Annotated in this window: 47 protein-coding genes and 1 tRNA gene (1 of these 48 running past the window's edge); 42 read left to right on the top strand and 6 right to left on the bottom strand. The window is 63.8% G+C overall.

Annotated elements, in window-relative coordinates; translation table 11 throughout:
* From Q8S60_RS07020 to Q8S60_RS06975, 10 genes are all read left to right on the top strand, one after another.
* Positions 1-437, top strand: the final stretch of a protein-coding gene (locus tag Q8S60_RS07020; protein ID WP_305277419.1) for a sulfatase-like hydrolase/transferase. 1,225 nt of this gene lie to the left of the window's left edge; the window shows 437 of its 1,662 coding nt (coding positions 1,226-1,662); the start codon falls outside the window, past its left edge; it ends in the stop codon at positions 435-437.
* 7 nt (positions 438-444) lie between these two features.
* A complete protein-coding gene (locus Q8S60_RS07015) occupies positions 445-1,410 on the top strand; it encodes a formylglycine-generating enzyme family protein (protein ID WP_305277420.1) in 966 nt (321 codons plus the stop codon).
* A gap of 48 nt (positions 1,411-1,458) precedes the next feature.
* A complete protein-coding gene (locus Q8S60_RS07010; RefSeq protein ID WP_305277421.1) occupies positions 1,459-2,673 on the top strand; it encodes a sensor histidine kinase in 1,215 nt (404 codons plus the stop codon).
* Positions 2,670-3,311, top strand: coding sequence for a response regulator transcription factor (locus Q8S60_RS07005; RefSeq protein ID WP_305277422.1), 642 nt, complete (start codon positions 2,670-2,672; stop codon positions 3,309-3,311). Before Q8S60_RS07010 ends, Q8S60_RS07005 begins: the two co-directional genes overlap by 4 nt.
* A gap of 124 nt (positions 3,312-3,435) precedes the next feature.
* Entirely contained in the window at positions 3,436-4,785 is a 1,350-nt protein-coding gene (locus Q8S60_RS07000; RefSeq protein ID WP_305277423.1) for an NAD(P)/FAD-dependent oxidoreductase, read from the top strand.
* A 30-nt stretch (positions 4,786-4,815) separates the two neighbouring features.
* Positions 4,816-6,309: an amidohydrolase family protein gene (locus Q8S60_RS06995; RefSeq protein WP_305277424.1), complete on the top strand. Its 1,494-nt coding sequence runs from the start codon at positions 4,816-4,818 to the stop codon at positions 6,307-6,309.
* A complete protein-coding gene (locus Q8S60_RS06990) occupies positions 6,309-7,070 on the top strand; it encodes an SDR family NAD(P)-dependent oxidoreductase (RefSeq protein WP_305277425.1) in 762 nt (253 codons plus the stop codon). Before Q8S60_RS06995 ends, Q8S60_RS06990 begins: the two co-directional genes overlap by 1 nt.
* 23 nt (positions 7,071-7,093) lie before the next feature.
* Positions 7,094-7,501 carry a nuclear transport factor 2 family protein gene (locus Q8S60_RS06985; RefSeq protein ID WP_305277426.1) on the top strand — a complete coding sequence of 136 codons (408 nt, stop codon included), beginning with the start codon at positions 7,094-7,096 and terminating at the stop codon, positions 7,499-7,501.
* An 86-nt stretch (positions 7,502-7,587) separates the two neighbouring features.
* Positions 7,588-9,756, top strand: a complete 2,169-nt coding sequence (locus tag Q8S60_RS06980; protein ID WP_305277427.1) for a VTT domain-containing protein — start codon at positions 7,588-7,590, stop codon at positions 9,754-9,756.
* Positions 9,753-10,451 carry an endonuclease/exonuclease/phosphatase family protein gene (locus tag Q8S60_RS06975; protein ID WP_305277428.1) on the top strand — a complete coding sequence of 233 codons (699 nt, stop codon included), beginning with the start codon at positions 9,753-9,755 and terminating at the stop codon, positions 10,449-10,451. Before Q8S60_RS06980 ends, Q8S60_RS06975 begins: the two co-directional genes overlap by 4 nt.
* Here the strand turns inward: Q8S60_RS06975 and aguB are convergent.
* Positions 10,448-11,320 (bottom strand): N-carbamoylputrescine amidase, encoded by an 873-nt coding sequence (gene aguB / locus Q8S60_RS06970; RefSeq protein ID WP_305277430.1) that lies wholly within the window; start codon positions 11,318-11,320, stop codon positions 10,448-10,450. The two genes, Q8S60_RS06975 and aguB, sit on opposite strands and share 4 nt — an antisense overlap.
* Positions 11,321-11,538: 218 nt before the next feature.
* Between aguB and ptcA the strand changes: the two genes are divergently transcribed.
* From ptcA to Q8S60_RS06910, 12 genes are all read left to right on the top strand, one after another.
* A complete protein-coding gene (gene ptcA, locus Q8S60_RS06965; protein WP_305277431.1) occupies positions 11,539-12,549 on the top strand; it encodes a putrescine carbamoyltransferase in 1,011 nt (336 codons plus the stop codon).
* Between the two features lie 64 nt (positions 12,550-12,613).
* On the top strand, positions 12,614-14,008 hold the full coding sequence (locus Q8S60_RS06960) for an APC family permease (protein WP_305277432.1): 1,395 nt from the start codon (positions 12,614-12,616) through the stop codon (positions 14,006-14,008).
* A 22-nt stretch (positions 14,009-14,030) separates the two neighbouring features.
* Positions 14,031-15,140 (top strand): agmatine deiminase, encoded by a 1,110-nt coding sequence (gene aguA, locus Q8S60_RS06955; protein WP_305668452.1) that lies wholly within the window; start codon positions 14,031-14,033, stop codon positions 15,138-15,140.
* Positions 15,141-15,144: 4 nt separating this feature from the next.
* Positions 15,145-16,047, top strand: a complete 903-nt coding sequence (arcC, locus tag Q8S60_RS06950) for a carbamate kinase (protein WP_305277434.1) — start codon at positions 15,145-15,147, stop codon at positions 16,045-16,047.
* Positions 16,048-16,204: 157 nt separating this feature from the next.
* Positions 16,205-17,047, top strand: a complete 843-nt coding sequence (locus Q8S60_RS06945) for an energy transducer TonB (protein WP_305277435.1) — start codon at positions 16,205-16,207, stop codon at positions 17,045-17,047.
* 192 nt (positions 17,048-17,239) lie between these two features.
* Positions 17,240-18,259 (top strand): NADP-dependent oxidoreductase, encoded by a 1,020-nt coding sequence (locus Q8S60_RS06940; protein WP_305668451.1) that lies wholly within the window; start codon positions 17,240-17,242, stop codon positions 18,257-18,259.
* 92 nt (positions 18,260-18,351) lie between these two features.
* Positions 18,352-21,105: a LuxR C-terminal-related transcriptional regulator gene (locus tag Q8S60_RS06935; RefSeq protein WP_305277437.1), complete on the top strand. Its 2,754-nt coding sequence runs from the start codon at positions 18,352-18,354 to the stop codon at positions 21,103-21,105.
* 117 nt (positions 21,106-21,222) lie between these two features.
* Complete coding sequence (locus Q8S60_RS06930; protein ID WP_305277438.1) at positions 21,223-23,106, top strand: hydantoinase/oxoprolinase family protein; 1,884 nt, start codon at positions 21,223-21,225, stop codon at positions 23,104-23,106.
* Between the two features lie 11 nt (positions 23,107-23,117).
* Positions 23,118-23,519: an acetone carboxylase subunit gamma gene (locus Q8S60_RS06925; RefSeq protein WP_305277439.1), complete on the top strand. Its 402-nt coding sequence runs from the start codon at positions 23,118-23,120 to the stop codon at positions 23,517-23,519.
* A 20-nt stretch (positions 23,520-23,539) separates the two neighbouring features.
* A complete protein-coding gene (locus Q8S60_RS06920) occupies positions 23,540-25,672 on the top strand; it encodes a hydantoinase/oxoprolinase family protein (RefSeq protein ID WP_305277440.1) in 2,133 nt (710 codons plus the stop codon).
* A 344-nt stretch (positions 25,673-26,016) separates the two neighbouring features.
* Positions 26,017-28,260, top strand: coding sequence for a hydantoinase B/oxoprolinase family protein (locus Q8S60_RS06915; protein ID WP_305277441.1), 2,244 nt, complete (start codon positions 26,017-26,019; stop codon positions 28,258-28,260).
* Between the two features lie 4 nt (positions 28,261-28,264).
* Entirely contained in the window at positions 28,265-29,029 is a 765-nt protein-coding gene (locus Q8S60_RS06910; protein ID WP_305277442.1) for a hypothetical protein, read from the top strand.
* A gap of 617 nt (positions 29,030-29,646) precedes the next feature.
* On the opposite strand, the gene Q8S60_RS06905 is transcribed toward Q8S60_RS06910, so the two are convergent.
* The gene (locus Q8S60_RS06905; protein ID WP_305277443.1) at positions 29,647-31,647 is read right to left on the bottom strand and encodes an acetoacetate--CoA ligase; all 2,001 of its coding nucleotides are present in this window, start codon (positions 31,645-31,647) and stop codon (positions 29,647-29,649) included.
* A gap of 491 nt (positions 31,648-32,138) precedes the next feature.
* Between Q8S60_RS06905 and Q8S60_RS06900 the strand changes: the two genes are divergently transcribed.
* The 5 genes from Q8S60_RS06900 (at position 32,139) to Q8S60_RS06880 (ending at position 40,407) form a co-directional block, all read left to right on the top strand.
* Entirely contained in the window at positions 32,139-34,631 is a 2,493-nt protein-coding gene (locus tag Q8S60_RS06900) for an RND family transporter (RefSeq protein ID WP_305277444.1), read from the top strand.
* Positions 34,632-34,668: 37 nt separating this feature from the next.
* The gene (locus tag Q8S60_RS06895) at positions 34,669-36,048 is read left to right on the top strand and encodes a DUF1329 domain-containing protein (RefSeq protein ID WP_305277445.1); all 1,380 of its coding nucleotides are present in this window, start codon (positions 34,669-34,671) and stop codon (positions 36,046-36,048) included.
* Positions 36,049-36,111: 63 nt separating this feature from the next.
* Positions 36,112-37,056, top strand: coding sequence for a hypothetical protein (locus Q8S60_RS06890; RefSeq protein ID WP_305277446.1), 945 nt, complete (start codon positions 36,112-36,114; stop codon positions 37,054-37,056).
* A gap of 61 nt (positions 37,057-37,117) precedes the next feature.
* Positions 37,118-38,869: a DUF1302 family protein gene (locus Q8S60_RS06885; RefSeq protein WP_305277447.1), complete on the top strand. Its 1,752-nt coding sequence runs from the start codon at positions 37,118-37,120 to the stop codon at positions 38,867-38,869.
* A gap of 158 nt (positions 38,870-39,027) precedes the next feature.
* Entirely contained in the window at positions 39,028-40,407 is a 1,380-nt protein-coding gene (locus Q8S60_RS06880; RefSeq protein WP_305277448.1) for a DUF1329 domain-containing protein, read from the top strand.
* Between the two features lie 3 nt (positions 40,408-40,410).
* Here the strand turns inward: Q8S60_RS06880 and Q8S60_RS06875 are convergent, their stop codons facing one another.
* Positions 40,411-41,541: a PQQ-dependent sugar dehydrogenase gene (locus Q8S60_RS06875; RefSeq protein ID WP_305277449.1), complete on the bottom strand. Its 1,131-nt coding sequence runs from the start codon at positions 41,539-41,541 to the stop codon at positions 40,411-40,413.
* A gap of 83 nt (positions 41,542-41,624) precedes the next feature.
* Between Q8S60_RS06875 and Q8S60_RS06870 the strand changes: the two genes are divergently transcribed.
* From Q8S60_RS06870 to Q8S60_RS06855, 4 genes are all read left to right on the top strand, one after another.
* Positions 41,625-42,053, top strand: a complete 429-nt coding sequence (locus Q8S60_RS06870) for a hypothetical protein (RefSeq protein WP_305277450.1) — start codon at positions 41,625-41,627, stop codon at positions 42,051-42,053.
* Positions 42,054-42,296: 243 nt separating this feature from the next.
* Positions 42,297-42,809, top strand: a complete 513-nt coding sequence (locus Q8S60_RS06865) for a TRAP transporter small permease subunit (protein WP_305277451.1) — start codon at positions 42,297-42,299, stop codon at positions 42,807-42,809.
* Positions 42,806-44,131, top strand: a complete 1,326-nt coding sequence (locus Q8S60_RS06860; RefSeq protein ID WP_305277452.1) for a TRAP transporter large permease subunit — start codon at positions 42,806-42,808, stop codon at positions 44,129-44,131. The genes Q8S60_RS06865 and Q8S60_RS06860 overlap by 4 nt, the downstream gene beginning before the upstream one ends.
* A gap of 117 nt (positions 44,132-44,248) precedes the next feature.
* Positions 44,249-45,310 carry a TRAP transporter substrate-binding protein gene (locus Q8S60_RS06855; RefSeq protein ID WP_305277453.1) on the top strand — a complete coding sequence of 354 codons (1,062 nt, stop codon included), beginning with the start codon at positions 44,249-44,251 and terminating at the stop codon, positions 45,308-45,310.
* A 145-nt stretch (positions 45,311-45,455) separates the two neighbouring features.
* Here the strand turns inward: Q8S60_RS06855 and Q8S60_RS06850 are convergent.
* A tRNA-Gln gene (locus Q8S60_RS06850) sits at positions 45,456-45,529 on the bottom strand.
* Between the two features lie 365 nt (positions 45,530-45,894).
* Here Q8S60_RS06850 and Q8S60_RS06845 point away from each other — a divergent pair.
* From Q8S60_RS06845 to guaA, 6 genes are all read left to right on the top strand, one after another.
* Positions 45,895-47,133: a Ppx/GppA phosphatase family protein gene (locus Q8S60_RS06845; protein ID WP_305277454.1), complete on the top strand. Its 1,239-nt coding sequence runs from the start codon at positions 45,895-45,897 to the stop codon at positions 47,131-47,133.
* A gap of 14 nt (positions 47,134-47,147) precedes the next feature.
* On the top strand, positions 47,148-47,912 hold the full coding sequence (locus Q8S60_RS06840) for an RlmE family RNA methyltransferase (RefSeq protein ID WP_305277455.1): 765 nt from the start codon (positions 47,148-47,150) through the stop codon (positions 47,910-47,912).
* Between the two features lie 112 nt (positions 47,913-48,024).
* The gene (gene guaB, locus Q8S60_RS06835) at positions 48,025-49,485 is read left to right on the top strand and encodes an IMP dehydrogenase (RefSeq protein ID WP_305277456.1); all 1,461 of its coding nucleotides are present in this window, start codon (positions 48,025-48,027) and stop codon (positions 49,483-49,485) included.
* Between the two features lie 28 nt (positions 49,486-49,513).
* The gene (locus Q8S60_RS06830) at positions 49,514-50,815 is read left to right on the top strand and encodes an RsmB/NOP family class I SAM-dependent RNA methyltransferase (protein WP_305277457.1); all 1,302 of its coding nucleotides are present in this window, start codon (positions 49,514-49,516) and stop codon (positions 50,813-50,815) included.
* Positions 50,812-51,408 carry a lipopolysaccharide assembly protein LapB gene (locus Q8S60_RS06825; RefSeq protein ID WP_305277458.1) on the top strand — a complete coding sequence of 199 codons (597 nt, stop codon included), beginning with the start codon at positions 50,812-50,814 and terminating at the stop codon, positions 51,406-51,408. The genes Q8S60_RS06830 and Q8S60_RS06825 overlap by 4 nt, the downstream gene beginning before the upstream one ends.
* 7 nt (positions 51,409-51,415) lie before the next feature.
* Entirely contained in the window at positions 51,416-52,966 is a 1,551-nt protein-coding gene (guaA, locus tag Q8S60_RS06820) for a glutamine-hydrolyzing GMP synthase (RefSeq protein ID WP_305277459.1), read from the top strand.
* 73 nt (positions 52,967-53,039) lie between these two features.
* On the opposite strand, the gene Q8S60_RS06815 is transcribed toward guaA, so the two are convergent.
* Both Q8S60_RS06815 and Q8S60_RS06810 read right to left on the bottom strand, forming a co-directional pair.
* Positions 53,040-53,672, bottom strand: coding sequence for a PQQ-binding-like beta-propeller repeat protein (locus Q8S60_RS06815; RefSeq protein ID WP_305277460.1), 633 nt, complete (start codon positions 53,670-53,672; stop codon positions 53,040-53,042).
* A 9-nt stretch (positions 53,673-53,681) separates the two neighbouring features.
* Complete coding sequence (locus tag Q8S60_RS06810; RefSeq protein ID WP_305277461.1) at positions 53,682-54,902, bottom strand: helix-turn-helix domain-containing protein; 1,221 nt, start codon at positions 54,900-54,902, stop codon at positions 53,682-53,684.
* A 133-nt stretch (positions 54,903-55,035) separates the two neighbouring features.
* Between Q8S60_RS06810 and Q8S60_RS06805 the strand changes: the two genes are divergently transcribed.
* The 5 genes from Q8S60_RS06805 to Q8S60_RS06785 all read left to right on the top strand — a co-directional run.
* The gene (locus tag Q8S60_RS06805) at positions 55,036-55,830 is read left to right on the top strand and encodes a DUF899 domain-containing protein (RefSeq protein WP_305277462.1); all 795 of its coding nucleotides are present in this window, start codon (positions 55,036-55,038) and stop codon (positions 55,828-55,830) included.
* The gene (locus Q8S60_RS06800; RefSeq protein WP_305277463.1) at positions 55,827-56,111 is read left to right on the top strand and encodes a hypothetical protein; all 285 of its coding nucleotides are present in this window, start codon (positions 55,827-55,829) and stop codon (positions 56,109-56,111) included. The genes Q8S60_RS06805 and Q8S60_RS06800 overlap by 4 nt, the downstream gene beginning before the upstream one ends.
* A gap of 76 nt (positions 56,112-56,187) precedes the next feature.
* The gene (locus tag Q8S60_RS06795; RefSeq protein WP_305277464.1) at positions 56,188-56,553 is read left to right on the top strand and encodes a helix-turn-helix transcriptional regulator; all 366 of its coding nucleotides are present in this window, start codon (positions 56,188-56,190) and stop codon (positions 56,551-56,553) included.
* A gap of 41 nt (positions 56,554-56,594) precedes the next feature.
* Positions 56,595-57,131 (top strand): SRPBCC family protein, encoded by a 537-nt coding sequence (locus Q8S60_RS06790; protein WP_305277466.1) that lies wholly within the window; start codon positions 56,595-56,597, stop codon positions 57,129-57,131.
* A gap of 76 nt (positions 57,132-57,207) precedes the next feature.
* A partial coding sequence (locus Q8S60_RS06785; RefSeq protein WP_305668450.1) for a VOC family protein occupies positions 57,208-57,671 on the top strand: 464 nt, incomplete at its 3' end.

Below are 57,671 nucleotides of genomic sequence, written 5' to 3'. Positions count from 1 at the left end.
GCCCGGTCGCACACGTCGACATCTTCAGCACGGTCGCGGCCGCCGCCGGTGCGGTACCGGCAGGAGACCGCGTTATCGACGGCATAAACCTGATCCCGCAGGTAACCGGCGCGAACGCCGCCGATCCCGGTCGTTCGCTCTACTGGCGCTCCGGCCACTACAAGGTCCTGCTCTCCGGCGGCTGGAAACTGCAGACCTCCGAACGCCCGCAAAAGAACTGGCTCTACAACCTCGACACCGACCCGACAGAGCGCAACAATCTCGCCGATGCGGAACCTGAAAGACTCGCGGCGATGATGGCGATGCTCGCCGAAATCGATGCCCGGCAGTCGGAGCCTGCCTGGCCCGCCCTCATCGAAGCGCCGATCATGATCGATCGCCCGCTCGGTGGTGCGCCCCGCGGACCGGAGGACGAATACGTCTTCTGGGCAAACTGAGTATGTGATGAAACGCTGGCTTGTTGCCGTTCTGCTTGTTGCGCTCGCCATCGCCGCGCTGGCCGTGGCGAGCGTCTGGCTGCGCGGCGGGCGGGAAGCAGCGCGTCATTCCGCTGCCGAGCGTATGCAGTGTCTCCCGGCCGTCATCGATGGCTCGCCCCGTTCGGGCATGGTCTGGGTCGCGGGTGGCGTGCTCACCATGGGAGACACCTTCTATCCGGAAGAAGGGCCGCTCCGCGAAGTCTCCGTTGACGGCTTCTGGATGGATCGCACCGAAGTCACCAATGCAGAATTCGCGGAATTCGTCGCGGCCACGAATTACATCACGGTCGCGGAGCGTGCCGTCGACACCGCGCGCCATCCCGGCTTGCCGCCCGACATGCAAAAACCCGGTGCCGTCGTCTTCGTCATGCCGAACGACGTCAACGGTACCGGCGACATTTCGCAATGGTGGCAATACATACCCGGTGCAAACTGGCGCCATCCGGGCGGCCCGGATACCTCGATCGAAGCCCGCGAGAATTTTCCCGTCACCGCCATCGCCTATGAAGATGCACTTGCTTATGCACGCTGGAAGGGAAGGGCGCTTCCCACCGAGGCGCAGTGGGAATGGGCGGCGCGCGAAGCAAAGCCCGGCGCCGCGCCGGATCGCACACAGCCGCGCGAAGCCAACACATGGCAGGGCCTCTTCCCCGTCATCAACGAAGCCGAGGATGGCTTCGTCGGCATCGCGCCTGTCGGCTGTTTCGAGCCGAACGCGCTCGGCCTCTACGACATGATAGGCAATCTCTGGGAATGGACCGCCGACGAATATGAAAGCGCCCCGGCCGCGCGCGTCATCAAGGGCGGTTCCTGGCTCTGTGCGCCGAATTATTGCCTGAGATACCGGCCCGGCGCGCGCCAGCCGCAGGAAGAGGATCTGGCGACGACCCATCTGGGTTTTCGCACGGTGCTCGCCGCTCCCGCACCCTGATCCGCGCTTCCGCTTGACGGTTTCCTCCGTTCGCTGCTCACTAGCGCGATGAGCGCCGATCTCGCATCCAGTGGCAAGCCCGCCGCCGACTCCGTTCTGGAGCAGGTCTCGCTCGGTCATCTCCGCAAGGCCGAGCGCGAGATCGTCTGGCTCCGCTGGCTCGGCATCGCCGGCTGGGCTTTCATTCTCTGGCGCGGCGGCGCTGCGACTGATGCCGGCCTGGCATGGATTGTCTATGCGGGTGGTGTTGCCTACACGGCTTTCGCGCATTGGCGCATTGCGGGCTCCGGCTCCATCCTCTCCAGCGCGCGCATCACCACCGTCGGCGACCCCGTCCTCGTCACGCTGATATGCCTTGTCACCGGCGGTCCCGCGTCGCCCTTCTTTCCCTTTTACTATTTCACGCTTCTCGCCGCCGCCTTCCGCTTCGGCTGGCGCGAGACGCTGGGCCTCCTCGTGCTCAACAGCGGCCTCACCGTCTTTCTCTATCTGGTCGCACCGGGCGTACCTGCCGATCTGTCGGTCCTCATCATCGGTATCTTCCACCTTTCATTTTCCGCCGCCCTCGGCGTCCTGCTTGCGCGCTGGGCTCAGGAAAATCTCGACCTTGCGCTCGACCGCGCCCGCGCCTTGAGCTTTGCGAGGGACCGGGCCCGTGCCCTCCTGCAACGCCTTATTCGTACGCAGGAGGACGAGCGCCGCCTCATAGCGGGCGATCTTCACGACCGCATGAGCGGCCATCTGTTCGCGCTGCGCCAGGGTGCCGACCGCACGAACGATCGCGAGATGAGCATCGCGGTCGACAGTCTGTCGACGGATGTGCGTGCGCTGATGAACGAGCTTCATCCCACGGTTCTCGACGATCTCGGCTTTTGCGTCGCGGTCGAAGAGTTCGTTGCGGCGCAGCGTGAAACGGCTCCTTTCGAAATTTCGCTCGACATCGATCCCGCCTTGCGCAACTGGCGCTCCGCCACGGATGCCATGCTTTTCCGCATCGTGCAGGAGGCGTTTCTCAACATCCGCAAACATGCCGGCGCGCACCATGTCTCGATTTCTCTCGAACCGGCGGAAGGCGGCGCCGCGCGGCTTCGTATCGCGGACGATGGCGAAGGTTTCAATTCGCGCCTCGTCCGGCCCGGCCATTTCGGCCTCCTAACCATGCGCGAGCGCGCCGAGGCGCTCGGCGGCACGCTTGAAGTTCGCAGCGCGCCGGGGCAGGGTGCCACCCTCGTGGTGACGGTGCCGGGAGGAGGCGTGTCGTGAAAAAAATTTCTGCCTATCTGATCGACGACCATCACGTGCTGCGCCAGGCCATCGTTCACATGCTGGAAGCGGAGGAAGATATTTCCGTCGTCGGTCAGAGCGGTGAAGCGCGCACCGGCATCGAGGACATCGCGCGGCTGAAGCCGGATGTCGCCATTCTCGATCTCAAGATGCCCGGCATGACCGGCCTCGCCGCCATCGGCGAGATCGTCCGTGCCGCGCCGAAAACGGGCATCATCGTCTTCACCATGTACGACAATCCCGCCTATGTGTGGGAAACGACGAATGCAGGTGCGAGCGGTTATGTGCTGAAAAGTGCCTCGAAGGAAGACCTGCTCCGCGCCGTCCGCGCCGTCCATGCCGGTGCCGGCTATCTTCAGGCCGAGGTGACGAAACCGCTGCTCCGCCGCCTCGCGCAGGATGCGCGTTCCGCCGGCCAGAAAGCGACGCTCACCTCGCGCGAGTTGCAGGTGCTCGAATGCCTCGCGGACGGCCAGAGCAACAAGCTCATCGCCCAGACGCTGTCGATCACCGAGGACACCGTGAAGGCGCATCTGAAAAGCCTCTACGACAAGCTCGGCGCCTCCGACCGCGCCCACGCGGTCGCCATTTCGCTCCGCCAGCAGCTCATCGAATAGGCTGGAAAATTCGCGGCGTTCCCCCGTTTTCCCTCTAAAGAGGGCCGCCGCCCCCTCATCCGTGTAATACCGCGCGCAGTCCCCGCGCCCGATCCTCCTGCCAACGCAATCGGGAGGAAATCGGGTGGCGAACAACAATAAAAACGCCTTCGCGCAGAAGCACGCAATCGTCGTCGGCGCCAGCACCACGGGGCTCATCGCGGCGGCGGCGCTCGCCCGCCACTTCGCGCATGTCACGGTACTGGAGCGCGACACGCTCCCCGCGGAGCCGGAATGGCGCAAGGGCGTGCCGCAATCGCGCCATGTGCATCTGCTGCTTCGCTGCGGGGAGGAAGTCATCAGCCACTATTTCCCCGGCCTGACGGACGAACTCGCCGCCGCCGGCGGCCGCCGCATCGACATGGCGGGCGACACGCGCTGGTTCTATGCCGGCGGCTGGAAGGCCCGCTTCAAGAGCGGCATCACCATGCATTGCCAGAGCAAGGGTTTCCTCGAATGGGCGATCCGCCGCCGCGTTGAAGCGCTCGGCAACGTCACCATCCGCGACCGCGCGGAAATCGATACCTTCACCACGGCCCCCGGCGCCGTCACCGGCGTCCGCCTGAAGGATGGCGAGGAGATTGCCGCGGGCCTCGTGGTCGATGCCTCTGGTCGCAATTCGAAAACGCCACAGCGTCTCGCGGTCCTCGGCTTCGGCACTGTCGAAATATCTGAGCTGCCCGTCGATGTCGGCTATGCAACCCGCGCCTACCGCATCCCGCCGGGCACGCGCGACTGGCAGTCCCTGATCGTTCACCCGCGTTACCCCGACGCCCGCATCGGCGTCATCATCCCGGTCGAGGGCGATCGCTGGCTCGTCACGCTGGTCGGCTGGCGCGGCGATCAGCCTCCCGCCGATGACGAGGGCTTCCTCGAATTCGCGCGCGGCCTCTCCGTCCCGGACATCTACGACGCGATCCGCGACGCCGAACCGCTCACGCAAGCCGGCCTTCACCGCTTCCCCGGCAATCTCCGCCGCCACTACGACCGCCTCGCTACCATGCCGGACGGCCTCGTCGTCATCGGTGACGCTGCCTGCTCCTTCAATCCCATCTACGCACAGGGCATGACGCAAGGCGCCACGGCGGCGCGCATTCTCGACGATTGCCTCGAGCGCCGCGCGAAGCGCCGCAATTTCGATCTCGCGGGCTTCGGTCCCGTCTTCCAGCGCGAATACGCGAAATTCGCCAACCGCTGCTGGCTTATCTCCACCACCGAGGAGTACCGCGATCCGCTGGTCGCGCCCCATCCGCCGCTCTGGACGAGGTTCGCCAACTGGTATCTGGAACAGGTCCACGAACTCTCATGGAGCGACCGCCGCGCCGCGAAGAGCTTCCTCGAAGTCATGCACCTGCTTCGCCCGCCCGCGTCGCTGCTTGCGCCCGCGCTGGCAACCCGCGTCCTGGCGCACGGTCTTTTCGCTCGCGCCCACTGAAAACAAGAACAAACACCGGAGGGAATTTCCATGTGGCTGACAGACAGGCAGAGGCGGCGTATATCGCCCGCCGAAAAAGACGCGACCGGCATTCCGATTCCGACCCGCATCGTCTCCAACGGCGAATACATGCCGATGCCGCAGACGCCGGATCAGGCCCGCGTCGAAAACGGCATTCTCGCCGCGGCCGATGAACAGGGGCGAAAGCTCGGCCTGGATCGCCGCGCCTTCCTCCGCTCCGGCGCAGGCCTCGCCGCCTCCTTCATGGTCATGAACAAGGTCTTTGGCGGCGACGTCTTCTCCGTCGCCCACGCCGAAGCGATGGACCCGGCAGCCGCCGCCGAGCGTGCCGCCCGCTTCGCCGATCAGTACATCGTCGACATGCAGCTCCATTTCGTTCGCGACGATTATACCTGGGACGGCATCCTCCATCTCGGCAACTACGCGAAACAGTGGAACGCCGATCTCGACAACATCACCTTCGACAGTTTCAAGTTCGACAACTTCATGAAGGAGGTCTATTTCGACAGCGACACGAAAATAGGCCTCATCAGCGCCGCGCCCGCCGATCACGGGCCGAACGTCATCATGAACAATGACGGCCTCGCCGACGCGCGCAATTTCGTCAACAAGGCCTCCGGCTCGCGCCGCATGCTGGCCCACACGGTCATCGCGCCGGGTCAACCCGGCTGGCTGGAAGAGATCGACCGCGCCATCGAAGTCCTGAAACCCGACAGCTGGAAGGGCTACACGCTCGGCGATCCCTTCGACAATTCGCAATATCCGTGGCGCCTCGACGACGAGAAGCTGATGTACCCGGCTTACGAGCGCATGGTGAAAGCGGGCATCCGCAATGTCTGCATCCACAAGGGTCTGCTGCCGGAGGATTACGAGAACGTCATCACCCACTGGCGCCACGCCATGGTGGACGATGTCGGCGCCGCCGCGCGCGACTGGCCGGACTTGAACTTCATCATCTATCACTCCGGCTTCCGCCCGCTCATGACCTCGCCGGACCCGCTCCTGGCGCAGTTCGAGCAGACGGGCCGCATCGACTGGGTGAGCGATCTCGCCGACATCCCGGAGAAATACGGCGTCACCAACGTCTATGCCGAACTCGGCACCACCTTCGGCAGTTGCGCCGTCACGCATCCGCGCCTTGCCGCTGCCCTGATGGGTGTCATCATCCGCGGCATGGGCGCCGACCACGTCATCTGGGGCACGGACAGTGTCTGGTACGGCTCGCCGCAATGGCAGATCGAGGCCATGCGCCGCATCGAAATCCCGGAAGATATGCACAAGGCCCACGGCTTCGCCCAACTCGGCGCGGGCGACGGCGAGGTGAAGAACGCGATCTTCGCCGGAAACGGCACGCGCCTCTATGGCCTCGAAGACCTCGCGCGGCCCGGCGCCGCCTGGCGGACGGACAGCCTGTCCAAAGTGAAAGCCGAATATGTGGCGGCGGGCGCCGAGCCTTCCAACAATTATTACGGCTTCATCCGCAGCGCCGGAGGGCAGGGCTGATGGCCGGCATCTTCAGCGGAAAAACGGTCCTCATCACCGGCGCCTCGGCGGGCATTGGCCGCGCCATGGCGGAGGGCGCCGCGCGTGAAGGCGCCTCGCTCGCCCTCGGCGACATCGCGGAAACGGGCGAAGAGGTTGCCGCGGCGCTGCGCGCGAAAGGCGCGAAGGCATTCTTCATGCGTACCGACGTCCGCAGGAAATCGGACATCGACGCCCTCGTCGCCCGCGCGAAATCCGAGTTCGGTGCCAGCCCGCATATCGCCTTTGCCAATGCCGGTATCGAGGGCCGCCTCGCAGCACCGTGGGAGCCCACCGAGGAAGACGTCCTCCGCGTCATCGACACGAACGTCGTCGGCGCCTGGCGCACCATGGCGGCCGTCCTGCCGGCCATGGTCGAGCGTGGCGAGGGCGCCATCGTTGCCACGGCCTCCGTCGCGGGCCTCGTCGGCGCCGGCGGTCTCGCGGCCTATGTCGCCAGCAAGCACGGCGTCGTCGGCCTGGTGAAATCGGTCGCCATCGACGTCGCCAAATCCGGCATCCGGGTCAATGCGCTTTGCCCCGGCATGATCGAAACGGCAATGGTCGATCGCCTCGCCGATGACATGCCCGGTTTCCGCGAGGCATTGCTCGCGCTGAAGCCGATGGGCCGCCTCGGTGTGCCGTCGGAAGCCGCCGAAGCCGCCATCTGGCTCGCGTCTCCGGCGGCGAGCTTCGTCACCGGCCACGCGCTCGCCGTCGACGGCGGCTACGCCGCTCAATAACGAACACAAAGAGGGAGAAGAAAATGGATACGAACACGATGACCATGACGGCGGAAGCCTCGAAGAAAGTGGTCGCCGATTTCCTCGGCGCCTGGCAGAAGCGCGACGTCCCCGGCATCATGGATTGCTTCGCGCCCGACGCGACCTATCACAATGTCCCGGTCGCGCCGATCAAGGGCATTGCCGGCATCCGCAAGATTTTCGAGGATTTCCTGTCGGCCTTCGAATATGCCGATCTCGAAATCATCCGCATTTGCGCCGAACCGAACCTCGTCTTCGCCGAGCGCGTCGATCATTTCCGCCTCCATGATGGCCGTAGCGTCGACCTGCCGGTGAACGGCGTCTTCGAGCTGAAGGGCGGGAAGATCTGGCGCTTCAGCGACTATTTCGATCTGGCCTCCTTCGAGGGTCCGACGGGCCTCAAGCTCTGACCCGAAAACGATTTCCCCGGCATGTGAGACTTTTTTCCGGTTGATGCGTTCTCCCCTCGAGAACATCATTCTGGAGAAAGTCGCGCATGTCGGTTCAGGGCTTTTCCGTCGCGAAGGGGCAGCGGGAAAGCGGCGGGCTCCTGCAGCCCGCGCGCAATGTCTGGCGCGTCGAACGCGCGGGCAGGGCGCATTTGCTCGTGGACGCTGCCGAATATTACGGCACCCTCCGTCACGCGATGCGCAATGCCGAACGCACGCTCCTCATCGTCGGCTGGGACATCGACAGCCGCACCCGGCTTGTCGGCGCCGATGGCCGCGCGGATGACGGCCTGCCCGAAACCTTCGGCGAGTTTCTCAAGGCCCTCGCAAAGGAAAAACCCGGCCTCTCGATAAAGCTTCTTCTCTGGGACTACTCGGTCATCTATGCGATGGAGCGTGAGTTGCTCCCCGTCGTCGCCTTCCGCTGGAATACGCCGGTGAACATCGACCTCTGCCTCGACGATCGCGTCCCGCTCGGTGCTTCCCATCATCAGAAGATCGTCGCCATCGACAACGGGCTCGCCTTCTGCGGCGGTCTCGACATCACCGTGCGCCGCTGGGATACCTCCGACCACGACCCCGGCAATGCCCTTCGCGTCGATCCGGGAAGAGAGCCTTACCGGCCGTTCCACGATGTGCAGATGATGGTCGACGGTGACGCCGCCGCCGCCCTCGGTGACCTTGCGCGCCGCCGCTGGGAACGCGCCGCCGCCGAGACGCTCGATCCGCCGCGCGCGGATGGCGATCCCTGGCCTCGTCACATCGAACCGCATTTCTCCGATATATCCGTCGGCATCGCCCGCACCGAGCCCGCCTATAATGGCAGCGAGGAAGTGCGAGAGATCGCAGCCCTCTACGGCGACATGCTCACCCGCGCGCATCGCTGGGTCTATGTCGAGAACCAGTTTCTCACTTGTCCGGATTTCGCCCGCCGCCTCGCCGCCCGCCTGCGGCAGGTGCCGGGGCTCGAGGCGCTCCTTGTCGTGCCGGAGACGCATCACACATGGCTTGAGCATCGCACCATGCTGATGGGCCGCGTCCGCTTCATGGAAATCCTGCGGGAGGAGGGCGTGACGGACCGCGTCCGCCTTCTTCATCCGGCTGTCGGCGCTGGTGAGCGTGCGGTTTCCGTCATGGTCCATTCCAAGGTCATGATCGTCGACGACACCATCCTGCGCGTCGGTTCCGCCAATCTCTGCAACCGCTCGATGGGCATGGATTCGGAATGCGACATCGCGCTGGAGGCCACGGGGCCCGAGCATCGCGAGGCCGTCATGGCCGCCCTCGGCCGCCTCCTCGGCGAGCATTGCGGCGCCGACCCGGCCCGCATTGTCGCTACCCTCCGGGACACCGGCTCCCTCTTCGCCGCCATGGACAATTGCCGCGACGGGACACGCGGCCTGCGTCCCGTCGACGATTCTCTCGACCTGACCGGCGATACCGCCACGGCCATGGAAGCGGTCGCGGACCCGGCCCGTCCCGTCGCTGCCGGCGAGCACTTCGCCGACATCGTCGATTTCGCGGGCGACGGCGAGAAGGCCGGCGGCATCTCCGCCATAGCGAAAGCCATGGGCGCCGTTCTCTTCGTCGCCGCTCTCGTGCTGCTCTGGCGCTACACGCCCTTGTCGGAATTCGCGGACCCGGAGCGGCTGCGCTCCTCCCTCGACGGCGTGGCGACCGGCGCCCTCGCTCCGCTTGTCGTCATCTCCATCTATGTGCTGACTGGCTTCATCGCCTTTCCCGTCACCGTCCTCATCGTCGCCACGGCGGCTGCTTTCGGGCTCTGGCCGGGGCTCCTCTATGCCGGCGTCGGCTCTCTTGCGAGTGCCGTCGCCACCTACACGCTCGGCCGTTCGCTCGGTGCGAACATGCTGCGAAACCTGATCGGCCCCCGCATAAACCGCATCGGCCGCGGCATCGGCAAGCGCGGTGTTTTAACCGTCATGACCATACGTCTCGTGCCGGTCGCGCCCTTCATGCTGGTCAATCTCGTCGCCGGCGCTCTGCGCGTTCCTGTCGTCGACTACATCATCGGCACAGTGCTCGGTCTCGCACCCGGCATCCTCGTCCTCTCCGTGCTCGGCGACCGCGTCTTCACGATCCTCGAAGACCCCTCGCTCATGGATGTCGCCATCATCCTCGGCTCGCTCGCCGCATGGATAGGCCTTGCCCTCGGCCTTCAGCGCCTTCTTTCGAAACGGCGGGGCTCGAAGTGAGGAGAGACCTGCTGCGCGTGCTGAGCTGGAATATCCATGGCGGTGTCGGCCGCGATGGCCGGTACGATCTCGCACGCATCGTCGCTCTGGTCCAGGATCACGATCCGGACATCATCGCTTTCCAGGAGGTGGATTCGCGCGGCAGGTCGGAAAGCGCGGCGCCGCTCTCCATTCTGAAGGAGGCGCTTGGCGAACATGCCGCCGAGGCGCGCACCATCTCCGCGCCCGACGGTCACTACGGCCACGCCGTCATCAGCCGCTTTCCGCTTTACGGCACCAGCGTCTGCGATCTGTCGTTCCGCACCCGCGAGCCGCGCTGCGCCATCTCCGCCCATATCGAAACCTCGTGGGGGCCCCTTCGCCTCGTCACCACCCATCTGGGCCTGAGCGTGTGGGAGCGCCGCACGCAATCCGCCGTGCTCGCGGACCTCGCTCGCCAGGAAGAACATCTTCCCTGCATTGTGATGGGCGACTTCAACGACTGGTTTTCGTTCGGCTGGGTCCGCCGCCGCTTGAGGGAGGTTCTTCCGGTCCGCACCATGGAGCGCACCTTCCCCGCGTCTTGGCCGCTTCTTCGTCTCGACCGCATCTATTGCGGCGGCAGGGCGGCCATCGTGAAAAGCTGGACAGACGCGCGCGCCGACGGCGTCTCGGATCACCTCCCCATCGTCGCCGACATCTCGCTCGCCGGCTAGCGGCGGGGCATGCCGTCAAGCGTCAGTATATCGGTATAGAGTTCCGGCCTCCGGTCGCGGAACACGCCCCAGTTCACGCGCTGCCGCCGGTTCTGCTCCACGTCGAACGTCGCCGTAAGAACTGCCTCCTCGCGCTCGTCCGCCTCCGCCACCTTGGCGCCCGAAGCATCCGTGATGAATGACGAGCCGTAGAACGTGATGGCGCAGCTTTGGCCTTCCTCCCGGCCGATACGGTTCGACGCCACCACGGGCACGAGGTTCGCCGCCGAATGCCCCTGCATCGTCCTTTGCCAGTGGTCGCGCGAATGGATCGTCTCGTCGTGGGGTTCGGAGCCGATGGCGGTCGGGTAGAGGATCACGTCCGCCCCCTTCAGCGCCAGGATGCGCGCCGTCTCGGGAAACCACTGATCCCAGCAGATCGCCGCGCCCACGCGCCCCGCCCGCGTGTTCCAGACGTGAAAGCCCGTGTCGCCCGGATTGAAATAATACTTCTCGCGATATCCCGGCCCATCGGGAATATGGGACTTGCGGTAAACACCCAGAATGTCGCCGCTGTCGATCATGACGAGGGAGTTGTATTGCGCGTTGTTCGCGCGCTCGTAGATGGAGATCGGCAGCACCACCTTGTATTCCGCCGACAGCGCCCGGAAATGATGTACCGCCGGGTTGTCGGCAATCGGCGTCGCCAGATGCATCAGGTCGGCCTCGGTGTCCTTGCAGAAATAAGGCGTCTCGAAAAGCTCCTGCAGCAGAATCACCTGCGCATCCCGCTCTACCGCCGCCCGCACCAGCGTCTCCGCCCGCGCGATGTTCTCGTCGCGGTCGTGGCCGCAGGCCATCTGCGTGGCGGCGACGGTCATATGCGTCATGCTTTCGCTCCTGATAAAACGCCGGCCTGCCGGTCCGGCCTCTCGCCGGTAGATAGTTGCAAATTGCGTCTATTGCGCGTCATGCGTCGATTTGGTGCCTGAAAATCGGCGGATTCCGCGGATTTTCACCTCGATAATTGCGGCAGATCAATTCCCGGTATCGGCTCTCCGCACATACTCGGCTGCACCTGCATTTCCGTAAAGAGGGGACCCGCCGGATGTTGCGTCATTTTGTTCATATCCTCGATTTCTCGAAGGAGGAGTTGCTCCGCATGATGGAGCTGACGGCCTTGCTCAAGCGGGCCGACAAGGACGGGGCCTGTCCGAGGCTTCTGAACGGTGCGTCCCTGGGGATGATCTTCGAGGAGCCGTCCACCCGCACCCGCGTCTCCTTCGAGGTCGCCATGACCAAGCTCGGCGGCCACGCGCTCTATCTCCGCCCCGGCGAAATTCATCTCGGCGCTCGTGAGTCGATCGGGGACACTGCCCGCGTCGTCTCCCGCATGGTCGACGTCATCGAGGCGCGCACGCTGAAGCACCAGACGGTCCTCGACCTCGCGAAATACGCGACCGTCCCGGTCATCAACGGTCTCACCGACTTCAACCATCCGACGCAGGTCCTCTGCGACGTCTTCACCATGACGGAGCATGCGCCGAAGGGGAAGAAACTCGAGGACCTCAAGCTCGTCTTCGTCGGCGATGCGACAAATGTCTGCGTCTCGCTCATGTTCATCTGTGCCCGCATGGGGTTTTCCTTCACGCAGGCGGCGCCCGCGAAGTATCAGGTCTCCGAAGCGCACCGCGCCATGGTGCGCGAGGCTTGCGCGGAGTCGGGCGCGACGATCTCCTTCACCGAAGACCCCGCCGCCGCCGTCGCCGAAGCCGATTTCATCTACACCGATCTCTGGTGGTGGGTTGGTCAGGAAAGCGAGATACCGGAGCGCAGCGCCGCTTTCATGCCGAAATTCCAGGTCAACGCGGCGCTGATGGCGAAAGCGCCGGCCACCGCGCGCTTCATGCATTGCCTTCCCGCCTCGCGCGGCGTCGAGGCGACGGACGAAGTCATGGACGGCCCTCAATCCATCATTCTCGATCAATCCGAAAACAGGCTGCACACCGAGAAGGCGCTGCTGGTCTGGTTCGTCTACCCCCGCCTGAAGCGCCCCTCCGAAGCGCTGCTCGCGCGCCACGAGGGACTGGTCGAGGATTTTCTGACGGACTTTTTCTGATCTTGCCGTGAGCGAAGCGGCGTGTGCCACGCGTAACAGGTTCAACCTTATCGGGAGAAAACAAATGACCGATCGATCCGCCGCCAATCCGCGTGGCTACAAGAAGGTCATGCGCGGCCTCGACCTGACGCTGTTCACGGTCTGCGCCATCCTCGTCATCGACCAGTTGGCGGCCTCCGCGGCCATCGGCCCGCAAGCCGTCTTCTGGTGGATATTCACCATGATCTTCTTCTTCGTGCCCTACGGCCTCATCACCGCCGAACTTGGCAGCACCTATCCCGATCAGGGCGGCATCTATGCCTGGGTGCGCCGCGCCTTCGGGCCGCGCTGGGGCGGCCGCACCGCCTGGCTCTGGTGGATCAACGTGGCGCTCTGGCAGCCCTCGGTCTTCATCCTCTTCGCCGGTATCTTCGCCGCCCTCTTCATGCCGGACCTCGGCCTCTGGACGCAGATCGCCATTGCCGTCGCGCTCACTTGGCTCACCGTCTGGATCAACATCGTCCGCCTCGACGTCGGCAAATGGGTGCCCAATGTCGGCGCCGTGTTCAAGGTCGCGATCATGCTGGTCATCGGCATCGGCGGCTTTGTCTATGCGGCCAATCATGGCGTCGCCAACGAGCTGACATTCTCCAGCATGGCGCCGAGCTGGGGAGCCTCGCTCGCCTTCCTGCCGGTCATCGTCTACAACTTCATGGGCTTCGAACTGATGTCCGGCGCCAGCGCCGAGATGAAAAATCCGGCCCGCGACGTGCCGGTGACGATCGCCGTTTCCGGCATCCTCATCGCCGCCTTCTATCTCTTCGCCACCATTGGCATCCTGATCGCTCTCCCGCTCGACGAAATCAACCTCGTCAGCGGCATCGTCGACACCTTGCGCGTATTGCTCGGTGAAGGCGGCGGCGTGTTCGTCGTCGTACTCGGCATCATGGCGCTCTACACCTTCCTCGCCAACATGGTGACCTGGACCATGGGCGCCAACCGCTCGGCGGCCGAAGCGGCACTCGACGGCAACCTGCCGGCGATGTTCGCGCGCCTCCACCCCGAGCACAAAACGCCTTCCAACGCCGCCATCGTGACGGGCGTGGTGACCTCGGTGGTGATCGTCGTCTACGGCCTCCTCGCCGCCGACGCGGAAGACCTCTTCTGGACGCTCTTCGCTTTCTCCTCCATCGTCTTCCTGCTCCCTTATCTCATCATGTTCCTGGCCTTCCTCCAGCTCCGCCGCATCGATGCGGACCGGCCGCGCCCCTACCGGGTGCCGGGCGGCAAGGGCGGGGCCTTCGTGTTCGCTCTGCTCTGCATGGCGTTCATCGTTCAGGCCATTGTCTTCTTCATCTACACTCCGGAGGAGTTCGACATGACATATGCCGTCTCCATCGTCATCGGCGTCGCGATAACGGTCGTTATCGGCGAGTTGATGATCATGCGGGCAAAGCGCGTCGCCGCGCCGGCAGGCTGACGGCGCCGGAGGAGAAAGACGAATGGTTCGATTGCTTGACACGACGCCGAAGGCGGACGGCTTCCGCATGCCGGCCGAGTTCGAGCCCCATGCCGGCACATGGATGCTCTGGCCGGAGCGCCCGGACAACTGGCGGCTGGGTGCGAAGCCCGCCCAGCACGCCTTCGTCGCCGTCGCGGAAGCGATTTCGCGCGGCGAGCCGGTGACGGTCGGCGCCTCGCCGCGCCAGTTCGCCAATGCGCGCGCGATGCTGCCGCCGCATATCCGCGTCGTCGAAATCTCGAACGACGATTCATGGATGCGCGACTGCGGCCCCACCTTCGTGGTCGACGGCGCGGGCGGGGTCCGCACCGTCGACTGGATATTCAATGCCTGGGGCGGTCTCGGCGGCGGCCTCTATTTCCCCTGGGACCAGGACGATCTCGTCGCGTCCAAGGTCGCCGAAATCGAGCGCGTGGACCGCTACCGCGCACCCATCGTCCTCGAAGGCGGCTCCATCCATGTCGATGGCGAAGGCACGCTCCTGACGACGGAAGAATGCCTTCTCAATCCCAACCGCAACCCCGGCCTCTCCCGTGCCGGGATCGAAGTAACGCTTGCCGAATATCTGAACCTTGAGAAAATCGTCTGGCTCGGCCTCGGCGTCGTCAACGACGAAACCAGCGGCCACATCGACAATCTCTGCTGCTTCGTGCGCCCCGGCGTCGTCGCCCTCACATGGACCGACGACAAGGCCGACCCGCAATACGACATCTCTCGCGATGCCTTCGAGCGTCTCTCCGCCGCCACCGACGCGCGCGGCCGCCGCTTCGAAATTCACAAGCTCCACCAGCCGGGTCCCCTCTACATCACGGAAGAGGAAAGCGGCGGCGTCGATGCGGTGGAGGGCACGCAGCCCCGCCTTGCCGGTGCGCGTCTCGCCGCGTCCTATGTCAATTTCTACATCGCCAACGGCGTCCTCGCCGTGCCCGTCTTCGGCGACCCGCATGACGGCGAGGCCATCGACAAGATCGCCGCGCTCTTTCCCGGCCGCACGGTTATGCCCGTGCCCGCCCGCGAAATCCTGCTCGGCGGCGGCAACATCCATTGCATCACCCAGCAACAGCCCGCACCGCGCGGCATGAGGAGCTGAGCGGATGCGGGTCCTCGTCGCCATCGGCGGAAACGCTCTCCTGAAGCGCGGCGAAACGCTGGGCATCGCCAACCAGCGCCGCAACATGGCCGAAGCCGCCGCATCGCTCGCCGCCATTGCCCGCGAGCATGAAATGATCCTCGTCCATGGCAACGGTCCGCAGGTCGGCCTCCTCGCGCTCGAGGCCGATGCCTACAAGGACGCGCCGCCCTATCCGCTCGACGTGCTGGGCGCGGAATCGCAGGGCATGATCGGCTTCGTGATCGAGGAGGCGATGCGCCGCCTTCTGCCGGAAAGGGAGATCGTGACGCTCCTCACGCAAACCATGGTCGATGCCGGCGACCCGGCTTTCGCCGCGCCGTCGAAACCCATCGGCCCGGTCTACGACGAAGAGACGGCACGGGCGCTCGCCTCGGAGCGTGGCTGGTCCGTCGCGCCGGATGGCAAGGCATGGCGCCGCGTCGTCGCCTCGCCCGCGCCCATGCGTATCGTCGAACTCGCATCCATCCGTATACTGATCGAAAGCGGTTGCCTCGTCATCTGCGCCGGCGGCGGCGGCATCCCGGTGCGTCCCGGTCCCGGCGGCGCACCCGAAGGCATCGAGGCCGTCATCGACAAGGACCTTGCCGCCCGCCTGCTCGCCGTTGAACTCGCCGCCGATTGCCTTCTGATCCTCACCGACGTCGACGGCCTCTATGCCGATTGGGGCAAGCCCGCCCAGCGCCTCCTCAAGTCCGTGGCCGCCCGCGACCTCGATCCCGCCGCCTTCGCTTCCGGCTCCATGCGCCCCAAGGTCGAAGCCGTCCGCGGCTTCGTCGAGGCGACCGGCCGCCCCGCCTTTATCGGCAGCCTCGCCGAGGCCGCGGAGGTTATGGCGGGCAGGGCAGGCACCCGCATCGAACCGTGAATTCCCCGTAAGCTGTCCTGAATCGCCGCCGCCCTCCGTGTCATCGCCGGGCAAGCCGGGTTATGCTCGCCGGAATTCGCCCCCATGTTCGTGGTAGATAGGCGACGCGGCGGACAGAAAAGGCGTAGACCCGGGCTCGAAGATGGTTGTTGGCATAGTGAGCACAAGCCCGGAGGCACCGCCCCGGCCGACCTTCCATGTCGCGCCGCCGCCGCCGCCCCGTCCGAAAGCATGGAGCGAATTCGCGATCGCGCTTGCCATCGCACTGTTCCTCAATCTCATGCTGCTGCTCCCCTTCATCATCCGCCCGCCGGTCGAGGCGCCTCCTTTTCAGGAGCCCGAAGCGATTTCGGTCGATCTCGTGCCCGAGCCGCGAGCCCAACCCCAGCCCGAAACGAAGCCCGAACCGGAGCCTGAACCCCAGCCGGAACCGGAGCCCGAACCCGAGCAGCCGGCCGGGCAGAGAGCCTTCACGCGCTCCGGCGGCGACAGCGACGCGCCGCCGGGCGATCCCGTGGAGGAAAAACCGGCCGCGCCCGAGGCGATGGACCCCGAGCCGCAGCCGGATGAACGCACCGTCGAGCCGCAGGAAGAAAAGCCCGCCGCGGCAGACATCCCCGGCTGGGCCCGCACCATCGAGCCCGGTTACGACATGCGCGCCGGCAACCCGGAAACATCGGCGGAAGCCCAGCAGGCGACGCGCGGCGGCGGGGGTGGCGACGCCTATCTGAACGCGATGGGCAAGCGCATCGTCGCCAATGTGACTTACCCGCCCGAGGCGGGGGGCCGGAGCGGCATCGTGGTTTTCGATCTCGTCGTCCACCGTTCCGGCGCGGTCCGGCGCGCCGTTCTGGTCTCCTCCACCGGCGTCCCCGCGCTCGACCGTGCCGCCGCCGAGGCCATCCAGCGCAGTCAGCCCTTCGCGCCTTTCCCGCCCGGCGTGACGGTCGAAACGGCCGACCTCCGCCTCACCCTGAAGATCGCCCCGAACATGCCTTAGCCCCTCTCCGGGCTTCCTGAAATGTGCCATTCTCTCATGCCCACCCTTTCGGGTGGGTATGGTGGCGGAAAACTGCCCCAGCATCCTCGCAACAAGGCGCCATCTGGGGAGGATAGCGTGCTGAAAACGATAAGTGCCTGGTTTCGTGGAGGAAATTCTACACAACTGGGTCAAAAGCGGGGGGAGGCTCAGGTGTCGGCAACGGCTCATCACTGGTATTTCAACAAGCGCCCGAAGGACGTCATCGAAGCGGACACGCTCGTCCTGCGCGAAGATCCGCTCCCGGCGCTGCGGGACGGAGAAATCCTCGTCCGCACGCTCTACATCTCGCTCGACGCCACCAACCGCGTCTGGATGAGCGACTGGGACACCTATATGGACCCGCTGCCCACCGGCTCGCGCATGCTCGGCTTCGTGCTGGGCGAGGTCGCCGAAAGCCGCAATCCCGCTTTCCCGCAAGGCTCCCTCGTCACCGGCCTCGGCACATGGTCCGATTATTTCGTGACCGACGGCGTCGGCTACGCACCTTTCCCGAAGCCTGAAGGCGTGCCCCTTGCGGATGCTTTCGGCATTCTCGCCGTCGCCGGCCCCACCGCCTATGTCGGCCTCCTCGAAATCGGCAAGCCGAAACCGGGCGACACCGTCGTCGTCACGGCGGCGGCCGGTGCCGTCGGCGCGCTTGTCGGCCAGATCGCGAAGCTGCATGGCTGCCGCGTCATCGGCATCGCAGGCTCGCTGGAAAAGTGCAACTGGCTGACCGGCGAGCTCGGCTTCGACGCCGCCATCGATTACCGTAAGGAAAACGTCCTCGACGCGCTGAAGCGCGAAGCGCCGAACGGCATCGACGTCCATTTCGAGAATGTCGGCGGCGAACAGCTCGATGCCGGTCTCACCCTGATGAACGAGGGCGGCCGCGTCGTCATCTGCGGCCTCATCTCCACCTACAATTCCTCGGAGCCGGTGCCCGGACCTTACATGTTCCGCAATGTCATCATGAAACGGCTGACCATTCAGGGTTTCGTCATTCTCGATTACGCGGAACATTTCGCCGAATACCACGCGAAGCTCATTGAGTGGATGCGTTCGGGCAAGCTCAAATACCGTCTGCACATCGTCGACGGTCTGGAGAATGCGCGGGATGCACTCAGCCTTCTCTATACGGGAGGCAACAACGGCAAGCTCATGGTGCGCATCGGGAAGGAGCGCGCCTGAGCCTGAAAGGAAGAAGACGGCAATAAGCCCGCATTGAAGCGGGTGTGCGGAAACCGCGAGGCTTCCGCCGTCCTTGGAGGAGGAAGGTGCCGATGGCCGGGGCATTGGAACCGAAGCCGGCGCAAGCCGGGGCAGGGGAAGAACGCGTGCCGCGTTCCTTCGCGCACAGGCTTGGGCGCAATCCGGCGTCGAACAATCTCGTGCTGCGCAAGCATCAGCTCGACCGTCTGAAAAACCATACCGGCGTCCGGCTCATCGTCGTGCAGGCGCCCGCGGGTTTCGGCAAGACGACGCTGCTCCGTCAATATTGCGCCTGGCGCGAAAGCCAGGGCAGCCCCGTCGCCTGGCTGCATCTGGAATCGCATTACTCCGATCCCTCGCGTTTTCTCCGCCTTCTCTGCGAGGCCGTCGCCGGCGCGCTCGGCGAGAGCGATCCGGCGATTGCCCTTCCGGAAAGCTCGTCAGCCTCCATTCAGGATTTTCTCCGCGTCGTCCGTGCCGTCCAGTCCGGCATCGTCATCGTCGTCGACAATTTCGAGCAGGCCGCGCATCCCGGCATGGAAGCCGTGATTTCGCAGCTCGTCCGCATCATGCCGAAAACGGCGCAGCTCTGCATCGGCACGCGCGTCATCCCGGCGATCAATCTGCCGCGCCTCCAGTTGCGCGAGCAGGCCGTCGTCGTGAACGTCGAGGGCCTGCGTTTCCGCGCCAACGAAACCACGGAATTCTTCCGCGAGTTTCGCGACATTTCGGACGAGGAACTGGACAAGTATCAGGTGGCGACGGATGGCTGGCCCGCCGCGCTTCAGTGTATCCGCCTGTCCATGCGCGGTCGCACGGGCAGGGCGCGGCCCCTTCCTGTGTCCGGCGTCACCCCCGACCTGATCGACTTCCTCGCCACCGACGTCTTTGAAAACCTGTCCGGCCAGATACAGCGCACCCTTCTCGAAGCCTGCATGCCGGAACGCATCTGCCCCGAACTTCTCGAAGCCATCTCCGGTGGCCCCGGCGGCGAAGCCGCGCTCGGCGAGATCGAGCATCTGGGTCTTTTCCTCACCCCCGTCGATATGGACCATCGCTGGTTCCGCTTCCACACCGTCTTCCGGCAGGTATTGCTCACGCGCCTTCGCCGCGAAATGTCGGAAGCGGAAGTGCTCGCGCGCCACCGCAAGATCGCCGACTGGTACGCCTCGCACGGCTTCTCCGAAGAGGCGATCCTTCACTACATTGAGGCGACGGATCAGGAAGCCGCTGCCAGCATGCTCAACGCCATCATCGAGCGCCTCGTCACCGAGGAGCGTCTCGATCTCATCGTCCGCTATGCCGACCGCCTCTCGCCGGGCGTGATCCAGAAATACGAAGACATCCTCAACGCCGCCATCGTCGCTTACGGGTTTCGCCGCGAATTCGCCAAGGCGAACCGCATCGTCGCTCTCCGTCGCGCCGCGCTCGAAGAAGGGAATGCGTCGCCGGAGGAATGGGGCGTACACCACTACACGCGCATCTTCCCCACCGCCGCGCAGGACCAGGTCGTGGAAATCGGCCGTACCGCGCAGCAGGCACTGGAACAGCTTGCCGACAACAAGGGGCTCGAATACGCGGTTGCGCTCAATGCCCGGGCCTACTGGCTTTATCTCAACAGCAGGTTCGAGGAGGCGCGCGAAGCTCTCGCCCATGCCCGCGCCCTGCATGACAAGGTGCACAACCTCTTCGGCCTCTCATACTGCGAATGGATCTACGCCAACGTCCTCTCGACCCAGGGCCGCAACGAGGAAGCGCTGAAAAGCCTGAAGCAGGCGCAAATCCACAACGAGGAAGGCGCCACCGCCAGCGTCACCGCCGGTTCCGTCATCGCCGCCTGCCTCGCCGAGACGCTCTACGAGAAAAACGCCATCGCCGAGGCCGAAACGCTTCTCCACGATCATCTCCTCCTGCTCGAACAGCAGGCCATCGTCGAGCCGCTGGCGCATGCCTTCCTCACCATGGCTCGCATCGCCATCCTGCGCGGCGAGGAGCGCGAGGCGGAAGAAGTGCTCGACCGCATGATGTATATCGGCCACCGCTACAATCTCCGCCGCCTCGTCATCTATTCGAAAGCCGAACTCGTGCGGCAGGCGACGCTCGCGGGCGATCTCGACAAGGCGCGCACGCGCTTTGCGGGTCTCGGTCAGATCGATGTGGAGGGCGAGGAAGACCTCGTCTATCACGCGGGCGAAACCGAAGCGCAGACGATCACCGAGGCCCGCCTTCTCATTCTCGCCGGCCGTCACGCGGATGCGCGCGCGCTGCTCCAGCCCGCCGCCCGCAAGGCGCGCTCGCAGCGCCGCCTTCGCCGCTTCATGAAACTCAATCTCCTGCTGGCGATCTCGCTCAACGTCGAGGGCCAGACGAATTCCGCCCGCCGCGCGCTCATCGAGGCCTTGCAGATCGGCGCGCAGGGCCAGTTCGTCCGTCTTGTTCTCGACGAAGGCCCGCAAGCCGTGCGCCTGCTGCAAGAAGCGCGCGCGGCCTTGCCGAAATTTCCCGACCTGCCGCAGAAGGATCAGGTCTCCGCCTATCTCGATCTCCTGCTCAGCGAGGCGGGCGAGTTCGCGCCGGCGCTGATGCCGGAGGAAGATTTCGGCGACGACAGTCCCTCGCCGCATCTCCTCGAGGAACTCACCGACCGCGAACGCGAAATCCTGCGCCTCGTCTCCAACGGCTTCTCCAACAAGGCCCTCGCGGATCGTCTCTCGCTTTCCACCAACACGGTGAAATGGCACCTCCGCAACATCTTCGAGAAGCTGCAGATCGGCAACCGCATGCAGGCCGTTTCCGTCGCCCGCCACTTCGGTCTCATCGACTGATTTTCGTTCTCGAAATTCCATCCTTTCGGGTGGGGCGAGGACTATCCGGCGCCGCTACTTTCACACTCATAAATGGCAACGCTGTTTGCCGAAAAGACGAGTGGGGAGGAACGAGCGGTGGGGCTTCTTGTAAGCATCGACAATGGCGGCACGCTGACGGATGTCTGTGCCACGGACGGCGTCTCCACGATCCACGCCAAGACGATCACCACGCCGCACGACCTGACGGAATGCTTCGTCAAATGTCTCGAAGCCCTCTCCGAAAAAATCAACGGCGAGGTCGACCTGCCGAAACTCGTCGGCGCCATCGACTACATCCGCTATTCCACCACGCAGGGCACCAATGCCATCGTGCAGCGCAAGGGCCCCCGCGTCGGCCTGCTGACGGATGACGATGCGCTTCTCTCCGGCGCGATGAATGCCGCGCCCGCTCTCTTCGAAGCCTTCGTCGGCGACCGCGTCCGCGTCGTCTCGCCCGCCGCCGCGTCCTCCGCCACCTCCGAACTCGTCATGGCCGTCTCGAAGCTCGTCTCGTCCGGTGCAAGCCGCATCGTCGTCGCCTTCGCCGGCGCCGAGGCCGCCACGCGCGAGAAGGCCGCCAAGCGCGCGCTCTACCGCGCCTTCCCGCGCCACCTTCTCGGTGCCGTGCCGCTCCTCTTCTCCACGGAGCTCACCCGCATCGGCACGGTCGAGCAGCGCGTCTGGACGAGCGTCGTCAACGCCTTCCTCCATCCCGCGATGGAAACCTTCCTCTACAACGCCGAGAACAAGCTCCGCGAGCACCGCGCGAGGAAGCCGCTCCTCATCTTCCGCAACGACGGCAATTCCACCCGCGTCGCGAAGACGGTCGCCATCAAGACCTATTCCTCCGGCCCGCAAGGCGGCGTCGTCGGCGGCGCGGTCCTCCTGAAGCATTACGGTGTCCCCGCCGCCGTCTCCATCGACATCGGCGGCACGACCACCGACATCGCCGTCTTCGACAACGCCACCGTCGCCGTCGCCGATGCCGGCCATATCGAAGGCGCGCCCGTCTCCATTCCGCTCTCCGCCGTCGAAAGCATCGGCGCGGGCGGCGGCTCCATCATCCGCGCCGAAGGCGGCGAGATTCTCGTCGGCCCCGAAAGCGTCGGCTCCGCGCCCGGCCCCGCCTGCTTCGCGCGCGGCGGCACCAGCGCCACCATGACCGACGCCTTCCTCGCGCTGGGCATCCTCGATCCCCATTCCTATTTCGGCGGCCGCATGGTGCTCGACCGCGAACGCGCCGCCCGCGCCATCATGACCCATGTCGGCGACCCGCTCGGCCTCCCGCTCGCCGAAGCCGCCGAAGCCATGGCCGCCGCCTATCACGGCAAGATCGCCGCCACGCTGAAATCCTGGGCGGGCGAAAACCCCGGCGCCACGCTCCTCGCCTTTGGCGGCGCGGGCCCCATGTCCGCCTGCGGCGTCGCCGAAATGGCCGGCCTGAAGACGGTCCTCATCCCGAAATTCGCCGCCGTCTTCTCCGCCTACGGCATCGCCTTCTCCGACATCGAACACAGCTACATGGCCGAACTTGCGCGCGACAGCGACGGCGCGCTCGCCCGTGCCAAGGCCGATCTCGCCGAACAGGCCCGCCGCGGCATGCTCGCCGAAGGCTTCGACCTCGCCGAATGCCGCCTCGACTACGCCGTGCTGACGAAGAATGGCAGCGGCTACACCCGCGCCAAACTGAACGGCCAGCTCGACCGCGCCAATATCGAAACCTGGCTCGAACTTCGCGTCACCAAACCGATCGACAAGATCGCGCTCGGCGGCACCGGAAGCGGCGAGACGCGAAAGGCGACACCCTCCGGCATCCGCAAGGGCACATCCGACCTGCCGCTCTTCCGCCTCGAGGAACTTTCCCCCGGCGATTGGCATGACGGCCCCTGCCTCGTCGAGGAAGCCTTCTTCACCACGCATGTCAGGCAGGGCTGGCGCTTCGTCGTCAGCGGCAATGGCGATCTTTTCCTGAAGCGCTGAGGAACAGAACAATGAAAGTCTTCATCACCGCCGCGCTCACGATCGATCTCGGCAAGGAACGCTGGGAATGCGCCGCCTGCGGCCACGATCTCGGCCCCGCCCGCGATAACTACAAGAAGGGCCTCCTGGTCCGCGACCGCGCGCCGGAAGAAATCCACGCGCCCATCCTCGATCCCGAACGCTACGAAATCACCTTCGCGCCCGATGGCGACTGGTGCCGCATCCTCGAATATTGCTGCCCCTCCTGCGGCCGCCTCGCCGAAGTCGAATACCTGCCGCCGGGCCATCCGCCGGCCCACGACATCGAACTCGATATCGACGCGCTGAAAGCGCAATGGGCGAAGCGCGAGCCGCTCGCCGCGCCCGCCCTCGGGCCCGATTTCGTCGCGCCCCCGCACTCGCATTCGCACTGAACAGGAACAAGGATCGCACCATGCGTCGCGTATCGGTCGACATCGGCGGAACATTCACGGATTGCTCGCTCGTCTGGGACGACGCCTATGTCGAGGCGAAGGCGCTCACCACGCATCAGAACCTCGCCCTCGGCTTCAACGCCTCGCTGAAGATCGCCTATGAGCAGCTCGGCCTCTCGCTGGAAGAAGTCATGCGCGAAGTCGATAGCGTGCGTTATGCGACGACGCTCGGCACCAACGCCCTGATCGAGCGGCGCGGCCCCCGCGTCGGCCTCCTCGTCACGGCGGGCTTCGAGGCGATGGTGCCCCTGAGCCGCGGCCGCGGCTATGGCGAGGGCCTGCCGGACCGTCTCCGCCGCGACCTGCCCATGGCGCAGCGCCCGGAACCACTCGTTCCCGTGCAGATGATCGTCGGCATCCGCGAGCGCGTCGCCGAAACCGGCGAAATCCTGATGCCGGTCGATGATGAGGATGTGCGTGCCCGCGTCCGCGAACTGGTGGATAACGGCGTGCAGGCCTTCGTCGTCTCGCTCGTCAACGCCGTCGTGCAGCCGGAACATGAATTGCTGATCGAGGAAATCATCCGCGACGAATTCCCCGAACATCTCCTCGGCTCCGCGCCCATCATCCTCTCGCACCAGGTCGGTGGCCGTAAGGGCGAGTATGCGCGCACCTCGTCGGCCATCATCGACGCCTTCCTGCACAACGCGATGTATCACGGCCTCTCGACGCTGGAGTTGAACCTCCGCGACAATGGCTACCGCAAGCCCATGCTCGTCATCCACAATTCCGGCGGCATGGCGCAGTTGAATTCGACGGACGCCCTGCAGACGATCCATTCCGGCCCCGTCGCCGGCATCAATGCCTCGGAGCATCTCGCCGCCGAAACCGACCTCGGCAACGTCGTCTGCACCGACATGGGCGGCACCTCCTTCGACATCGGCCTCGTCGTGAAGGGCGGGGTGAAGTTCTACGACTTCAATCCCGTCATCGGCCGCTGGCTCGTCAACATCCCGATGGTCCACCTCGTCACGCTCGGCGCCGGCGGCGGCTCCGTCGCGCGTTACGACCGTCTCCGCCGCACTGTCGTCGTCGGCCCGGAAAGCGCCGGCTCCGATCCCGGCCCCGCCTGCTACAATCGCGGCGGCCGCAACCCGACCGTCACGGATTCCGATCTCGTCCTCGGCTATCTCCTTGCCGACCGTTATGCCGGCGGTTCGATCCCCTTGAACGAACGCCGCGCCCTCCGCGCGCTCGAAAAGGAAGTCGGCGAGCCCATGAGCGTCGATGCCGTCGAGGCAGCGAAGCTCATCCGCGAAAAGGTCGACAACGACATGGCGAACGGCATCGCGCAGGAACTGCGCGTGCGCGGCTACGAGCCCCGCCATTTCACCTTGCTTGCCTATGGCGGCAACGGCGCGCTTCATGCCTGCGGCATCGCCAATGTCCTCGGCGTCACCCGCGTCATGGTCCCGCCCTTCAGCGCCATCTTCTCGGCCATCGGCGCCGGCAACATGGACCAGCTCCATTTCCACGAGCGTTCGCTCTATCTCTCGCTCTACGACTCGAATACCCGCGCGCTCTTCGACGATTTCCCGCGCTTCAACGCGCTGGTCGAGGAGCTGGAAGCGAAGGGCCGCGAAGACCTGCTCCGTCAGGGCGTCCCCGCCGATGCGATCCGTCACCGCCTCGAACTCGACATGCGCTATGGCAACCAGCTCGCGCAGACAGCCGTCGTCGCTGCGAAGAACCGGCTCGAGTCGGCCGACGATTTGATGGAAGTGCTCTCCACCTTCTCCAAGGATTACGGCCGCCGCTACGGCGAAGGCAGCCAGGCGCCGGAAGCCGGCATCCGCGTCAACACGATCCGCGTCGCGACCTATTCCAGCATGTCGACCTTGAAGTTCAAGGGCGTCCTGCCGGAGGAAGCGGACCTCGCCGCCGCGCCCGTGCCGTCCTCCACGCGCGACTGCCACTTCGTCGGCCACGCCGCGCCGCTCGCCACCGGCTTCTACGACCTCGCCGACCTCTCTTTCGGCGCCGTCATCGAAGCCCCCGCCGTCGTCATCTCGCCCTCGACAACCTACCTCGTCGAGCCCGGCTGGCGCCTCCGCATCGGCCGCTACGGCGCCGCCCTCTTCGTGAAGGTGTAACAAAATGCCGGCGGCAGCGCGAAGCAATGAGCGGCTAGAAGCAAGAGAGTGGCCAAAAATAGAAGTGTCACCCCGGCGAAAGCCGGGGCCCATGGGCATTGCGCCGGTGAACGCGGGTAGAGAACACTGCTCACACCCAATCCCGTCATTGCGAGCGAAGCGAAGCAATCCAGAAGCGGCAGGCTCGGCATTTGCCACTCCTGGATTGCGTCGTCGCGCGTCCCGCGCTCCTCGCAATGACGCTCGCACATCCGGCATATCCCTCTTCCTGCAGGGGGAGTGTGGGGTCTTCGCACCGGCAAGCCATATGCCGCAAACAATGAAAACGCTCGGGAGGAACCGAAATGGGTGACGACATGGACATCGGCGCGGCCTCATCCGCCGTCGAAAACTTCCTGAGCGAGACAAGCCTCTATCTCTCGCCCGACAGCGAAATCATGAACAATCACGGCCTCGAAGCCCGCACGGAATTCGAGGACGCCTGCATCGCCAGGGAATCGGATCCCGTCCGCCTCGAAATCGTCCGCGAGCGTCTCCTCGCCGGCGTCAACGAGAGCTACGAGATGCTGGAAAACATGGGCGCCGCACCGGGCGCCAAATGGGGCGACTGCGTCTCCGCCGTCTACACGGCATCGGGAGACCTCACGCTCGCCAGCTCCGGCGGCGTCGTCATCTTCTGCAACCTCGTGCAGTACCCGATCAAGTTCATCAACAAGTACTGGACGAAGGAAGCCACAGTTGGCGTCAACGAAGGCGACGTCTTCATCGTCAACGACGCCCGCTACGGTCAGGCCCACAACACCGACCAGTCCATGATGATGCCCGTCTTCCACGACGGCAAGATCGTCGCCTGGGCCGGCGCCACCGTGCATGAAGGCGAGAACGGCGCCATCGAGCCGGGCGGCATGCCCTCGCTCGCCGAGCAGATCTGGGACGAGGGGCTGAAAATGTCCCCCTTCAAGGTCGCCGAGAACTACAAGCTGAAGCGCGATCTCGTCACCTTCCTTCAGAATTCCGTCCGCGAACCGAAGCTCCAATACGCGGACATGAAGGTGAAGATGTATGTCTGCCGCCGCATCGAAACGCGCATCCACGAGGCGATCGCCGAATATGGCGTCGAGGCCGTCGTCGCTGCGCTCCGCATGAACCTGGAGGACACCGACGCCGAAGTCCGCCGCCGCCTTCTCGAATGGCCGGACGGCACCACGCGCCATTCATGGTGGACCGACGGCACGCTGCGCGAAAACGTGCAGATCAAGATCAATCTCGAAATGACGAAGAAGGGCGACGAGCTGACCTTCGATTATCGCGGCTCGAGCCCCGAATTCACCAACCGCGCCAACAACAGCCTCGACGTGACCGTGAAGGGCATGCTCGCGCAGCTCTTCCTCACCTTCATCTGGCCGGACATTCCGCGCAATCAGGGCGTGCTCGCGCCCGTCAATTTCATCTTCGACAATCCGTCGATCCTGAAGCCCGGCTTCGGCACGCCGAGCGCGCAATCCATGATGTCGGTCTTCACGGCATGGAGCGCGGGCCAGGTCTGCGCCATGAAGCTCCTCTATTCCAATCCGAACAAATACACCAAGGTGCTCGCGCCCTGGTTCAACATGATCAACACCTTCCTCTTCGGCGGGCTGACGCAGCACGGCGAAATGGTCGGCAATGTCTGCGCCGACATCAACGGCATGGGCGGCGGCGCGCTCGCGGACCGCGACGGCGAGCATGGCTGCGCACCGATCTTCGCCACCATGTCCGATCTCGGCGAGCAGGAATTCATCGAGGAGGAAATGCCCTTCATCCAGATTGTCTCCAAGAAGATGATGAAGGACAATCAGGGCTTCGGTAAGCAGCGCGGCGGCATGGGCTATCAGATGATCCTCGCCATGCGCGACAGCGACGCCTTCGGTTTCATGCTGACGGCGATGGGTGCCAAGTTCCCCAACGTGCCGGGCCTCTTCGGCGGTTATGGCTGCCCGACCTATCCGCTCGCCCGCGTCAGCGGCGTCAACGTCTTCGAGGTGCTGAAGAACGATCCCGGCTCCTTCCGCTACTCGATCGAGGAGCTGATGAACGAGCGTCCCTTCCCGGATGCGAAATATTCGACCCACCCCATGACGCTCGGCTACACGCTGGCGCAGCGCGGCGAGCTTTACATGATCGCGCAGGGGACGGGCGGCGGCTTCGGCGATCCGCTGGAGCGCCTGCCGGCCGATGTGATCCGCGACATCGACGAAGGCCTGATCTCCCACGACGTCGCCTGGCGCATCTACCGCCTCGTCTACGACAAGGAGACGCTCCACATCGACGAGAAGGCCACGGAAGAAGCCCGCAACGCGGCGCGCCGCGAGCGCATCGCGAAGAGCGAGCCCTTCGACGCGTTCTGTGAAGGTTGGGTCAAGGACAAGCCGACCGGCAAGGTTCCCTATTTCGGCTGCTGGGACGACAAGACGATGGTCCATGCCGGTTCGCCGGACAAGCTCCACCCGGCCGCCCAAGTGAACCCGCCCGTCGTCATGGCCCATCCGCTGCAGGTGAAGATCGACAAGCTCGAAGCGGAAGTCGCCGCGCTCCGCAAGAAGGCCTGAGAAGGTGGCCGGCCTGCCGCCGCTCTGGATCGACGGCTATGCCTTCGGCCGCCGCGTCCTGCGCGGCGGCGACGATCCCTGGACCGCGCCCGACGAACTCGGCCTCTTCCTCCGCGAGCTGTCGCAGCTTCTCTCGCTCGCCATCAGCGATGTGGACGTGACGCAGGCGATCCTCGCCTGGTGCACCCTCGAAGGCATCGACCGCGCCTCGCTGGATGCGGACGCCATCGAGGGCCTGCTCGCCGACCCGCGCTTCCGCGCCCATGTGAAGCGCGGCATTGAAACCTCGGTCGGTGCGCTGGGTTCGCGTCCCGTCGCCCTCGCGCTCCCCGGTCCCGGTGCGCTCGCCGCGCTCTTCCTGGCGCCGGACGACATCGGCGAGGATACGCTGGACGATCTCGCCCTCTCGCTCGCCGATCTCCTCCGCGCGCTCTTCCGCGACGGTCTCTCCGTCTTCCGCTTCACGGAGACGGACGCCCGCGCCCTCGACTTCTTCGAACCCCTCACCAATGTCGCGCGCCACTACGAGGTGCCCTCCATCCTCATCCTGAAGGGGCAGGGGGGCGCCGCGCCGGGCTTCGATCTCGTCTACCGCGAAGGTGAGGGGCAGGGCGATGCCCGTTCCGGTTTAATTCTGCCAGCCGTCTTTTCGGAGGGGGCGCCGGGCCTCCCCTCGGGCGACAATCCGCTATTCATGGAAGTGCCGGCGGACACGGTTCCAGAGACCGCGCTCGCGAGGCTCAAGCAATTGGGCGATCGGGCTGCCTGAAGATCCTCGGGAGCGATCCCTCCTCCTCCCGGATCACTCGGCTGCCTCATGAAAACATGAGGCAGCCATTTTTATTTCACTTTACTCGTTATTGCCGGACTTGATCCGGCAATCCAGAAGCCGCGAAGCGGCGTCGGCAAAAACTCTTCCCACCCTCCCCCTGCGGGAGGAGCCTGCCCCCGGGGCTCGACCCGGGGGTCGAAAAATGCGCAGAATTTTTCGAGGAGGGGTAAGCAGCAAGGCACAGCCCTCGCTCCATCTGCGTCCCCCTCACACCCCATCCGGGTAATTCCGCATCTCCGCCGTATACGGAACAATAACCACGCAAAGACGACCTCCGCGGGAGCGCACCCTCCGCGCGCCCGTCACACTTCGGCTGCCTCGTGTCATGCGAGGCAGCCTTTTTTCACCGGGGATAACAAAAGAGCAGAATTTTTACGCCGCCGGGCATCAGGCAGATGCACCGCGCGTCGAAACAGGAACTTGTCCGCGGGTCATCTCCGGTCAAAAACGGGGATAAGCGACGCAAGACAGGGCGGGGATAAGCGGCCATCGGCAGCCGCCGGACAACCCTGAAAATGCCTTGTGACAGTTCGATGACAATATGATGACAGTCGTCAGTCCGCGGCCGTCGAATACTCCGTCTGCGTCGCCGCGAAATCGCGAAAATAGTCGATGGCGGAAGGGTTTGCCATGGCGTCGCGGCTCGCCGCCTTGTCCACCGGCACGCCGAGCAGGATCTTGCGCACCGGCACCTCCATTTTCTTGCCCGTCAGCGTATAGGGCACCGCATCGATTTCATAAATCCGATCGGGCACATGGCGCGGAGAGTACTTCTCCCGCAGCGCTTTGTTGATTTTCTCCTTCACCTTGTCGTCCAGCGCGACACCCTTTTTCAGCACCACGAAAAGCGGCATGAAAAAGTTACCCCCGGGCAGGTCGAGATTGACGATGATCGAGTCCTCGATCTCCTCAAGTCCTTCAATTGTCCGGTAAATCTCCGCTGTGCCGATCCTCACACCATAGCGGTTCAACGTCGAATCCGAACGCCCGAGAATGAAGCAGCCGCCCCTTTCATTGACCTTGAAGTAGTCGCCATGCCGCCAATGATCCGTATACGTATCGAAATAGGAGTCGTGATAACGATGCCCGCCCTCGTCGTTCCAGAAGAACAGCGGCATCGACGGCATCGGCTTGCTGACCACCAGCTCGCCGACCTCGTCGATCACGGATTTCCCCTCATCGTCAAAGGCATGGACGTCGACGCCGAGGCACCGCGCCTGGATTTCGCCGGCATGAACCGGCAGCGTCGGCACCCCGCCGACAAAGGCGGAAGCGACATCCGTACCGCCGCTCTGCGACGTCACCCACATGTCCGGGTGCAGGTTTTCGAAGCACCATTCCATGTGCTCCGGCATCACCGGCGAGCCGCCGAGGAGAATGCTCTTCATCCGCTCGAGGTCGTAAAGCTTGTTGGGGACGATCCCTGACTTCATCTGTCCATTGAGAAAAGTCGGGCTTGCGCCGAAGAGCGTCATGCCCGTCTCCGCCGCCAGTTCCCACAACCTGTCCGGCTTCGGCGTCATCGGGTTGCCGTCGTAAAGAACCACCGCCGACCCCGCGACAAGCCCGGAAAGAAGGATATTCCACATCACCCAGCCCGTCGTCGTGAAGTAGAACATGCAGGAGGAGGGCTTCAGATTCAGGTGAAAATGCGTGAATTTCAGGGCTTCCAGCAGCACGCCGCCATGTCCGTGTACGAACGGTTTCGGCAGTCCCGTCGTCCCCGACGAATAGACGATCCACAAGGGATGATCGAAGCGCGTATCCTCGAAAACGAACTTCGCCTCGCTCACCGCCGGCCGCGAAGCCAGCTTCCCCCAGGCAATGGCGTCGGGCGTTACGGGCGTGCTGCCATAGTCCGGATCCGCACCCGTCACATGCACGACATGCTGCAGCGAGGGCAGGGCGTCGACCATCGCGCGGACCTCCGCCCGCCGGTCGAAATTCTTGCCGCCATAGCGGTAACTGTCTGTAGCGAAAAGGAGTTTCGGCGCGATCTGGCTGAAGCGGTCGATCACGCTCGCCGCCCCGAAGTCCGGCGAACAGCTCGACCACACCGCCCCGATGCTCGCCGTCGCGAAGAACGCAATCGCCGCTTCCGGCACGTTCGGCATGTAGGAAACCACGCGGTCGCCGGGTCCGATGCCGAGCTCGCGCAACGCCGTCGCCACCTTGAAGACCTGCGCCTTCAACTCGTTCCAGCCGATCTTCCGCGCCGCGCCTTCCTCGCCTGCCGCATAGATCGCGGTCTTGTCGCCGCTCCCCTTGGACAGAAGCGTCCGGATGTAATTCACCCGCGCGCCCGGAAACCATTCCGCGCCGGGCATTTTTTCGTCCCGCAACACACACTCGTAAGGCGTCGAGGAGCTGACGTCGAAATACCGCCACACCGCCTCCCAGAAGCCCGCTATGTCGTCGACGGACCATTGCCGCAACTCGTCATAGCTGCCGAACTTGTGTCCGCGCTCGTTGAGCCACGCGATGAAGGCGGTGACATTGGCATCGGCAACCATCTTGTCGGATGGCGACCACAGCAGGTCCCCCATATTGGCCATGCTTCTCTCCCCTGCGCGGCGCTGCATTTTATTGCGCGAATCCTAGTGAGCGGCAGCTCCGCCAACCCCACCCCATTGGGCGGCCCGCACCCGCGCCGCCGGCTCGAAAGAGAAGGCGCCGCACCCCGTTCGTGTAGTTCCGCCTCTTGCGGTCATCGCTCAAAGTCCACATCGGGTGGAGAAGCCGGGCACGCGAGAGAAGGTGCGCAGCGTTGTGATGCGGCGCAGCAAACTCGGGGGACGTGTCCGGATAATGCGTTGAATTACAAGCTTCTTTGCGCTGCTCCCGCGCCGCCATCCTTTAGGGCGGGGCGCGATCTGACCGCGTCACCCACCATTGTTGAAACGGTCGGAATCGGGGTTGCGAACCGATGAACAAGGCCGGAGGGGTGAGGGTGCGAAGGGTGAAGTTATCCCGACACGGATTGATTGCGGCCCGCGCGTTTGCGGCGCCCGCCATCGTGTCGAAAGCCTTTGAGGGGGAGTAGCGAGTGGAACGGTTGAGTGCGCGAATAGCCCGGGCCACGATGGCTCATCGCTGGCTGTCGCTTCTTGTCTTGATTGCGATCACGGGATTCTTCGCGGTTCAGCTCCGCAACGTCGAACTGCGGACGATCTTCAGCGACCTGCTGCCAAGCAACCATCCGTTCGTCCAGACCTACAAGGACCATCCCAACTTCGGCAACCCGCTCACCGTCACGATCATGGTGAAGCGGAAAGACGGCGACATCTACAACGCCGAGACGTTGCAGAAGGTCTGGGATCTGACGCGCGATGTCGATCTCACGCCCGCCGTCGATCACGACCAGATACTCTCCGTCGCCACCGAGAAGGCGCGTTATTCCGAGGCGACGCCGAACGGTATCGACTCCCGCCCCGTGATGGGAGATCACCCGCCGCGGACGGCGGCTGAAATCGCGGAGTTCCGCAGCCGCCTGCTGAAGGCGCCGAACGTTCGCACGTTCATGGTCTCCGAGGACGAAACGGCGACCCTCATCACCGCGACCTTCATTGAGCGCCTGCTCGACTACGGCGTGACGTTCGAGCACCTCGACAAGCTCGTGAAGGACGCCCGCGACGACAAGCACGATGTCTACATCGCCGGGCAGCCGATCCTCACAGGTTGGGTCTATTTCTACGAATGGCAGATGCTCGGCATCTTCGCCGTTACGGGTCTCGCATTGCTGGGCGCGTTGATTTTCTATATGCGCAACGTCGTCGGTGTCGTTGCGCCGCTGACGACAAGCCTTGTCGCTGCCGTCTGGGGATTTGGCTTTGTCGGCTGGCTCAATCAGCCCATCGAACCGCTCATCATGGTCGTTCCGCTACTGCTCGTGGCGCGCTCGTTCAGCCATTGCGTGCAGTTCATCGAGCGCTTCTACGAGGTTCTCCACCATGTGAAGAACCGTCGCCGCGCCGCCGAAATCTCGCTGAGCGTCATGATGGTGCCGGGCGTCCTCGGCATCACTACGGACGCAATCGGCCTCCTGTTGATCGGCGTCGCGCCCATCCCGGCGATGGAGCGTTTCGCGCTCTTCTGCGGCTTCTGGGCGATGATGCTGGTGCCGACCAACGTGCTGTTGACGCCGCTGCTCATCATGCTTCTGCCCGAACCGAAGAATGTGGGTCGTCTCGTCGGCGCCAACAAGGGAGAGGCGAAGCATGGCGGCATCAAGCTGCTGCTGCGCCTCATCGCGCATTTGTCCTTCGGTCCCCGGGCCTGGATCACGGCTGCGGCCCTCGTCGCGCTCACTGTCTTCAGCATCGGAAAATTGTCGGACCTGAAGATCGGCAACCCCGTCGAGGGAAGCAATCTCCTGTGGGAGGACTCCGAGTTCAATGTGGCTGTCTCCAATATCAACAGCCACTTTCCGGGCCTGAACACGCTGGAAATCATCTTCGAGTCGAAATCGCCCGACGACATGGAACGCGTCGTCCGCAAGGCGGAAACCGCGCTCACCATGCAGCGCCTTCAGCATCTGCTCGAGAGCCAGCCGAACCCGCCGGAAGCGTCGCTGTCGTTTGCCGACTATCTGCCAGAGGCAAATCGTCTCTTCAGCGGCGGCAATCCGAAATGGGCGCCTCTCGACCACGACGATGCCGCCGTCAGCGCCGCAGCCGGCGCCCTGATGGTCGGCACCGGGCCGAAGGCCTTTCTCCATGTGACGGATTTCGAGCAGCGCAATGGCACCGTGTCCCTCTGGTACAAGGACAACAAGCAGGACACGGTCGACGGGGCCCTGCGCCAGGCGCGGGCGGCGCTCGAGATCATCGGCACCGAATACGACGATTTCCGCATCAGGCTCGGCAGCGGCACGATCGCCCTCCAGCAATCGATCAACGACACGGTCGACAGCTATCAGTGGATCATCCTCGGCCTGTTGAACGCCGTCATTCTGGTGACCTGCAGCATCGCCTATCGCTCGGTGGTCGCCGGTATTCTCCTGCTCATCCCCGTCAACCTGTCGAACCTCTTTCTCGCAGCGGTCATGACGGAAATGGGCATCGGCCTCGACGTCAACACATTGCCGATCGCCGCCATTGGCGTCGGCGTGGGCATCGACTACGGAATTTATCTTCTGAGCCGCATCTACGAGGAATACCAGATGCGGAAGGACATGGCGCTCGCCATTCTCACGGCAGTCACGACGACGGGCAAAGCCATCTTCTTCACGGCCACCATCGTACTCATCGGCATCCTGCCCTGGTACTTCCTGTCGGCGCTCAAGTTCCTCGCCGACATGGGCCTGCTGCTCGTCATGGTCATGCTTATCAACATGGTCATTGCGCTCATCGTTGTGCCGCTGCTCGTCTGGTTGATCCGGCCGCGCTTTATCGAATCCACGGAACTGCTTGTGAGCGAGGGCGTCGACCTCGAAGCCCTCGCATCCGAAAACTCTGACGAAAATCTCCGCGCAAAGGCTGCGGAGATGGTGAAGCACCCGACAAACGAAGTGGTTGAGGTGGTCCCGCTCCGGCCATAAGCCGGCGGGTTCCTGTCCTACTGGGAGGAGGAAGGAAATGCGAATTCGAAAATACGACAGCGATTTCTCGCGGCGCGCTTTTCTTGAAAAGTCGCTGAAGGGAGTGGCGGCGGCGGGGGTGCTGGCGCCCCTCTGGCCGGAGATTGCGCGCTCGGGCACGATCGACAAGGTCTACCCCGACGAACTCCTCTCGATCGAGCTCTATACAAAAGGGCAGGTCAAACCGGGAGACGTCATCACGGCCGACAACGTGGAGGTGGTGAAGGACCTGCTCGATCCCATCGCCTACCGCCAGGTCAAGGAGATGGGCCGCCGCATCAACATCGTCGAAACCACGACCGATGTGACGAAGCTCTATCCCCACGAATACATGGAAGCGACGCTGCGTAATGCGGGCCGCGCAAAATTCGACGCCAATGGCAACGTCGTAACCGATGACGGCAAGCCCTGGATCGGCGGCAATCCGTTCCCGAATGCGCAGACCGGCGAGGAGGCTTTCGCCAATCTCACCATGTCTTGGGGCCGCCACGACGAATCCGTTTATGCCGTGCGCGACTGGGACATCTCGCCGAACGGCACGCTCTCCTACCAGTATGACTTCATCTGGGCGGAGCAGAACACGGTCGGCCTCGTCAACAAGCCGTCGCCCTATCAGGCGGGCGATGAAGACAAGCTGCGTTATCAGGCGGTCTGGTTTACCTCGCCGACCGACGCGAAAGGCACGGCCTTCCTCAACACCTGGCACTACGACCAGAGGAAGTTCCCGGAGCTTCTCGGCTATCTGCCGGCCTTCAAGCGTGTCCGCAACTTCCCGACAAACCAGCGCTTCGAGCCGCTTGTGCCCGGCATCACGATCTTTCTTTCGGATGCGTGGGCGGCCGGCGACCCGATGCTGACCTGGGGCAACTACAAGGTGATCGGTACGAAGCCGCATCTCGGTGCCGTCTCGGGCAACTGGACGGGCAAGCGCAATCCGAACTGGGAGCGTGAAGTTCACGGCGGTCCGAAGGATCAGACCTTCTTCGAGGACTACAAGGAACTGGTGCCGGAAGTCCTCGTCGTCGAGGCGGAGCCGATCGGCTATCCGCGCGCGCCGGTGAGCAAGAAGCGCGTCTATATCGACGTCCGCAACATGATGTTCGTGTCCTATCTCACATACGACCGTCGCGGCGAAATCTGGAAGTCGTTCGAACCGGCCTTCAGCCAATACCAGGACGGCGATGCGGCGTACATGGATGGCGCTCATCCGCTCTGGTCGTGGACGCATGTGCACAGCCACGACGTGCAGACAAACCGCATGAGCCGCTTCGTCCAGGCGAAGCAGATCACCGGCGGCTTTGGCCCCGAATACAACATCGGACCGAGCATCTACGACAAGTACCTGACGGCGCAGGCGATCCGCCGCTTCGGCACATAAAAGCCGGGTCGCGGGGGCGCCGGCGAAAAGGCCGGCGTCCCCTTGTCCTCGGGAGGAAGATAGATGTTGAGAAAATTTGCTGCCGCAGGTCTCGTTCTGGCGCTGCTGCCCGCATTCGCGGCGCTGGCCGCGACCGACGATCCATACCTCCGGTATCGCGGTACGCCGCATGACGTGCTTTTCGACGTAGTATTCGACGGCTCGTCGGGCATGGCGGTGGGCGGCGGCGGCACCGTGCTCGCGAGCGAGGACAGCGGCCGCAATTGGTCGCATCACGTACGGCCCGAGACCGATCTCGCCTTGCTGGGCGTGGCGGCCGCGGGTGGCCGGCGCTTCATCGTCGGTCAGTCTGGACAGATATTCCGTCTGGACGGCGCCGGATGGACCACGCTCGAAAGCGGCACGGACGCACGTCTCTTCGCGGTAGCTCTGGGCGAAGGCGGACTTGTCGCGGCCGTCGGCGGCTTCGGCACAATCCTCGTTTCGCGCGACAACGGCGCGCATTGGTCGGCCGCTGAACTCGACTGGATGCCGATCGTCGACGATTACGTCGAGCCGCATCTCTATGCGGTCCAGATCGTCGGCAACGTCATCACCGTCGGCGGCGAATTCGGCTTGATACTCCGCTCCTCCGATGGCGGTACCTCATGGACCGTCGCGCACAAGGGCGAAGCGTCGATCTTCGACTTTACGATAGATGAGAAAGGCCGTGGCATCGCCGTCGGTCAGGAGGGCCTCGTTCTCGCCACCACCGATAGCGGTGCGAGCTGGCGCGAGCGGGAGCGGCTTTCCGATACGAATTTGCTGGGTGTCTGGCAGTCCGGCACGCGCGCCTTCGCCGTCGGTATTCGCGGCGCTTACTCAAGCCACGATGGCGGCCGCACCTGGAAGCCGGTGGCGCGCAGCGACATTGAAACCGGCTGGTATCAGGCGGTCGCATCCTCGACGGCTCGAGACAAGCCGGTGCTTGTCGGTCATCGAGGACGAATTCTGGAAATGGATGAATGAGCCGTATGACGGCTTGAGGATGGTTCCAACCCGTTTCGGGTTATCCAAGGGAGGGGAGAAGATGTCTCGTAAAATTATCGAGGCCGCAGGGGGGCTTCTGGCTGGCGTGGCGCTCACGGTGGCGTTCACGGCAAGTGCAGGTGCTGCCGACTTCAACGTTCAGGGCTTCATCCGGCAGGAGCCGGCGATCAAGCTCACGGACGAAGAGAACCCGTATAATCAGCAAGGCAATCTCTACAACGGCGTGACCGTCACGCAGGACTCGACCTTGTTGGGTGGCGGCGTCACCACGACGACACGGCCGATCGACCGCGCCGACAATACCTTCAATCTGATGGCGACGCGTCTCGAGGTCGATTTCCAGGCCAACTTCAACGAGAACTGGAACGGTTTTGCCCGCTTGCGCGGTTACTTCCAGCCCGACATCTTCGACAGCTATGGCGATCCCGAGTTCTTCGAGACGCCGTTCTGGAGCGGCGGCCGGGCGACATTCCTGGAGACCAACGGCAAAAACTACATGGTCGACTTGCCGGCGCTCTATCTCGATTATTCGGAGGGCCCGCTCTGGATCCGTATGGGCAACCAGCAGATCGCCTGGGGTGAATCCCTGTTCTTCCGCGTCCTCGACGTGCCGAATGGCCTCGATTTGCGGCGCCACCTTCTGCTTGATCTGGTCGCTGAGGAATTCGCCGACGAGCGTGTAGCGTCGCCCGGTGTACGCGGTTCCTACCGCGTGTCGAACGACATCGAGATCGAAGCCTTCACGCAGCTTTTCAATCCGTCGATCCTCGCGAACCCGGACACGCCTTATAACGTCATCCCTTCGCAGTTCACGATTCACCAGCAGGAGGGTTTCGACGACGCTGAGGGCGCAATGAATGTCGGCGGCCGTATCCAGGCGCAGCTCGGCGGTGTCGCCCTGCAAGCGATTGCGGTCAACCGGCGCAATCCGGACGGCGTCTTCCACTGGACGGACTCCGGCGATCCGGTGTTGGGAGGGACGCCGTTCTCCATGAGTTCGACGGGCGTGTACTCTGCGGAGGAATGGTTCACCTACGCAGGCATGGCCCGCCTCAACGGGTTTACCGGCTTCAATACGGCGGTCCGCGAGTTCCAGCCGGCGACCGGTGGCCTTGGTGCAGCTGAAGTGCCAAATCAGACGCTGGCGGCTGCGGAGCTCGACCTGTTTTTCCAACTTCTTGGCCCGCTCCGCGGTCACATTGCACGCGTCTACCAGCGTGAGAACATCTTCGGTCTCGGTGCGAACTATGTCGTGAGTGCCGGCTCGGACTCCTTCTTCGACCAGCTCGTGATCCGGAGCGAACTCACCTACACGCCCGACAAGGAGTTCACCAGTCCCGACCTGAGCCGAAACCACATTGTCGAGGACGAGTACGTCGCTTCGCTGGTCTTCGAGAAGTATCACCGCTTCTCGCAGGAGTTTCCGGCGACCTTCATGGTGCTGCAGTATCTCTTCAAGTCGGAAAGCGACATGTTCGGCCGTCATCTCAGCGGCATGGGGGCAACCGGAAACCGCACCAGCGGCCTGCCGGATGGCGAGAGCTCGTTCAATGCCGTCGCCTTCGCACTTCAGCAGCCTTTCCCGAACCTCATCTGGCGGGCCGATTTCTCGGTTCTCTACGATGTGAAGGGCGGCGCGCTGATACAGCCGGGCCTGAAGTGGAAGCCGAACGAAGCATGGACGGCTGAAGTCTTCGCCAACGTCACACTGAGCGACGGCGGCAATGACGACATCGTCGATACGATCGATTGGGCCGATGAACTGACATTCCGCATTACCTATCAGTTCTGACAGTCTCCGATCGACGTAAGCTCCGTCCGGAGCGCCGGTGCGGACCGCGCAAGACCGTTACAGGATGCGGTATTGCGCGGTCACCCCCAAAAGCGCGCACTGGCGCTCCGGACGGTTGCCATCCGCCTGACCGGCGGCGGCAGCATCCGGCGGAGAAGATGATGCATATTCGGCGCTACACGCATGATTATTCGCGGCGCATCTTCCTGCAGCGGCTCGCAACGGGCATCGTGAGCCTCGGCGTCACGGCCCCGCTCTGGCGGACGCTGGAGGCTCATGGTGACGCCTCGCGCGCCTACCCGGAAGAACTTCTTTCCATCGAGGCCTACACGAAGGGCGCCGTCTCGACCGGCGGTCGCATCGATGCCGGCAATGTCGATCTCGTGAAGGACCTGCTCGATCCCATTCGTTACCGGCAGATCAAGGAAATGGGCCGCGTGCTGGAAGTCGTCGAGACGACGACGGATCTCATGCAATTGAGCCCGTGGGAATATCTGGAGGCAACGCTCCGCAACAAGGGCAAGGCGCGTTTCGATGCGACGGGCAATGTCGTCACGGCAGATGGCGAGCCCTGGATCGGCGGCAATCCGTTTCCCGATCCGAAAACCGCATTGGAAATATTCGCCGGCCTCACGCTCAGTTGGGGCCGCCACGACATCTCCGTCTACGCGACGAAGGAGTACGATCTGGCCCCGGGCGGGACCGTCGACTACACATATGAATCCATCTGGGCCGAACTCGCGCCCGTCGGCCGCGTCTCTGTCGATCCCATGCCTTACTGGCCAGAGTATCGCGACAAGCTCCGTTTTCAGTCGGTGGCCTTCACGCATCCCAATGAGGAGAAGGGCACGTCCTTCCTCAATATCTGGCCCTACGACCAGAACGAATTTCCGGAACTCTACGGGTACCTGCCCGCATTCAAACGGATTCGCCGCTTCCCGACCAATCAGCGCTTCGAGCCGCTCATCGCCGGCTCGACGATGTATCTCTCGGACGCATGGGCAGCCGGCGACCCGCTGCTTACCTGGGGCAACTACCGGCTGGTGCACCAGGGCCCGGCACTTGCCGCTCTCTCCGAAGGGTGGGAAGCCGATCATCCGAACTGGGAGCACGAGACGCATGGCGGTCCGAACGGCGTCAGCTTCTGGAACACGAAAGTCCAGCTTGTGCCGGAGGCGCTCGTCGTCGAAGCGGAACCGGTAAAGTTTGCGCGTGCGCCGGTCGGCAAGAAGCACGTCTGGTTCGACGCCCGGACGATGCTGCCCTTCGTGATGGTCTCCTTCGACCGCAAAGGCGAGGTGTTCCGCTCGTTCGACGGTGCCTTTTCGCTCTACAAGAAGGGCCAGTCGGCGGTCATGGATGGCACACATCCCTACTGGTCATGGACACATGTCCATGCCCACAACATCCAGACCAACAGGATCACGCGCCTGGAACAGGTGAACCGCATCAGGGGCGGTCACACGATGATGGTCAATGACCAGTCCGCATTCGACCGCTACCTGACGACGAGTGCGCTCCGCCGTCTCGGTATGTGAAACCTATCTTTTGGGTTCGATGCGCAACACGCTGCCGTTCTCGCCATCGGTCACCAGGTAGAGATAGCCGTCGGGACCTGTGCGGACTTCCCGAATTCGCTGGCCCAGTTCGCCGAAAAGCTCTTCCTGGCCGACCGGCTTGCCGTCCTCCATGTCGACGCGGCGCAGATGCTTGGCCGCCAGTGCCCCGACGAACAGATCGCCGTCCCATTCGGGAAAGACGTCGCCGCGATAGATCGTGAAACCGGCAGGTGCGATCGATGGCGTCCAGTGGAGCAAGGGCTGCTCCATTCCGTCATATTCCGTATAGGGCGAAATGCGGGCGCCGGAATAATCCAGACCATAGGTGATGACCGGCCAGCCGTAATTCTTGCCGGGCTCGATGATGTTGATCTCGTCGCCGCCCCGCGGTCCGTGTTCATGTTCGTAGACGATGCCCGACGCTTCGTCACGGAGAATGCCCTGTGCGTTGCGATGGCCATAGGTCCATATCTCCGCGCGGGCTCCTTCTCGGCCGACAAAGGGATTGTCTTCGGGCACGCTGCCGTCACGGTTGATGCGAACGATCTTGCCGAGGTCGGCATCGAGCTTCTGCGCCTGCTCGCGATAGTCGAACCCGTCGCCAACGGTTATCAGAAGCGTTCCATCCGGCAGGAAGAGCATCCGTCCGCCGTAATGGACGGGCGTGTCCTTCGTCGGTTGCGCGTCGAAAATCACATTGAGGTCGCTGAGCGTCGACCCGTCGAAATGCGCTCGGGCGACGCGGGTTCCGTTCTTGCCCGGCGTGCCGTGCGCATAGGAAAGATAGACGAGCCCGTTCTCCGCGAAGGCCGGGTCGAGCAGGACGTCGAAAAGCCCGCCCTGACTTTCGAAATAGACTTCCGGCACGCCGCCGATCGGGTCGGGCGACAACACGCCGCCCCGGACAAGCCGGATGTTCCCCGGCAGTTCGACAATGAGCGCGGAGCCGTCCGGCATGAAGGTGAGGCTCCACGGGTGGTCGAGCCCTTCAGCGACGGAGACAACCTCATAGGCAGCCGAAGTCTCTTGCGCGCGGACAGATGCCACGCCGCCGCCGACCGCCATGAGCAGAAAAACCGCAATTGTAGTCCATGTCCGTTCCCGCTTCGTCATCGGCTGTTTCCCGTCCCATCCGCTGTTATTCTGTGTAATCATACAGCGAGAAGACGCTCGAAAGAAATCGGTGGGGACGGGGAATGCAGATCGGCAAGATTGTGCTGGCGTTTGTTCTGGCGGTGGTCGTAACCACCGTGCTGGGTTCCATCGCTCATACGCAGTTCGTCCTTGCGGGCCTCGCGGACGTCGGAGCCGACGTCTCCCTGTCTGACCGGCTTTCAATGACTGCGCACGACATCGTCGGCATGGGCCCGCTTTACGGGGCGATCATCGGCCTCGGATTTGTCGTGGCGATGCTTGCGGGCGCACTCGTCTTTCGGCTCGCGGGCACCCAGCGTACCCTGATCTATGTGGTGGCGGGTGCCGCCGCCGTCGCGGTCGCCCTCACGACCATGGGAATCGTCTACGACATCACGCCGATTGCCGGGGCGCGGTCGACGCTGGGCTTCGTAACGCAAATGGTGGCCGGCGCATTGGGCGGGTTCGCTTTCGCCCGCGTTTCGCGGTAGCCCCCGCGAGTCGGCTTCCCGTGCCGCCCATGCCTCATCCTGCGGCACCCATGCCTCTTCAAACATCACCACATGCGGCGAAAGGGTCACCGGACACGAAAGTTCGCCGTCGGACGGTCGACAACGGTTGCCTTGTCGAGCCAATCCGTGCAGCCTTTGTGGCTGACGCTGCGGGGGGCGGATAATCTGGCTGTCGATGCCGATTCTGCCGGCCCGATCTTCAGTTCGAGTGGAAGCAGGAAATTGCCGAAAGCCGCAAGAGCATACGTCCGATATGTCGATGCCGTGAATCGCGTTGTTGGCCGGATCGTCATGTATCTGATCTTCGTGATGATCGGCATTCTGCTCTACGCATCCATCTCCCGGACCATGTTCAACATGCCCATCAGCTGGGCGATGGAGATGGGCCAGTTTCTGCTCGCCGCCTATTACCTTCTCGGCGGCGGTTACTCCCTTCAGATCAATTCGCATGTGCGGATGGACCTTCTGTATGGCCGCCTGTCGCCGCGAAAGATGGCGTTCACCGACACGATCACGGCATTCTTTCTCGTCTTTTATCTGACGGTCCTGCTCATCGGCGGCATATCGAGCACCGAATACGCCATTACTTATCAGCAGGTGAACTACACCTCATGGGGTCCGCTGCTCTGGCCCATCAAACTCATCATGACGGTAGGCATCGCGCTCATGTTGTTGCAGGCCATAGCCATTTTCTTCAAGGACCTGGCTAGAGTGCGCGGCGAGGAAGTCGCATGAGCTACGAACTCATTACCCTGCTCATGTTCTCGTCCTTGATGGTGATGCTGCTTACCGGGCAGCGCGTCTTCGGCGCCATCGGTTTCGTTGCGGCCGGCGCGGCGCTCCTTCTGTGGGGCGACGGCGCCGTCGAGATGCCGTTCAACGCAAGTTTCCAGGTGCTGAACTGGTATCCGCTGCTGACTCTGCCGCTCTTCATATACATGGGTTACATGCTCGCGGAGTCGGGCATCGCCAACGACCTCTATCGCATGTTCCACGTTTGGATGGGTCCCGTTCGCGGCGGTCTCGCTCTCGGCACCATCGGTCTCATGGTCATCATCTCGGCGATGAACGGTCTCAGCGTCGCCGGCATGGCGATCGGCGCGAGCGTTGCGCTGCCGGAATTGCTGCGCCGCGGCTACGACAAGGTCATGGTCACGGGCGTCATTCAGGCGGGCAGCTCGCTCGGCATTCTCATTCCGCCAAGTGTTGTTCTCGTTCTCTATGCGATGATCGCGCGCCAGCCCGTTTTGCAGCTTTGGCTCGCCGGTGTATTGCCCGGGCTGCTCATGGCGTCGCTGTTCGCCCTCTACATCTATATCCGATGCCGGAGAAATCCGAAGCTCGGCCCGCCGCTCCCCAAGGAGGAGCGCGACCTCATTACATGGCCGGAAAAATTCCGGCTGCTGCGCGCAGGCATTGCGCCCTTCGTGATTTTCGCGACCATGATGGGGCTTTTTCTCACCGGCATCACGAGCCTCGTCGAAAGCTCCGCCGTCGGCGCGACCGGCGCCACGCTGGCCGCGCTCTTCAAGCGCCGTCTCACATGGCGCGTGATGGACGACACGATGCGGCAGACGCTCAGCATCACCTGCATGTTCATGTTCATCATTCTGGCCGCGCTCTGTTTCGGTGCGGTCTATGACGGACTCGGCGCCAAGAACGCCATCAGGGTCCTGATGCTGGAAACCTGGGACCTCACGCCCTGGGAAATCCTCATCATGATGCTGGTGTCCTTCGTCATACTCGGCATGTTTCTCGACGACACGGCCATGCTGGTGATCGTCGCCCCCCTCTACATACCGCTGGTCCTCAGCATGGGGTTCAGCCCCATATGGTTCGGCGTCCTTTATGTGATCACCTGCCAGGTCGCCTACATAACCCCGCCATTTGGCTACAATTTGTTCCTTATGCGGGCTATGGCGCCGCCAGAGATAACGCTTGTCGACATCTACCGCTCAATCGTACCGTTCGTGGGGATCATGTTGGTTACGATTGCGATTGTAATGGCGTTTCCGCAGATCGCCCTGTGGCTTCCGGAAATGTATTCCGGGCGATAGGGGATAACGCCCTGCGGGCAACATTAGGCAGTAAGCGGATTTTCTTCGTGCGAGAGGGCCGGGTCTGGCTGGGGCTGGATACGACCCGAAACATCAGAGAAGAAGGAGCCCTTCCATATGACTGACCATCCGAAGATAAACAAACGCGACTTTTTGAAGAAAGCCGGTGTCGCCGCCGTCGGTGCCGGCGCACTTGCCGCGCCCAACGTTGTCCGTGCGCAGGCGCCGATCAAATGGCGTCTTCAAACCTATGCCGGCGCTTCGCTTGCCGAGCATGTCATCAAGCCGTCGATCGATGCGTTCAACAATGCCGCCAACGGCGAAATGGTGATCGAACTCTATACCGCCGACCAGCTTGTGCCGCAGGGCGAGCTTTTCCGCGCCGTGCAAAATGGCACCATCGACGCGGCACAGAGCGACGACGACAGCATGGCTGCGCCGATCGACGTGTCGGTGTTCGGCGCCTACTTCCCCTTCGCTTCGCGCTACAGCCTCGACGTCCCCGTGCTGTGGGAATGGTATGGCTTGCGCGAAATCTGGGAAGAAGCATACGCCGAGGTGCCAGGCGTGACCTGGCTCAGCACTGGCTCGTGGGACCCCTGCAACTTCGTCACGACGAAGCCGATCCGCTCTGTCGCCGATCTCAAGGGTCTGCGCGTCTTCACCTTCCCGACGGGCGGCAAGTTCCTCGAGCGTTTCGGCGTCGTGCCGGTCACGCTGCCGTGGGAAGATATCGAAGTCGCCATCCAGACCAACGAGATCGACGGCGTCGCCTGGTGTGGCGCGACCGAGACCTATACCGTCGGCTGGGCGGACATCACCAAATACTATCTGACGAACAACATCTCCGGTGCATGGGCCGGCTCCTACATCGCCAATACCCAAAAATGGGAAGCATTGCCCGAGCATCTGAAGACGCTGTTCAAGCTCAGCATGGACAGTTCGCACTATTACCGCCAGCACTGGTATTGGTGGGGTGAGGCGCACTACCGCACCACGGGCGGCAAGCTCGAACTCACCACGATCCCGGAAGCGGAGTGGGCGACCATCGAAACCGAGGCGCTCAAGTTCTGGGACGAAGTCGCCCAGAAGAGCCCGCGCAACGCGAAGGTCGTTGAGATTCTGAAGAAGTATGCGGACACGATGAAAAAGGCCGGCGCGCCCTACCGCTACGGCTAGGCGCAGTTGGACGATTGATCTCACGGGCTCCATCGGCGGCATTATCCGAAGATGGAGCCCGTTCGATTCCTGCTCTCGATCGCGCTCGCCCTATGCGGTGCGCGAAGTGCCAAAAAGCCCCGATTATCGGAAGGTTATTTTAAAGTGGCTGGGGGACTAGGATTCGAACCTAGATAGGCAGAGTCAGAGTCTGCAGTCCTACCATTAGACGATCCCCCAAAAAGCGCCGGATTCGACCCGGTTTCCATACAGTTGAAACCGGATCGCCGCGCATTTGGTTGCGCGCGCGGAAACTAGTCGCCGGTCTCCCGTTCGTCAACACTTTGGGCGCTTCATTGAGACCGGGGCCGTGTCCTTTACCCCACGGCTCAGGCTGCTAGACTGGCTGCAACTGAAATATAGGGAATCCGGTAGGAAGCGCGCTCAGTATTTGCTGTCGCCTGCGCTGCCCGGGTCAGAATAGCGTGCACCATAAAGGTGACAGCGGTTTGAACGGCCCTGGCGGGGCCGCTGCCGCTCCAGAAGGGGTGCTGAAGCCCCCGCCCGCCGCAAACGAGCCTTCCGGCGAACCGGAAGCAGGGGAAGTGCGTGAACGCCCTGCCGCCGTCGATGGAGAGCCCAAACGCCGCCGCAGGCGTGGCCGCCGGGGCAGAGGCCTGGCGAAGGCGCATACTGCAAGACAGTCCGGCCGCGAAGCTCGCGCTGAAAGCCCGAAGCCGTCTTCCGCCGTCGCGCCTGACCTCCGGCACCGGCGGCCCGCGGCCGATCCATCCGATACGCTCTACGCTGCGCTCGATCTTGGCACCAACAATTGCCGTCTGCTGATCGCGCGCCGCTCGCCTGACGGCTTCAAGGTCGTCGATGCCTATTCCCGGATTGTTCGTCTGGGGGAGGGGCTCGCGCATACCGGTACGCTGGGCGACGCGGCAATGTTGCGTGCGATCGATGCGCTCAGGATTTGCTCGGACAAGATGACCCGTCGCGGCGTCACGCGTGCGCGCATGATCGCCACTGCCGCCTGCCGCACGGCCTCGAACGGTTCGGTCTTTATCGACCGGGTGAAGAAGGAGACCGGCCTTTCACTCGAAATCGTATCCACGGAGGACGAGGCGCGTCTTGCCGTCGCAGGCTGCGCGCCGTTGCTCGACCGGACCTGTTCCTCCGCGCTTGTCTTCGATATAGGTGGTGGTTCGACGGAACTCATCTGGGTCAAGATGGACGGCGCCGCTCCCGAAGGCAACGACAGGCGCGCTTCCCGCACCTCCATAGGCGATTGGGTATCGCTGCCCTGCGGCGTCGTCACGCTGGCCGAACGCCACGGTGGCATCGATGTGCCGGGAGAGGTCTACGACCGGATGGTGGATGAAGTGGCGGACCGGTTGCGGCCTTTTCTCGATCGCGTGAAGGCGGCCACGACCTGGCCGGAGAACGGACAGGATTTCCATCTGCTCGGCACGTCCGGCACGGTCACGACGATTGCCGGCGTCCATCTGGGACTGAGCCGGTATGACCGCACGCGCGTCGACGGCATCTGGATATCGCCGGTCGACGTTCGGCGCGTCACGCGCTCGCTGCTCGACATGGACTATGCGCGTCGCGCCGCCCATCCTTGCGTAGGGCAGGAGCGTGCCGACCTTGTTCTGGCCGGCTGCGCCATCTTCGAGGCCATTGCCCGCGCCTGGCCAGCCGACCGGCTTCGCGTTGCCGACAGGGGCCTTCGCGAAGGCATCCTGATGTCGCTGATGGACGCGGACACGGCGCGCCGCCGCCGTCGCAGGCGTCGCCGGAGATCGGAACGGGCCGAAGCCGCACCTGGCGCATAGTGACTGGAAAGAACATGACCGACAGCGGAAAGACCGGCGGCAAGGGAGGTAAGGGAGCGGGCAGCGGAGCCCGCGCCCTGAAGGTGCGCGTCAAGACGGCGCGCAAGCGCAGCAATTCCTCTACGCGCTGGCTGCAGCGACAGCTCAACGATCCTTACGTCCATGCAGCAAAACGCGAAGGTTATCGTTCCCGGGCCGCCTTCAAGCTCATCGAGATGGACGACAAATACCGCTTCCTGAAACCCGGCGGCCGCGTGGTCGATCTCGGCTGCGCGCCGGGCGGCTGGTGCCAGGTTGCTGTCGCGCGCGTGAAGGCGGAAACTGGCGGTGCGGGGGCCGATGGGCGGCACGGCCGCGTCATCGGCCTCGACTATCTGGAGATGGACCCCGTTCCGGGGGCGACCATCCTTCAGCTCGACTTCCTGACAGAAGGGGCGGACGACCGCGTGAAGGAGCTTCTGGCGGGCGAGGCGGATGTCGTCCTCTCCGACATGGCGGCCCCCACCACCGGCCACAAGCAGACCGACCACATGCGTATCATGTCGCTCTGCGACATTGCCGCCCACTTTGCCATCGAAGTTCTGGCGCCCGGCGGCACCTTTCTCGCCAAGGTGTTACGCGGTGGAACGGAGAATGAGCTTCTGGCCATGCTCAAGCATCACTTCCAGACCGTCCGGCATGTAAAGCCCAAGGCCAGCCGCGCCGATTCGGCTGAGATGTACGTTCTGGCCCAAGGCTTTAAGGGCCGCCCTGAAAGTATTGTCGAAGAAGGCGAATGATTGTTTTGGTGCGATGCGATATGCGCCTTTGCTTTCCCCGATATAGGTGTTAAAAGCCAGCGCCAACACACGATCAAGTGGCTCAGCATACCGGGCCCAGGAGGTTGGCAGCATGATCCGCGAAGCACTAACATTCGACGATGTTCTCTTGCTGCCTGCTGCCTCCTCGGTCCTGCCAAGCCAGGCAGATACGCGCACCCGCCTGACGAAGTCGATCAGCCTCGGCATCCCCATCATTTCCGCCGCCATGGACACGGTCACCGAGGCTCGCCTCGCCATTGCCATGGCCCAGGCCGGCGGTATCGGCGTTCTTCACCGCAATATGGATGCCGACGTGCAGGCCGAGCATGTCCGTCAGGTGAAGAAGTTCGAAAGCGGCATGGTGGTGAACCCCGTCACTATTGAACCGGACGCGACGCTCGCCGACGCCTTCGCACTGATGGAGCGCCACGGCATTACTGGCATTCCGGTGGTAGAACAGTCCGGAAAGCTCGCCGGCATCCTCACCAATCGCGACGTCCGCTTCGCCACCAACATGAACGAGCCCGTCCGTAATCTGATGACGAAGGAAAACCTCGTCACGGTCAGCGATGGTGTGAGCCAGGACGAGGCCAAGCGTCTTCTCCACAAGCACCGCATCGAAAAGCTGCTGGTGGTGGACGACGCCTATCGTTGCGTCGGGCTCATTACCGTTAAGGACATCGAAAAGGCGCAGCTTCACCCGAATGCCGCCAAGGACGAGCAGGGCCGTCTACGCGTTGCCGCCGCGACGACCGTCGGCGACGAAGGTTTCGCCCGCTCGGAAGCGTTGATTGCCGCCGGCGCCGATGTCATCGTGGTCGACACCGCGCATGGCCATTCCAGCCGGGTTTCGGAGGCCGTCCTCCGCATCAAGAAGCTCTCCAACAACACGCAGGTCATTGCGGGCAACGTCGCAACCGCCGACGCCGCGAAATCGCTGATCGACGCGGGCGCCGACGCGATCAAGGTCGGCATCGGCCCCGGCTCCATCTGCACCACACGCATCGTCGCCGGCGTCGGCGTACCGCAACTCACCGCCATCATGGATGTTGCCGAAGCCGCGCAGAAAACCGGCACCCCCGTCATCGCCGATGGCGGCATCAAGTTTTCCGGCGACCTTGCCAAGGCGATCGCGGCCGGCGCCGATTGCGCGATGCTGGGTTCCCTCTTTGCGGGCACCGAGGAAAGCCCGGGCGAGGTCTTCCTTTTTCAGGGCCGCAGCTACAAGGCCTATCGCGGCATGGGCTCGGTCGGCGCCATGGCTGTCGGTTCGGCGGACCGCTACTTCCAGCAGGACGTAAAGGATTCACTGAAGCTCGTCCCGGAAGGCATTGAAGGACAAGTCCCTTACAAGGGACCGGTTGCCGCGATCATCCACCAGCTCGTCGGCGGTCTCCGCGCCGCCATGGGATACACGGGCAACGCCACGCTGAAGGAATTCCAGGAGAAAACGGAATTTGTCCGCATCTCTTCTGCAAGCCTTCGCGAAAGCCATGTCCATGACGTGACGATCACCCGCGAGGCCCCCAACTATCCGGGCGGTGGAAGCTGATCGTGCTCGCCGCACAGGGCCGCGCATCATGACGCCCGGCGCACGTCTTCAATCCGCGATAAGCGTCCTCAACGACATCTTCCAGAGTGGCCGCCCTGCGGATCGTGTCTTCGATACCTGGGCGCGCTCCAACCGCTACGCCGGCTCGAAGGACCGCGCGGCGGTGAGCGATCTCGTCTTCACTGTTCTCCGCCGCCGTGCCGAATTGTCCGCTGCCATCGGTGGCGAGGATGCGCGTCTGCTCGCCTTTGCCGCGCTTGCCCTTGTCGAGGGGCAGGGCGTCGACGCTGTCGCCGCACTCGCCGACGGCGCGCGCCATGCGCCGGAACCTCTGGGAGAGGAGGAACGGCGAATACTTTCCGCCGCAGCTCTGCCGGGCGAAGGCGCTGCGTGCTGGATCGAATTCAATTACCCCGAATGGCTTCACCCGGAACTGGAAGCCGCCTTCGGCTCCTCGCTCGGACAGGAGATGGCGGCGCTGATGGGACGCGCGCCGACGGACCTTCGCGTCAACACGTTGAAGACGACGCGCGAAAAGGCACTGGCGTCGCTGACCGCTGAGGGCCTTTCCGCCGAGCCGACGCCTTGGTCACCTTGGGGGCTCCGGCTCACCTCGCGCGGCAACGTGCTCGGCCTCGCCAGCTTCCGCGACGGTGCGATCGAGATACAGGATGAGGGCTCGCAGCTCGCCTGCCTGCTCGCGGGTGCGGCGCCTGGCGAACAGGTTGTCGATCTCTGCGCCGGCGGCGGAGGCAAATCGCTGGCGCTCGCCGCCATGATGAAGAATCACGGCCAGATCTACGCCTGCGATACCGACGCCCGCCGCCTTGGCGGCCTGATCCCCCGTGTCCGCCGTGCCGATATCCGCAATCTCCAAACCAGGGCACTTGGCCCTTGTGTGCAGGATACGCCGGACGGAGACCTCGCCGACCTCGAATCGCGCGCGGATTGTGTTCTCGTCGATGCGCCCTGCAGCGGCACCGGCGCCTGGCGGCGAAGCCCCGATGCTCGCTGGCGCCTGAACCCGGAAATGCTCGCCGGTTATCGGGCGGCGCAGGCAGAGGTGCTGGCGCGCGGCGCCCGTCTCGTCCGTCCCGGAGGCAGGCTTGTCTACGTCACCTGTTCCCTGCTCCCGTCGGAAAACGAGAAGCAGGTCGAGGCTTTCCTTGCCGCCCATCCGGCCTTCGCGCCGCAGCCCTGGGCGCCCCTCTGGCCGGAGCCGGTGTCGGTCCCGCCTGCGCCGTCCGGCAATTGGCTCCGCCTCACGCCGGCCACGACCGGAACCGACGGTTTCTTCGTCGCCATTCTGCGCCGGGAGGTTCAGCCATGAGGCGCCGCCGCATCGGGCTTGACGGTTTCCGGCAGGGATGGTCTATCGAAGCTCGTACCCTTCACGGGCCTGGACGTATGGCGGCCGCTTTTCTCCACAGGATTTTCAGTTCCGCGCATGTGCCGGTGTGGCTCGTGCTGACGGCTGCGCTGTGCGTACCCCTGCAAGCCCACGCGGTCGACGCGCGCTCCGAGCGCGCTTCGCTCAGCCTCACGTCGCGGGGCGTCGAGGCCGCCGCTTCAGGACAACTGGCCGAAGCGCAGCGATATCTTGAGGAAGCGATCGTCGCCAACCCGGCCAACGGTCGCGCCATCGCGGAACTGGGGGCCGTCCATCAGGCGGGCGGCAACGCGAAACTGGCGCGCAAATACTACCGCATCGCCCTCGACATCGACCCGGTTTCGCCGGACGCCCTCAGCCGTCTCGGGCTGCTCGATATTTCGGAAGGCAACCGCGCCGCCGCGGAAGATATCCTGCGCAAGCTCCGCATCGTCTGTGCCACCTGCGTCCAGACGCAGGAACTTGCCCGCGCACTCGGCGTGAACGGTACCGTGCAGGCCCCTCACCCGGAAACATCCTCCTCCAATCCGTAGACGGAACATGACTGAAGACCGCATTCTCATCGTCGATTTCGGCAGCCAGGTAACGCAGCTCATCGCGCGACGCATCCGCGAAAGCGGTGTCTATTGCGAGATCGTTCCGTTCAACAAGGTCGACGACATGATCGACAGGTTCGAGCCGAAGGCGATCGTCCTCTCTGGCGGCCCTGCGAGCGTCACGGTCGAAACCGGCCCCCGCGCCTCGCTCCGCGTGTTCGAATTGGGCGTTCCCGTTCTCGGCATCTGCTACGGCGAGCAGACCATGTGCGTCGAGCTTGGCGGCAAGGTGGAAGGCTCGGACCATCAGGAATTCGGCCGCGCCTCCATCGAGGTCGTGGCGGAGAGCGCGCTCTTCGATGGGTTGATGAAGGTTGGCGACAAGGAACCCGTCTGGATGAGCCACGGCGACCGCGTTGTCGCGCTCCCGGAAGGTTTCAAGGTCATCGCGATCAGCCGTGGCGCGCCCTTCGCCGCCATCGCTGACGAGACGCGCCGCTTCTATGGTGTCCAGTTCCACCCCGAAGTCATGCACACGCCGCGCGGCCGCGACATGCTCTGGAACTTCACGCACAAGATCGCCGGTTGCTCCGGCGACTGGACCATGGCCGCCTTCCGCGAAACGGAAATCGCCAAGGTGCGTGCGCAGGTCGGCAAGGGCAGGGTGATCTGCGGTCTTTCAGGTGGTGTCGATTCCTCCGTCGTTGCGGTGCTGCTGCACGAAGCCATCGGCGATCAGCTGCAATGCGTCTTCGTGGACACGGGCATGATGCGTGCGGGCGAGGCAGAGCAGGTCGTCAGCCTCTTCCGCAACCACTACAACATTCCGCTCGTCCACCGCGACGCAAGCGACCTCTTCCTCGGCAAGCTCGAAGGCGTCAGCGATCCGGAGAAGAAGCGCAAGATCATAGGCGCCACCTTCATCGACGTCTTCGAGGAAGAGGCGAAAAAGATCGGCGGCGCCGAATTCCTCGCGCAGGGCACGCTCTATCCGGACGTGATCGAAAGCGTCTCTTTCACCGGCGGCCCCTCCGTCACGATCAAGAGCCACCACAATGTCGGCGGTCTGCCCGAGCGCATGAACATGAAACTGGTGGAACCGCTCCGCGAGCTCTTCAAGGACGAAGTACGCGAACTTGGCCGCGAGCTCGGCTTGCCGCCCGATTTCGTCGGCCGTCATCCGTTCCCCGGACCCGGTCTCGCCATCCGCGTGCCTGGAGAGATCACCCGCGAGAAACTGGAAATCCTCCGCAAGGCCGACACGGTCTATCTGGAGGAAATCCGCCTCGCCGGCCTCTACGACGAAATCTGGCAGGCGTTCGCCGTGCTGCTTCCGGTGCGCACCGTCGGCGTCATGGGCGACGGCCGTACCTACGACTACGTCTGCGCCCTCCGCGCCGTTACCTCGACCGACGGCATGACCGCGGACTACTATCCCTTCACCCACGAATTCCTGGGCAACGTCTCCACCCGCATCATCAACGAAGTCCGCGGCATCAACCGCGTCGTCTACGACGTGACCTCGAAGCCGCCGGGAACGATCGAGTGGGAATAGGAGACAAGGGCGTGCCCGGTGGGTGCCGGTCATCCTGCGCACGTCGTCCGATTAGATAGCCCCCTCCGGGATTCTACCTGCGCCGGCGCACGGCTCTCACCTTGCCGCTGGGGCCGCCGCCGCAGAAGAACCGGTCGCCGCCATCGGATTCCAGTCCGGACACGCCCACACCGGCCGGCAATTCGAGCCTCTCCAGAACGTCTCCCGTCTGCGGGTCGATACGCCTCAGATCGCTGTCGTCGCCTTCCCATGTGGCATGCCAACATTCGCCGTCGACCCAGGTCACGCCGGTGACGACGCGGTTGGACTCGATGGTGCGGAGAATATCTCCCGTTTCAGGATCGACCTGATGAATTTTCCGGTCGCGGTATTGCCCGACCCAAAGCGTCCCTTCCGCCCATGCGAGCCCCGAGTCGCCGCCGCCTCCGGGCGCGGGAATTGTCGAGAGTACCCGGCCGGTCTCCGGATCGATTTTCTGAATCCGGTCTTCGGCGATCTGGAACAGGTGCTGACCGTCGAATGCCGTTCCGGCATGCGCGGCGACGTCGATCGAACGCTGCATCTCTCCCGTCTCCGGATCGAAGGCGTTCAGTTTGTCTCCGCTGGCAAACCAGACGTGCCGGCCATCGAATGTGAGGCCATGCACATGGTCGGCACCGGGGAAGGGGCCATATTCGCGGATGATTTCGGCTGCAATCTTTTTCATGTGCTCATCCTAGTCGGCGGGCAGCGGACCGGGGAGTAACAAGACTGTCGGGAATACCGGTACCGGCGGTGTCATCCAGCGGCGCGCGCGCCCACGGCCGAACGACTGGACCTTGGCTGACGCGGCCAGCGATTCCAGCGCCCGCTGGACCGTACGCGGACTGGCGCCGAGCGCGACTGCCAGCGAGGAACTCGACCACGCCTCGCCATCGGCGAGGAGGGCGAGAACGGCGCCATGCCGTTCTTCGGCAGGCGGCGCCAGCACGACAATGTCGCCTGCGCGGTGTGGCGTCAGCGCAAAGCCCTGCTTCGTTGCATGCACATCCGCCAACGCCTGAAGCTCCCTGCGAAGCCGCCCGATCTCGACACGCAAACGTGCGCGATGCGATTCATCGGCATGCTTCGCCCCGAACGCGCGCGCGATGAGTGTGCTCCTCGATACGTCTCCGGGCCAAGCCTCGCCCAGAGCGCGGGCGAGAGCGAACAGCACCGGGCGCGTCGAAAGCGAAACCGCCATGCCCGCCTTCCGGACGGCGTGGCGGCATGCGTCCACGACAAGCGCCTCGGACGCAAGCAGTTCCTCGACTTCTTCCAGCAGAAGAAACCGTTCCTCTCCGTCAGAGATCAGGCGTGCCACGGGCGTCTCCATCACCAGCGAAGCGCTTTCCACTTCCGCTGTCAGCGCGGGAATGTCCGCTTCGCGCGCCGCTTCTCTGGCGCGGCTGAGTGCTGCTTTCGCCGGTTGCGTTTGCAGCCGCCGGATTGCGATACCCGCACCCGTCAGCTCATGGGCGACCCGCGATGCAGGGGGCAGTAGGGCTGGATCGACGTCGGCGAACATGCGCTCTGCGTCGTCGAGGCGGCCGATCAGGAGCAGGCGCCGTACCTCAAGGTTCCGTGCATGCGCTGCGTTCACCCGGTCGCCGCGCTGTTCGAGTATTGTCCTCGCCGCGTCGAGGGCCTTGGCTGGCCAGCCGAGATCTCGCGAAACGAGCGCAATCTCGGCCTCGGCGACGACGCATCTCGCGCGGGCCACCGCCTCCTTCGGTCCGAACGCGCGAGCGGCGCTTCGCAGCAGCACCTTTGCCCGCGCAAGCTCGCCGAGCTGCGCCATTGCAATGCCGCGAAGCGCAAGTGCGGGGGCATCGTCGCGAAGCGCCACCCGGTTCAGCGCGCCGAGCGGGTCGCCCGCCGCAAGCGCGCGCGCCGCGGCGGTAATCAGCGAGTCCATCGGAATCCCGTCACACTTGTCACTCTCACCCTTCGATGTCCCGGTGTCAGGTTAGCCCATGACCAACAACGGGCGATAGCTCGCGCTTCAGCCCGAAGGCAAGACACTGGCTTATACGGAGGTTGCAAGGATCATGACCAAATCATCCACGAACGATCGAGGAAGCGCACGGCCCGCTATGCACACGCCGCCCATCGTGTCGCCACAGGAATGGAACGCCGCGCGCGAACGGCTGCTCATGAAGGAAAAGGCCCACACGCGGGCCCGTGACGCGCTCGCCGCCGAACGCCGGCGGATGCCGTGGATGGCCGTGGAGAAATCCTATGCGTTCGACGGGCCGGGAGGCACGGCGAGCCTGCTCGACCTTTTCGAAGGCCGGCGCCAGCTGATCGTCTACCGCGCCTTCTTCGAACCCGGCGTGCTCGGCTGGCCCGACCGCGCCTGCCGGGGCTGCTCCATGGTGGCTGACCAGGTCGCCCATCTCGCTCACCTGAATGCCCGCGACACCACCCTTGTTTTCGTCTCTCGCGCTCCGCAGGCGGACATCGCCAGGCTGAAAGAGCGGATGGGCTGGGTGATGCCCTGGTACACGGTCACCGACAGCTTCGATGCTGACTTCGGTGTCGGCGAGTGGCACGGCCACAACGTGTTCATCCGCGACGGCGAACGCGTATTCCGGACCGGCTTCATCAACAACCGCGGCGACGAGGCGATGGGCAGCACCTGGAGCTATCTCGACATCACGCCCCTCGGCCGGCAGGAGACATGGGAGGACTCGCCCGAAGGTTACCCCCAGAGCCCGCCCTACAAATGGTGGAACTGGCACGACAATTACGCCGCGGATGCCGCGCCCGACCCGAAATGGGTCGAGGTGTCGGACGCCGGAGAGGCTGCCTTCCGCAATCTCGATCCGGGTGTGAAGCCATGAACGGAGTCGGTTCCACCAATTCGGCCGCCGCGAAACATGACGGCAAGCGTACCGGAACCTCGCTCGACCTGGCCGGATGGCTGGGTCTCGCCGCTGCCCCGGCTTTCGCAATCATGGCTCTGGTGACGGCTCTTCTCGACGGAGGGCCGATGGAGGCGATCTGCTCGACGGAACATGGTCACCCATTGAGCGGAATGGTTCCGATGTACCTGCTGATGTGCATCTTCCACTCGACACCTTGGCTGAGGCTCGGCTCCGGCGGGGCCGGCCGGCGAAACTGACTTGGGCGGCGCTTGACATTCTTTCCATCGGATCGTAATAAACCATTAGGTTAAATAACCTGATGGTTTATTACCCATGAATGCCGACCCTCTGAGCAGCAAGTTCGCGGCCCTCGCCGATCCCACGAGACGAGCGATTTTGGCCCGTCTCGCGCTGGGCGACGCATCCGTGAAGGAACTGGCCGAGCCCTTCGATATGAGCCTCCCGGCCGTTTCGAAGCATCTGAAGGTGCTGGAGCGGGCGGGCCTCATCGCGCGTGGCCGCGAGGCGCAGTGGCGCCCCTGCCGGATCGAGCCTGAAGCCCTCAGGGAAGTGGACGACTGGCTCGAGGAGTATCGCCGCGTCTGGGCAGCGCGGCTCGACCGCCTCGATGCCTTCCTGCAGCGGGCTCAAGGCGAAGATGCCGATGCGGGAGCCGGCGGCCGCAAGGCCGGAAAATAATTCACCATTCGATCGGACACATAAACTCGGTGGAGACACTCATGCTGAAGGTTCTGCTCACTGTGGTCGCGGTGCTGGCCGCGCTCGTGGCCGCTCTCTTCATCTATGCGTCGACAAAGCCCGACACGCTTCGCTTCTCGCGCTCCACGCTGATTGAGGCGCAACCGCAGAAAATCTATGTCCTGATCGAAGATTTCCACCGCTGGACGGAATGGTCGCCTTACGAGCATCGCGACCCGAACATGAAGCGGACTTTCGGCGGAGCGGAGAAAGGCGAGGGCGCCACTTACGCCTGGGAAGGCAACAGCGACATCGGCAGCGGCCGCATGGAAATTATCGAAGCGACGCCGCCGTCGCACATCCTGATCCAGCTCGATTTCATCTCGCCCATGGAGGCGCACAACGTCGCCGAGTTCACCATGGAGCGCGAAGGCGAGGCAACGCTCGTCACATGGTCGATGGAAGGCGGGGCGAGCATCTTCTCCAAGGTGGCCGGCCTCTTCATCGACATGGACAAGATGGTCGGATCCGATTTCGAGGCCGGTCTCGCCAGGTTGAAGGCAGCGGCGGAAAGCTGAGCCCCCGCGAACCCACATCCTGAACCGGAAGTACCGTCGTCTGAGAACCCGTGTTTTCAATCGAAGGAGTAAAATCATGCAGAAAATTTCGGCCTGCCTGTGGTTCGATACCCAGGCCGAAGAGGCAGTGAACTTCTACACCTCCATCTTCGGAAATTCGAAAAAGGGCAGGGTGCTGCACTACGGTGAAGAAGCGCCCATGAAAGCCGGAACGGTGCTTACCATCGAGTTCGAAATCGAGGGCCAGAAATTCACGGCCTTGAATGGCGGACCGCTCTTCCAGTTCAGCGAAGCCGTCTCGTTCATGGTCGACTGCAAATCCCAGGAAGAGATCGACTACTACTGGGACAGGCTTTTGGAAGGCGGTCATGCGCAGCAATGCGGCTGGCTCAAGGACAAGTTCGGCGTCTCCTGGCAGATCGCCCCCTCGGTCCTCATCGACATGATAAACGACCCCGATGCTGAAAAAGCGCAGAGGGTCATGCAAACGATGATGCAGATGGTCAAGTTCGACATCGCGAAACTCGAAGCTGCTTACGC

It is taken from the genome of Parvibaculum sp., from assembly GCF_030694575.1.
Classification (GTDB): Bacteria; Pseudomonadota; Alphaproteobacteria; order Parvibaculales; family Parvibaculaceae; genus Parvibaculum.
This window is presented reverse-complemented; position numbering and strand designations above follow the sequence as displayed.

Bases quoted from the DNA above. Each gene is read 5' to 3' on its own strand.
- Q8S60_RS06895 (WP_305277445.1), top strand. From the start codon at position 34,669: ATGCGAATTCGAAAATACGACAGCGATTTCTCGCGGCGCGCTTTTCTT.
- Q8S60_RS06980 (WP_305277427.1), top strand. From the start codon at position 7,588: ATGTCGGTTCAGGGCTTTTCCGTCGCGAAGGGGCAGCGGGAAAGCGGC.
- arcC (WP_305277434.1), top strand. From the start codon at position 15,145: ATGCGGGTCCTCGTCGCCATCGGCGGAAACGCTCTCCTGAAGCGCGGC.
- Q8S60_RS06800 (WP_305277463.1), top strand. From the start codon at position 55,827: ATGAACGGAGTCGGTTCCACCAATTCGGCCGCCGCGAAACATGACGGC.
- Q8S60_RS06875 (WP_305277449.1), bottom strand. From the start codon at position 41,541: ATGACGAAGCGGGAACGGACATGGACTACAATTGCGGTTTTTCTGCTC.
- Q8S60_RS06990 (WP_305277425.1), top strand. From the start codon at position 6,309: ATGGCCGGCATCTTCAGCGGAAAAACGGTCCTCATCACCGGCGCCTCG.
- Q8S60_RS06925 (WP_305277439.1), top strand. From the start codon at position 23,118: ATGAAAGTCTTCATCACCGCCGCGCTCACGATCGATCTCGGCAAGGAA.
- Q8S60_RS06840 (WP_305277455.1), top strand. From the start codon at position 47,148: ATGACCGACAGCGGAAAGACCGGCGGCAAGGGAGGTAAGGGAGCGGGC.
- Q8S60_RS06985 (WP_305277426.1), top strand. From the start codon at position 7,094: ATGGATACGAACACGATGACCATGACGGCGGAAGCCTCGAAGAAAGTG.
- guaA (WP_305277459.1), top strand. From the start codon at position 51,416: ATGACTGAAGACCGCATTCTCATCGTCGATTTCGGCAGCCAGGTAACG.
- Q8S60_RS06855 (WP_305277453.1), top strand. From the start codon at position 44,249: ATGACTGACCATCCGAAGATAAACAAACGCGACTTTTTGAAGAAAGCC.
- Q8S60_RS06960 (WP_305277432.1), top strand. From the start codon at position 12,614: ATGACCGATCGATCCGCCGCCAATCCGCGTGGCTACAAGAAGGTCATG.
- Q8S60_RS07010 (WP_305277421.1), top strand. From the start codon at position 1,459: ATGAGCGCCGATCTCGCATCCAGTGGCAAGCCCGCCGCCGACTCCGTT.
- Q8S60_RS06880 (WP_305277448.1), top strand. From the start codon at position 39,028: ATGATGCATATTCGGCGCTACACGCATGATTATTCGCGGCGCATCTTC.
- Q8S60_RS06860 (WP_305277452.1), top strand. From the start codon at position 42,806: ATGAGCTACGAACTCATTACCCTGCTCATGTTCTCGTCCTTGATGGTG.
- Q8S60_RS06805 (WP_305277462.1), top strand. From the start codon at position 55,036: ATGACCAAATCATCCACGAACGATCGAGGAAGCGCACGGCCCGCTATG.
- Q8S60_RS06825 (WP_305277458.1), top strand. From the start codon at position 50,812: ATGAGGCGCCGCCGCATCGGGCTTGACGGTTTCCGGCAGGGATGGTCT.
- Q8S60_RS06935 (WP_305277437.1), top strand. From the start codon at position 18,352: ATGGCCGGGGCATTGGAACCGAAGCCGGCGCAAGCCGGGGCAGGGGAA.
- Q8S60_RS06815 (WP_305277460.1), bottom strand. From the start codon at position 53,672: ATGAAAAAGATTGCAGCCGAAATCATCCGCGAATATGGCCCCTTCCCC.
- Q8S60_RS06790 (WP_305277466.1), top strand. From the start codon at position 56,595: ATGCTGAAGGTTCTGCTCACTGTGGTCGCGGTGCTGGCCGCGCTCGTG.
- aguB (WP_305277430.1), bottom strand. From the start codon at position 11,320: ATGACGCATATGACCGTCGCCGCCACGCAGATGGCCTGCGGCCACGAC.
- Q8S60_RS06905 (WP_305277443.1), bottom strand. From the start codon at position 31,647: ATGGCCAATATGGGGGACCTGCTGTGGTCGCCATCCGACAAGATGGTT.
- Q8S60_RS07015 (WP_305277420.1), top strand. From the start codon at position 445: ATGAAACGCTGGCTTGTTGCCGTTCTGCTTGTTGCGCTCGCCATCGCC.
- Q8S60_RS06795 (WP_305277464.1), top strand. From the start codon at position 56,188: ATGAATGCCGACCCTCTGAGCAGCAAGTTCGCGGCCCTCGCCGATCCC.
- Q8S60_RS06915 (WP_305277441.1), top strand. From the start codon at position 26,017: ATGGGTGACGACATGGACATCGGCGCGGCCTCATCCGCCGTCGAAAAC.
- aguA (WP_305668452.1), top strand. From the start codon at position 14,031: ATGGTTCGATTGCTTGACACGACGCCGAAGGCGGACGGCTTCCGCATG.
- guaB (WP_305277456.1), top strand. From the start codon at position 48,025: ATGATCCGCGAAGCACTAACATTCGACGATGTTCTCTTGCTGCCTGCT.
- Q8S60_RS06885 (WP_305277447.1), top strand. From the start codon at position 37,118: ATGTCTCGTAAAATTATCGAGGCCGCAGGGGGGCTTCTGGCTGGCGTG.
- Q8S60_RS06920 (WP_305277440.1), top strand. From the start codon at position 23,540: ATGCGTCGCGTATCGGTCGACATCGGCGGAACATTCACGGATTGCTCG.
- Q8S60_RS06995 (WP_305277424.1), top strand. From the start codon at position 4,816: ATGTGGCTGACAGACAGGCAGAGGCGGCGTATATCGCCCGCCGAAAAA.
- ptcA (WP_305277431.1), top strand. From the start codon at position 11,539: ATGTTGCGTCATTTTGTTCATATCCTCGATTTCTCGAAGGAGGAGTTG.
- Q8S60_RS06870 (WP_305277450.1), top strand. From the start codon at position 41,625: ATGCAGATCGGCAAGATTGTGCTGGCGTTTGTTCTGGCGGTGGTCGTA.
- Q8S60_RS06810 (WP_305277461.1), bottom strand. From the start codon at position 54,902: ATGGACTCGCTGATTACCGCCGCGGCGCGCGCGCTTGCGGCGGGCGAC.
- Q8S60_RS06890 (WP_305277446.1), top strand. From the start codon at position 36,112: ATGTTGAGAAAATTTGCTGCCGCAGGTCTCGTTCTGGCGCTGCTGCCC.
- Q8S60_RS06830 (WP_305277457.1), top strand. From the start codon at position 49,514: ATGACGCCCGGCGCACGTCTTCAATCCGCGATAAGCGTCCTCAACGAC.